At 63.5% G+C, this 57,284-nt stretch carries 40 protein-coding genes and 10 pseudogenes; 25 read left to right on the top strand and 25 right to left on the bottom strand.

All coding sequences use genetic code 11. The features are described from left to right. Positions 1 to 2,491: 2,491 nt before the first annotated feature. Complete coding sequence (locus ACLARN_RS39965; protein ID WP_409496679.1) at positions 2,492 to 3,013, bottom strand: hypothetical protein; 522 nt, start codon at positions 3,011 to 3,013, stop codon at positions 2,492 to 2,494. Here ACLARN_RS39965 and ACLARN_RS39960 point away from each other — a divergent pair. After that, a pseudogene (locus ACLARN_RS39960) lies at positions 2,948 to 3,127 on the top strand (hypothetical protein); the annotation flags it as partial. The gene ACLARN_RS39965 and the pseudogene ACLARN_RS39960 sit on opposite strands and share 66 nt — an antisense overlap. Positions 3,128 to 3,222: 95 nt before the next feature. On the opposite strand, the pseudogene ACLARN_RS39955 reads toward ACLARN_RS39960, so the two are convergent. Beyond that, positions 3,223 to 3,721 (bottom strand): annotated as a pseudogene (locus ACLARN_RS39955) (histidine phosphatase family protein). 153 nt (positions 3,722 to 3,874) lie between these two features. Between ACLARN_RS39955 and ACLARN_RS39950 the strand changes: the two are divergent. Continuing rightward, positions 3,875 to 4,183 carry a DUF397 domain-containing protein gene (locus ACLARN_RS39950; RefSeq protein WP_409496677.1) on the top strand — a complete coding sequence of 103 codons (309 nt, stop codon included), beginning with the start codon at positions 3,875 to 3,877 and terminating at the stop codon, positions 4,181 to 4,183. A 78-nt stretch (positions 4,184 to 4,261) separates the two neighbouring features. After that, positions 4,262 to 4,501 (top strand): DUF397 domain-containing protein, encoded by a 240-nt coding sequence (locus tag ACLARN_RS39945; RefSeq protein WP_409496676.1) that lies wholly within the window; start codon positions 4,262 to 4,264, stop codon positions 4,499 to 4,501. A gap of 31 nt (positions 4,502 to 4,532) precedes the next feature. On the opposite strand, the gene ACLARN_RS39940 is transcribed toward ACLARN_RS39945, so the two are convergent. Continuing rightward, a complete protein-coding gene (locus ACLARN_RS39940; protein WP_409496675.1) occupies positions 4,533 to 4,991 on the bottom strand; it encodes a histone-like nucleoid-structuring protein Lsr2 in 459 nt (152 codons plus the stop codon). 645 nt (positions 4,992 to 5,636) lie between these two features. Between ACLARN_RS39940 and ACLARN_RS39935 the strand changes: the two genes are divergently transcribed. After that, entirely contained in the window at positions 5,637 to 6,788 is a 1,152-nt protein-coding gene (locus ACLARN_RS39935; RefSeq protein ID WP_409496674.1) for a glycosyltransferase family 4 protein, read from the top strand. Positions 6,789 to 7,409: 621 nt separating this feature from the next. Here ACLARN_RS39935 and ACLARN_RS39930 read toward each other — a convergent pair. Then, positions 7,410 to 7,613: a transposase gene (locus tag ACLARN_RS39930; protein ID WP_409496673.1), complete on the bottom strand. Its 204-nt coding sequence runs from the start codon at positions 7,611 to 7,613 to the stop codon at positions 7,410 to 7,412. Between the two features lie 1,247 nt (positions 7,614 to 8,860). Here ACLARN_RS39930 and secD point away from each other — a divergent pair. Further along, positions 8,861 to 10,636: a protein translocase subunit SecD gene (gene secD, locus ACLARN_RS39925; RefSeq protein ID WP_409496672.1), complete on the top strand. Its 1,776-nt coding sequence runs from the start codon at positions 8,861 to 8,863 to the stop codon at positions 10,634 to 10,636. A 1-nt stretch (position 10,637) separates the two neighbouring features. Continuing rightward, positions 10,638 to 11,837, top strand: a complete 1,200-nt coding sequence (secF, locus tag ACLARN_RS39920) for a protein translocase subunit SecF (RefSeq protein WP_409496671.1) — start codon at positions 10,638 to 10,640, stop codon at positions 11,835 to 11,837. 196 nt (positions 11,838 to 12,033) lie between these two features. On the opposite strand, the gene ACLARN_RS39915 is transcribed toward secF, so the two are convergent. Further along, a complete protein-coding gene (locus ACLARN_RS39915; RefSeq protein WP_409496670.1) occupies positions 12,034 to 12,216 on the bottom strand; it encodes a hypothetical protein in 183 nt (60 codons plus the stop codon). Positions 12,217 to 12,533: 317 nt separating this feature from the next. Here ACLARN_RS39915 and ACLARN_RS39910 point away from each other — a divergent pair. Further along, positions 12,534 to 13,421: pseudogene (locus ACLARN_RS39910) on the top strand (transposase); the annotation flags it as partial. Positions 13,422 to 13,478: 57 nt separating this feature from the next. Then, positions 13,479 to 14,102, top strand: a pseudogene (locus tag ACLARN_RS39905) (IS630 family transposase); the annotation flags it as partial. Between the two features lie 55 nt (positions 14,103 to 14,157). Here ACLARN_RS39905 and ACLARN_RS39900 read toward each other — a convergent pair. From ACLARN_RS39900 to ACLARN_RS39875, 6 genes and pseudogenes are all read right to left on the bottom strand, one after another. Continuing rightward, on the bottom strand, positions 14,158 to 15,441 hold the full coding sequence (locus ACLARN_RS39900; RefSeq protein WP_409496669.1) for an IS256 family transposase: 1,284 nt from the start codon (positions 15,439 to 15,441) through the stop codon (positions 14,158 to 14,160). A gap of 632 nt (positions 15,442 to 16,073) precedes the next feature. Continuing rightward, positions 16,074 to 16,208, bottom strand: a pseudogene (locus ACLARN_RS39895) (hypothetical protein); the annotation flags it as partial. Positions 16,209 to 16,605: 397 nt separating this feature from the next. Then, positions 16,606 to 18,297, bottom strand: coding sequence for a CocE/NonD family hydrolase (locus ACLARN_RS39890; RefSeq protein WP_409496668.1), 1,692 nt, complete (start codon positions 18,295 to 18,297; stop codon positions 16,606 to 16,608). Further along, positions 18,294 to 19,991 (bottom strand): CocE/NonD family hydrolase, encoded by a 1,698-nt coding sequence (locus tag ACLARN_RS39885; RefSeq protein WP_409496667.1) that lies wholly within the window; start codon positions 19,989 to 19,991, stop codon positions 18,294 to 18,296. The genes ACLARN_RS39890 and ACLARN_RS39885 overlap by 4 nt, the downstream gene beginning before the upstream one ends. A gap of 10 nt (positions 19,992 to 20,001) precedes the next feature. Further along, a complete protein-coding gene (locus ACLARN_RS39880; RefSeq protein ID WP_409496666.1) occupies positions 20,002 to 21,258 on the bottom strand; it encodes a family 1 glycosylhydrolase in 1,257 nt (418 codons plus the stop codon). Between the two features lie 185 nt (positions 21,259 to 21,443). After that, complete coding sequence (locus tag ACLARN_RS39875; protein WP_409496665.1) at positions 21,444 to 21,902, bottom strand: hypothetical protein; 459 nt, start codon at positions 21,900 to 21,902, stop codon at positions 21,444 to 21,446. Positions 21,903 to 22,369: 467 nt separating this feature from the next. On the opposite strand from ACLARN_RS39875, the gene ACLARN_RS39870 reads away from it, so the two are divergent. Further along, positions 22,370 to 23,311: a hypothetical protein gene (locus ACLARN_RS39870; protein WP_409496664.1), complete on the top strand. Its 942-nt coding sequence runs from the start codon at positions 22,370 to 22,372 to the stop codon at positions 23,309 to 23,311. Between the two features lie 146 nt (positions 23,312 to 23,457). Here ACLARN_RS39870 and ACLARN_RS39865 read toward each other — a convergent pair. The 5 genes and pseudogenes from ACLARN_RS39865 to ACLARN_RS39845 form a co-directional block, all read right to left on the bottom strand. Beyond that, positions 23,458 to 24,528: pseudogene (locus ACLARN_RS39865) on the bottom strand (IS256 family transposase); the annotation flags it as partial. Between the two features lie 353 nt (positions 24,529 to 24,881). Beyond that, positions 24,882 to 26,115: pseudogene (locus tag ACLARN_RS39860) on the bottom strand (IS256 family transposase). A gap of 1,632 nt (positions 26,116 to 27,747) precedes the next feature. Next, positions 27,748 to 28,632 carry an IS3 family transposase gene (locus ACLARN_RS39855; protein ID WP_409496663.1) on the bottom strand — a complete coding sequence of 295 codons (885 nt, stop codon included), beginning with the start codon at positions 28,630 to 28,632 and terminating at the stop codon, positions 27,748 to 27,750. Next, a pseudogene (locus tag ACLARN_RS39850) lies at positions 28,632 to 28,934 on the bottom strand (transposase); the annotation flags it as partial. The pseudogene ACLARN_RS39850 and the gene ACLARN_RS39855, both read right to left, overlap by 1 nt. A 135-nt stretch (positions 28,935 to 29,069) precedes the next feature. Continuing rightward, entirely contained in the window at positions 29,070 to 29,231 is a 162-nt protein-coding gene (locus tag ACLARN_RS39845; RefSeq protein ID WP_409496662.1) for a hypothetical protein, read from the bottom strand. Positions 29,232 to 29,922: 691 nt separating this feature from the next. Here ACLARN_RS39845 and mpaB point away from each other — a divergent pair. The 14 genes from mpaB (at position 29,923) to ACLARN_RS39775 (ending at position 43,073) form a co-directional block, all read left to right on the top strand. Beyond that, positions 29,923 to 30,996, top strand: a complete 1,074-nt coding sequence (gene mpaB / locus ACLARN_RS39840; RefSeq protein ID WP_409496661.1) for a daptide biosynthesis RiPP recognition protein — start codon at positions 29,923 to 29,925, stop codon at positions 30,994 to 30,996. Next, the gene (mpaM, locus tag ACLARN_RS39835; protein ID WP_409496660.1) at positions 30,993 to 31,784 is read left to right on the top strand and encodes a daptide-type RiPP biosynthesis methyltransferase; all 792 of its coding nucleotides are present in this window, start codon (positions 30,993 to 30,995) and stop codon (positions 31,782 to 31,784) included. The genes mpaB and mpaM overlap by 4 nt, the downstream gene beginning before the upstream one ends. Then, positions 31,762 to 32,997, top strand: a complete 1,236-nt coding sequence (gene mpaD / locus ACLARN_RS39830) for a daptide-type RiPP biosynthesis aminotransferase (RefSeq protein ID WP_409496659.1) — start codon at positions 31,762 to 31,764, stop codon at positions 32,995 to 32,997. Before mpaM ends, mpaD begins: the two co-directional genes overlap by 23 nt. Continuing rightward, positions 32,994 to 34,154 carry a daptide-type RiPP biosynthesis dehydogenase gene (mpaC, locus tag ACLARN_RS39825; protein WP_409496658.1) on the top strand — a complete coding sequence of 387 codons (1,161 nt, stop codon included), beginning with the start codon at positions 32,994 to 32,996 and terminating at the stop codon, positions 34,152 to 34,154. The genes mpaD and mpaC overlap by 4 nt, the downstream gene beginning before the upstream one ends. Continuing rightward, a complete protein-coding gene (gene mpaP, locus ACLARN_RS39820) occupies positions 34,151 to 35,776 on the top strand; it encodes a daptide biosynthesis intramembrane metalloprotease (protein WP_409496657.1) in 1,626 nt (541 codons plus the stop codon). The genes mpaC and mpaP overlap by 4 nt, the downstream gene beginning before the upstream one ends. Before the next feature lie 7 nt (positions 35,777 to 35,783). Continuing rightward, positions 35,784 to 36,512 carry an ABC transporter ATP-binding protein gene (locus ACLARN_RS39815; protein ID WP_409496656.1) on the top strand — a complete coding sequence of 243 codons (729 nt, stop codon included), beginning with the start codon at positions 35,784 to 35,786 and terminating at the stop codon, positions 36,510 to 36,512. Continuing rightward, complete coding sequence (locus ACLARN_RS39810) at positions 36,499 to 37,239, top strand: hypothetical protein (RefSeq protein ID WP_409496655.1); 741 nt, start codon at positions 36,499 to 36,501, stop codon at positions 37,237 to 37,239. The genes ACLARN_RS39815 and ACLARN_RS39810 overlap by 14 nt, the downstream gene beginning before the upstream one ends. After that, positions 37,236 to 37,895 carry a hypothetical protein gene (locus ACLARN_RS39805; RefSeq protein WP_409496654.1) on the top strand — a complete coding sequence of 220 codons (660 nt, stop codon included), beginning with the start codon at positions 37,236 to 37,238 and terminating at the stop codon, positions 37,893 to 37,895. Before ACLARN_RS39810 ends, ACLARN_RS39805 begins: the two co-directional genes overlap by 4 nt. 195 nt (positions 37,896 to 38,090) lie before the next feature. Further along, positions 38,091 to 38,366 (top strand): hypothetical protein, encoded by a 276-nt coding sequence (locus tag ACLARN_RS39800; RefSeq protein WP_409496653.1) that lies wholly within the window; start codon positions 38,091 to 38,093, stop codon positions 38,364 to 38,366. 335 nt (positions 38,367 to 38,701) lie between these two features. Further along, positions 38,702 to 39,961 carry an IS21 family transposase gene (gene istA / locus ACLARN_RS39795; protein ID WP_409496652.1) on the top strand — a complete coding sequence of 420 codons (1,260 nt, stop codon included), beginning with the start codon at positions 38,702 to 38,704 and terminating at the stop codon, positions 39,959 to 39,961. Between the two features lie 62 nt (positions 39,962 to 40,023). After that, complete coding sequence (gene istB, locus ACLARN_RS39790) at positions 40,024 to 40,785, top strand: IS21-like element helper ATPase IstB (protein WP_409496678.1); 762 nt, start codon at positions 40,024 to 40,026, stop codon at positions 40,783 to 40,785. 512 nt (positions 40,786 to 41,297) lie between these two features. Then, positions 41,298 to 41,711, top strand: a complete 414-nt coding sequence (locus ACLARN_RS39785) for a hypothetical protein (protein ID WP_409496651.1) — start codon at positions 41,298 to 41,300, stop codon at positions 41,709 to 41,711. Positions 41,712 to 41,927: 216 nt separating this feature from the next. Beyond that, on the top strand, positions 41,928 to 42,755 hold the full coding sequence (locus ACLARN_RS39780; protein WP_409496650.1) for an alpha/beta fold hydrolase: 828 nt from the start codon (positions 41,928 to 41,930) through the stop codon (positions 42,753 to 42,755). 165 nt (positions 42,756 to 42,920) lie between these two features. Next, positions 42,921 to 43,073 (top strand): transposase, encoded by a 153-nt coding sequence (locus ACLARN_RS39775; RefSeq protein ID WP_409496649.1) that lies wholly within the window; start codon positions 42,921 to 42,923, stop codon positions 43,071 to 43,073. A 312-nt stretch (positions 43,074 to 43,385) separates the two neighbouring features. Here the strand turns inward: ACLARN_RS39775 and ACLARN_RS39770 are convergent. The 6 genes and pseudogenes from ACLARN_RS39770 to ACLARN_RS39745 all read right to left on the bottom strand — a co-directional run bounded on the left by ACLARN_RS39770 (position 43,386) and on the right by ACLARN_RS39745 (position 51,862). Next, positions 43,386 to 44,607, bottom strand: a pseudogene (locus tag ACLARN_RS39770) (IS256 family transposase). Between the two features lie 853 nt (positions 44,608 to 45,460). Then, the gene (locus ACLARN_RS39765; protein ID WP_409496648.1) at positions 45,461 to 46,708 is read right to left on the bottom strand and encodes a hypothetical protein; all 1,248 of its coding nucleotides are present in this window, start codon (positions 46,706 to 46,708) and stop codon (positions 45,461 to 45,463) included. Between the two features lie 204 nt (positions 46,709 to 46,912). After that, positions 46,913 to 47,617, bottom strand: a complete 705-nt coding sequence (locus ACLARN_RS39760) for a class E sortase (protein WP_409496647.1) — start codon at positions 47,615 to 47,617, stop codon at positions 46,913 to 46,915. Between the two features lie 188 nt (positions 47,618 to 47,805). Then, complete coding sequence (locus tag ACLARN_RS39755; protein WP_409496646.1) at positions 47,806 to 48,417, bottom strand: LPXTG cell wall anchor domain-containing protein; 612 nt, start codon at positions 48,415 to 48,417, stop codon at positions 47,806 to 47,808. A 726-nt stretch (positions 48,418 to 49,143) separates the two neighbouring features. Continuing rightward, positions 49,144 to 50,328 (bottom strand): hypothetical protein, encoded by a 1,185-nt coding sequence (locus ACLARN_RS39750; protein ID WP_409496645.1) that lies wholly within the window; start codon positions 50,326 to 50,328, stop codon positions 49,144 to 49,146. Positions 50,329 to 50,557: 229 nt separating this feature from the next. Beyond that, positions 50,558 to 51,862: an MFS transporter gene (locus ACLARN_RS39745; RefSeq protein WP_409496644.1), complete on the bottom strand. Its 1,305-nt coding sequence runs from the start codon at positions 51,860 to 51,862 to the stop codon at positions 50,558 to 50,560. A 159-nt stretch (positions 51,863 to 52,021) separates the two neighbouring features. Here ACLARN_RS39745 and ACLARN_RS39740 point away from each other — a divergent pair, with 159 nt between their 5' ends. Next, complete coding sequence (locus ACLARN_RS39740; protein WP_409496643.1) at positions 52,022 to 52,693, top strand: TetR/AcrR family transcriptional regulator; 672 nt, start codon at positions 52,022 to 52,024, stop codon at positions 52,691 to 52,693. 25 nt (positions 52,694 to 52,718) lie between these two features. Here the strand turns inward: ACLARN_RS39740 and ACLARN_RS39735 are convergent, their stop codons facing one another. From ACLARN_RS39735 to ACLARN_RS39725, 3 genes and pseudogenes are all read right to left on the bottom strand, one after another. Next, complete coding sequence (locus ACLARN_RS39735; protein ID WP_409496642.1) at positions 52,719 to 54,320, bottom strand: CocE/NonD family hydrolase; 1,602 nt, start codon at positions 54,318 to 54,320, stop codon at positions 52,719 to 52,721. A gap of 92 nt (positions 54,321 to 54,412) precedes the next feature. Continuing rightward, positions 54,413 to 55,105, bottom strand: a pseudogene (locus ACLARN_RS39730) (CocE/NonD family hydrolase); the annotation flags it as partial. After that, the gene (locus ACLARN_RS39725; RefSeq protein ID WP_409496641.1) at positions 55,063 to 55,434 is read right to left on the bottom strand and encodes a CocE/NonD family hydrolase; all 372 of its coding nucleotides are present in this window, start codon (positions 55,432 to 55,434) and stop codon (positions 55,063 to 55,065) included. The pseudogene ACLARN_RS39730 and the gene ACLARN_RS39725, both read right to left, overlap by 43 nt. Positions 55,435 to 55,573: 139 nt before the next feature. Here ACLARN_RS39725 and ACLARN_RS39720 point away from each other — a divergent pair, with 139 nt between their 5' ends. After that, complete coding sequence (locus ACLARN_RS39720; protein ID WP_409496640.1) at positions 55,574 to 57,160, top strand: alpha-amylase family glycosyl hydrolase; 1,587 nt, start codon at positions 55,574 to 55,576, stop codon at positions 57,158 to 57,160. Positions 57,161 to 57,284: the final 124 nt, after the last annotated feature.

Genomic DNA, 57,284 nt, shown 5'->3' with positions numbered 1-57,284 from the left:
AAACCATCTTCACGGCCTCGTCCTTGAACTCAGGCGAGAACTTCCGTCGACGCTGCGACACTCAATCTCTCCGTCCAGTCTCTCCCACCTTAGTGGGTCAACTGTCCGGAAAGAGCGAGGCATCTCACACCGTCAGACCCCAAACGACGACACCAACGAACCCACGTCCACAAGCGGACACCCTCGAGCGAGAACTCGCCGAATCGATGCCCTGAGGTTCGAGCCAACGTCATGATCAGCATGAGGACGTTACGACAACCAAATTGAACAAGAACCAGCAGTATGATCTTCAAAGGACCAGGTCAGTTAGTGTCGTCCCCGCGCGAGCGGGGTTGGTCCCTCGCGACGTTCGCCGACACCGTCCGGCATGTGGCCGTCCCCGCGCGAGCGGGTTGGTCCTTAGAAGGCACAAGCCGCCCCCGGAAGGGCCAGACCGATCCCTAAACACAAAAGCCAAGGCCGGGAGGCGCGGGCTTTGCGACCCCGCTCGGACTCGAACCAAGAACCCTCCGGTTAACTGGTTCGAGTCCTTTTCAGTCGGTCTCAGTCGATCTAGCTGGGATGTTTGCGATCGCTCATGCTCTCAGTCGGTGTCGGTCGGCCTCGTTCGACCTGCAATTTCGCCATTAAATCGTCCCTAGTTCCTGACGAACCAGCCAGCCCAACGCAAGCCGGACCACCTGATCAAGCATTGTGATCCGACGCGACGGCAACCAAACTGAATGAAATTCACCAGTACGATCTTCAAACAACCAGGTCAATTAGCAATCGCAGCGACGGCAAGCGCTGTAGGGACAACGGTCTTCTTCACGAAGTTCATGGGTAGCGAACCGGCTTTCCCTGAAAGTACCTGCCGAATATCGGCACGCTGCGATCTTTCAATCCGAGCGACAGGATGTCGATTCCCTGACAGCGTGATCACCCCGCACGCCAGAGTGACGACCAAGTGCAGGCGATAGATGGCCTGAACAACAAGCGATAGTCGGCACGGCTGACGGCGCCGTCCGTTGAGCGTCGTCGCCGCGACACACGCGGCGGGCCAATGGATTGAGATCGGCTGTGCTGGACGCGGTCCCCCGGCGGTCGGGCGTGAACTGCGGGCCGATGCGCCGGGGCTATAAGGCCGGGTGCCTGGAAGCACGCCAGCCGATGTTGATCATTACATTGCAGAACGTACGCGACTCGTAACGGATAGCAGCCGAAGGGTTTGACCGCCTCAGGTACTCGGTCAGCAGGGTGAGCACGTGTCGCCTCCATGCCAACTACTGGCTGTAGTCATAGTCTGCCGACGCCAAGGCCGTCGGTATGGGCACTCTCCGACGTCCCCACTTGTGCTTCTGAAATCCCCCAGGTTGAGGGTGTCTTGTCGGCGCGCCGTTTGCGTTGGTCAGGGCCGTCCGGGCGGCGGTTCTCGGTGTTGATCACTGCGGCTCGTCGCTAAAGGGCTGGATGCGCTCGTTGGAGGAAGACACGGAAGTTCAGGTGCTGGCGATCAAGGGGCGATCTCGGCCATCACCCAGCATCTCGGACGCGACCGCAAGACGATTCGCGGCTACCTGTCCGGCGAGCGCCAACCTGGCCGACGGAAGCCAGCTAGCCAGGACCCATTCAAGCCGGCCGTCGCCTACTGCCACGCCCGGTTAGCCGACGATCCGAATCCGTGAGCCTCGACGCTGCTCGACGAGGTCACCGAGGTGGATGCTCGACGTTACCCAGGTGGTACGCCGCCATGAGCTGCGGCCGCTCTGCGAGCCCTGCCAGGTCACCCGTGGCCGCGACGTGGCGATCATCGCGCTCCCGCCGGGCGTGGGAACCAGTTCGACTGGCTAGAGCTGCAAGACCGCCGGATACTGGCCCGGCCTGACACGACCGGGTCAATGCTCTGAACGGCTTCCGCATGGTGTATCGCTCTTGATTAATCAGCGCAAAATGCCACGCGCCTACCAATCGCGGCCGGGCGCATGGCCAGCATCGATAGAGGAACCCGGATGGACCCCGCTTAGATCGCCGGCGCCGCAGCGGTAATCAGCTCCGGCGCCGCAATCTGGACCGCCACCAACGGCAACCGCACTCTAAAACGCTCCGATCGCGACAGCCAGGCGCGCACCAGGCCGATGGGGCACCGACGCCAAGCCCACGGAAACCGAGTAGAGCCGGGCCCCGGGACACGCCACCACAGCTAGGCGACCTCCAACTCCGTGCTCGTCGCGCCCTGCCGACCACACTCCGACCGGACTTTCGCCACCAGAGCCCGCGATGTCGTCGCACCAACCCTGAGCTGCCTGCGAAGAGTCTCCGCGGATATCGGACGCTGATAACGTCGCCAGTGTTCGGCATCGGCGAGACGAGCCCGCTCAACGAGTTCCTCGTCGAGATCACCGGGCCGGCCGTGCGCCGCGTCCACCTGCTGATCAGGGCGCAAGGACCTTGGCCCGCGCACCTCCAGCTCGGCGCCGTTGTCCTTCGACGCTGTGGAGTTGGACTGCTCTCCTCATCCAGGACTATTTACCGCACTCAGAGCGCGGAGCAGGCCAGGGCACGTCTCAGCCCATCCGATCAACAGGAGTGGGCCGACCGCGTCGAACGCCGCCTTACCCCATGGACCAGCGCATACCGGGTCAGCAACGTTCAGCAGCAGAGTCACCGCGCTCGCCGCCAGCAGCAGTCGTCGCGCTGACCGCAACACGTCATCGCTGGCCCCGAACAACGCCAGATGCCGCGTACCGACGAGCAACCCCAGCACCGTCAAATCAACAGCCTGCACCACCAGCGGCGCCACGAACACCGGTACCTGCAGCTTCAGTGCCAAGTTCAACACATTCCCGAACCCAAACAGGAACACGAGACCAATGACAAGGACCATCATGACCGTGACAAACCGAGCTACAGCGGTGAAGGCACCGAACAGCGGACCGAGCCACAGCAAACTCGCCTGGTGGGTGGTGAAGGCGTAGATGGGCTGCTGCTCGGCTTCCTGCACTACATGGAGGACGTCGAGTACTTCGGGAAGCACGTGCTGCCGATGATCCGGGCCAAGGAGGCGGACCTGGACCGGGGCGCCGCCACTCCGGAACCCCTGGTCACCTCGGCCCCTTGGCCCCCTCACCCTCACCCCCGCCGCATTTAAGTCCTCTCGTTGCGCTCCATGCACACGCAACTCCGCGTTTAGAGGACGGGCCTTCGACACGTCATATCCAGGCGTGATCCGCGCCACATTCCCGGCTAGGACAGATGCGAGATGTCGTTCACCAACCGCACCGACGCGTTGCCGTCCGGATAGAACTCGACGATCGAGAGCGACGCCAGGTCGAGGTGCAGGCGGAACAGCAGCGACGGCCCGGCGTCCAGGCCCATCCTCAGCAGGGCCTTGATCGGCGTGACATGGCTGACCAGCACGAGCGTCCGCCCGCCGTACTTCGCGATCAGTTCGTCGCGGGCCTTGCGGACCCGCCGGTGCACGCCGTCGAAGCTTTCGCCGCCCGGCGCGCGATCGAGGTATCGGAAAGCCAGCTGGTCTGGAATTCGGGGTCGCGCTCCATCGCCTCTGTGAAGGTGAGGCCTTCCCAGTCGCCGAAGTCGGTCTCGATCAGCCCCGGGTGGGTCTCGACCCGGCCAGGCCCTCCATCGCGCCGAGGCGTTTCGCGGCGGCGGCAGCCTGCTGTTTGCCGTGCTCGGTGAGGGGCACGTCGCCGCGGCCGGAGTAGCGCTTCTCGACCGACATCGCCGTCTGGCCGTGCCGCACGAGGAGCAGCTTGGTCGGCGTCCCGGTCGCGCCGGTCCAGCCGACCGGGCCGACCCTGTCCTTGAGCGCCGTGGGACTTGGCTCCGATCTCCCTGGCAGTGGTGCTTTTGCCGGGCAATGATCCGCTCGACGATGTCCGGATCACCCGAAAGGCACGCGAACCTCGGCCACAGCCTCGACCTGCCAACCCAGCAGTGTCTGCGCGTGGAGAGCGCGTTCGAGGCAAGCCGCATGCGCTGTACGGTGGAAGGCGTGCTCTGGCGCAAGAGCACCTACTCCGGCGAGGACGTCAACAAGACGGACTGCGTCGAACCGGGCAGGAGGCCAGGCAGCCGCGTTACCTATGTGCGGGACAACGGCGATCCGGAAGGAGGCACGTTCCTCCTTTCCCCGGAAGCGTGGAACGGCCTTCTCGAGACCGTCCGACGTGACGACAACTAGCACGCAAACTGATCCAGCGATGGCGAGGCCTGGCTACGAGACCATGCCAGGTCCCGCCATCGCTGAAGGTTGGCATTCATGACAGACCAACTCGATGACGCGAGGGGAAGTATGAGCAGACCACTCGACAACAAGGTCCACGTGCGCCCTGAGGTGGACCTGAGCACAGCGGCGTGGACCAAGACGAGCTTGAAGGCCACTTACACCGTGGTGCGCCAACCCTCGAATGCGGATGGCCAGCCCCTCGTGTTTCACGCCGTCGAGTCGGACGCGTTCGCAAAAGGTGTCCATGCTGGAGAATTCGATCTTCTCGCCTAACAGCGACGAGTACCAAGGTCTCTCACAAGGTTCAGCTGTCAGACTTCTTCTTCCGCGGAGCCCGCTTACGCACCGGCTTCACCGGCGCCTCCTCGACCGGCTCCGCTTCGACGTCGACAGGCTGCGAGACAGCTGACTCGGCGTCGTTGAACGCTTCGTAGATCTCGCTCGGGATCCGGCCGCGGTCAGCGATCGCGTAGCCGTTCTCAGCCGCCCAGGCGCGCACCTGCTGGTTGCGCTCACGGTCGACTGGCGCCGCCGGACGGCCGGTTCCCGTCGTCGTGGACTGACCGATGGCGACGCGGATCTTACGGCCGCCGGTACGCGTGCCTGCCTCGACATACTGCTCGAATACGGCGCGCAGGGCATGGGCATTCTCGTCGGACAGGTCGATCTCGTACTGGACACCATCGAGTGCGAAGGGCACGGTCTGCGTGGCTTCACCGCCATCGAGGTCATCGACAATTTCGACAAGAACCTTCTGAGCCATGGAGAGAGCCTTTCACCAAGTCGAGCGAAAGCGCTGCGCCAGCGCAGTACTGATGACCTTACCGATCGTTTACCCGATCGGCGGCATGACTACCCCTTGCGCACGACGTGTTGACAAGGCGACCGTCCAATCAACACGACCCGCCCAGGTATTTACCCTCAGACCTGCCTCGACGAGACGAGGTCGATCGAGCATGTTACGGGCCGCTGACGCGCGGCGGGTCAGGGAGCGCCCGTTGGGACTCCACTATCTCAACGCCGACGGGGCGATGTCGCGGAGGGCAGCAGCGTCGCCGATCGAGACGCCAAGTGGATCGCTCATCGGTCCATTTGACGTCAAGCTGACTTGAGGATTAAGTTCGAAGGTATAGTTAGGCGACCTTAGTTAGATGTTTCGGAGTGGCTGGCCACGGAGCCTGGGCTGCGAACCCGTGACGACGACGGCAGCGCCAGAATGAGCCAGACTGAGTACGACAACAGACACACGCGTGCACTCCACGCCAGAGTTCTACCCGGATACCGGGCTTGTCGAGCCTGGGGCTCTGGCACGACTGTCGCTCCCATCCGGTCGCGCCTGATCGTTTGCGGCGTGTTGCCAGCGCGGTAGCGTGTTCGAGTGACTTGGACCTCGGCGGCGTAACGCATCATGCCTCCTACGCAAAACCTCCCGATCCAGGAGTACATCCTCGTCGCCCTCACCGCGGCGGCCGTTACCTTCCTGCTCACCGGAGTCGTGCGGCGGTTCGCCATCCGGATCGGCGCGATCGCGAACCCGCGGGCCCGCGACGTCCACGTCACCCCGATCCCGCGGATGGGCGGCATCGGCATCTTCCTCGGCGTCGCCGCCGCGATGGGGCTCGCGCACCAGCTGCCCGCGCTGAGCCGCGGCTTCGACTTCTCCTTCGACTCGCTGGGCGTCCTGCTCGCCGCGGGCGTGATCTCCCTGATCGGCGCGCTCGACGACCGGTTCGAACTGGACGCCTGGACGAAGCTGGCGGGCCAGGTCATGTGCGCCGGGATCCTGGTGATCTTCGGCGTGCAGTGGGTGTCGTTCTGGGTGCCGTGGGGAGGCGGCGACGGATCCTTCGGCCAGGTGCTCGTGCTGGACAAGAACCAGGGCGCGCTGCTGACCGTCGTGCTGGTGGTCGTCATGGTCAACGCGATGAACTTCGTCGACGGACTCGACGGGCTCGCCGGCGGCCTCGGCTTCATCGCCGCCGCGGCGACCTGCTCCTTCTCCCTCGGCCTGCTCGACTCCTCAGGCGGCGACGTCGGCGCGTACCCGCCCGCGCTCATCGCGGCCACGCTCGCCGGGGCCTGTCTGGGTTTCCTGCCGTACAACTTCCAGCCCGCGAAGATCTTCATGGGCGACTCGGGTTCGATGATGATCGGGCTCATGCTGGCCGGCGCGACGACGTCCGCGTCGGGCCGCGTGCCGTACCCGCAGTTCAGCGGTAAGGACGCGCTCGCGCTGCTCTCGCCGCTCGTCGTGGTCGCCGCCGTCCTTTTCGTACCGCTGCTCGACCTGATCATGGCGGTCATCCGCCGCACCCGGCGAGGCGAGAGCCCGTTCGCCGCGGACAAGATGCACCTGCACCACCGCCTGCTGGAGATCGGCCACTCCCAGCGCCGCGCGGTACTGCTCATCTACTTGTGGGCCGGCCTGCTCGCGTTCGGCGCCGTCTCGGTGACGTTGTTCGACAGCGCCGCGGTTTTCTGGATCGTCGGCTTCGGCTTCCTGCTGGCGACACTGGTGTCGGTCATCCCCAGACTGCGTTCGCGGAACCGGACTGCCTGAAACCCGGGAACGGGACGGGCCTACACTGGCGGGCTGAGACGACCAGGGAGTTTTCTGTGAGCGAGACCGAGAAGACCGTCGAGGCGGAGGAAAACCCCCACGCCAAGTGGTCGCCCGACACGCGCTTGGTCCGCTGATCGACCGAGTCGGCAGCAAGCGGTTCGGCCGCTACCGTGGCTGGCTGATCGACACGCCAGTCGCCCTTGTGGTGGTCCTCGCCGCGTATGCGGCCTGGGATCCACAGAGGCATCTCGCCGCAGTGTCGGTCGCGATAACCGTGGTACTGGCCATGTCGGCGTTGCACGACACAGCGATCAACTGGTTGGCGCCGTCCTGCTGCGGCAGGACGAGCGCGGGATCGCCAACGGCCTCCAGGCCGGCGCGGCCAGCGTCTCCGTCGTCATCGGCTCCGGTGCGGCGCTGCTGGTCTATGCTGCCTTCGGTTGAGCATCCACTCTGCTGATGCAGAGCGCGGTGTATCTAATCCCGCTGGCCGCGGTCGCCCACTCCACTAGCCGGCCGTACCGGCGACGCGCGAACGCCTCTCCCGGTGGGCCGAGTTCGCTGGCTTCTTCGCCGCCGGGGATCGGCTGCGCTGGACGATAGCCGTTGGCCCGGTCTTCACCCTCGCGGTGATGCTGGCCAATGCCGGAGCAGAATGACGTAACGGGTCGGCCCTGCCCCGGTCAGCCCGTCGCAGCAGGTGATCAGGATGCCCCGCGGGCCACGGTTGCGCAGGTCGGTGGCGACCTTGGCCCAGAACTTCGCGGCTTCATTGTCGGCGATCGACAGGCCGAGGGCGTGCTTGCGGCCGTCGACGTCCACGCCGACGAGCCAGGGAGGTGGCCTTGGTGGTCACCACGCCCTTATCCTTGATCCGCAGGCGGATGCCGTCGACCTAGAGAATCGAGAATACCCTCGTCCAGCGGCCGCGTCTGCCGCAGTGCGATCTTGTCGGCGACCACCTCGGTGACAGTAAGAATCAGGGCCAATAGGGGAGCCGGAGGCGAAGGTGGCGGGGAGCCCGGCCCCGCTCCCCCGCCGGCTCCCGACTTCAATTGCCGCGCCAGTTCCCCGTTGACGGCGAAGGACGTCACAAAGCAACGCGGCAAAGCTGGCCTCCCCGGCGCCGTCGGGCCCCAACAAGCCATACCATCGGCGCAGCTACCTATGCTTTCGGGGCAGGCAGAAAGGGTGGTGACGGCGGCACGCGGGGCAGTAGCGGCACCAGTTGCACGCTCGACCGCCAAGGCAAGCCCGGCAAAGTCGGCGCCCACGGACAAGACGGCAAGGACGGCGCCGTCGTAATCCAGGAACTCCGTGATCCCTCGGACGAATCACACGTCCGCGGTCCTCACCCACCTCCGGGAAGCCCGAGAATGCCCTTCCCAAACCGGGCTCAAGCACTGGCCGCCCGTCACGGGTCCGGGACAGACTCCCAGCAGACTGGACTGAGGGCCCGGCGCACCTACCAACCACATACTCCGGCGCAGAAGTCCACCGAGGGTCGCAGCCATCAACGGGCAAGACATCGACGTGGACACGGCTAGAGTCGCACGTACGAACCATGGTCAGCAGATGAGTCGACGTAGGGCTTCACTGGGCGCACAACCGTGACCGCGGGCGAGTTTGGGCGTGATTTTATCACGACTTCGCCATGACTGTGGTGACTAATGGAGTAACCCAGGGGATAGTGATTGTATTCACGGCAACAATCCACTGAAGATCCAGGAAGGTGACTGCGCGCGAATTTCGAATAAATGATTTGGCGCGCGACACAGCGGCGTTTTATCGGCGACTACGCGAATAATTGTATTGGGGGCTGCGAAAGTGATCCGACATCGCAATCGTCGACCCGAAGGAGACTTACGATGCCGCACTCTCCAACCTCGGACTCTCCTTCCTCCCGCAAGACGGCACCGTCCGCGCCCCGGTGAAATTCACCAGCACCACGATGCCTGCAGGGACGCGGCGGCCTCTGTACTACCGAGTGCGACGTAACCACGCGCGTCGGTAGCGGCTCACGGAGGCGGTTAGTGATACAGGCGTTCCGAGCGTGAGGTTGTAGAACCATGGCAAAGTCAAGTAGATATTCTCACCCAGCGCGGTTACTCGCCTTGTTTGCGCTGATCGTGGTGGTGTTGTACGCGCTGGTGTTCTTCACCGGCGGCGGCAAGCCGGTTCCGCGGCTAGGTATCGATCTGCAGGGTGGCACGCGGGTGACATTGACGGCACGCGTCGCGGAGGGGACTCCGGAGAAAAGCTCGTTGGAGTTGGCGCGCCAGATGATTGACCAGCGCGCGAAGGGAATCGGTGTAAGCGGTACAGAGGTGGTCCTCGACGGCAACAACATTGTCATCACCGTTCCAGGAGAGCAGGGCGCCGAGGCGAAGAACCTGGCGCAGCAGGCGAAGCTCAGTTTTCGCAAGGTCGTGGCGTCGCAGCCGGTGGCACAGCAGCCGGGCCAGCTGCCCGCTTCGCGGCCGGGCGAGCCCCCGGCGTCGGGCGCGCCCTCCTCGAACGCGACCCCGCCGCCCGCTTCGGGCGGCGCCCCGAGCACCAAGCCCGGTGGGGGCGGCACTGTCGGAGCCCCCGCGCGGCAGCAGAGCTCCACGCCGGCCCCGCCACCGTCGTCGCAGGCACCCGCGCCGCAGCAGCCCGACGGATCGATCGACGCACAGGCCGCGAAGGAGATCCAGGAAGCCAAGGCGATCCGGCAGAACCCTGCGCTGGCCCCCGCCAACCCCAGCGACCCGGCCGCACAGGCCGCACGGAAGGCCGCGGTGGAGAAAGCGTTCGCCTCACTGAACTGCACGCCGAACGCGAAGGACCCGCTCGTCGGCAACGACGACCCGAAACTGCCACTGGTCGCCTGTGGTGACAAGGACACGAACAAGTACCTGCTAGAGCCAGAATTCCTCCCCGGCACCGAGATCTCCAACGCGTCCTCCGGCTACGACCAGCAGCGCGGCCAGTGGGTCGTGAACCTCTCGTTCAAGGGCGAGGGCACCAAGGTCTGGGCCGACTTCACGTCGAAGAACACCAATCAGCAGGCGGCGTTCGTGCTCGACACCAACGTCGTGTCGGCGCCGAACATCCAGGTCGCGATACTCGACGGCAACACCCAGATCACCGGCAAGTTCACCCAGACCGAGGCGAAACAGCTGTCCGACATCCTCAAGTACGGCTCGCTGCCGCTGTCGTTCGCCTCCTCGGACGCAACGACCGTGTCGGCAACGCTCGGCCTCGCCTCGCTGCAGGCCGGCCTGACCGCGGGCGGCATCGGCCTGCTGGTGGTGTTCATCTACTGCCTGTTCTACTACCGGCTGCTCGGCATCCTCACGATCCTTTCGCTCGGCCTGTCCGGTTTGCTGGTCTACGCGGTGCTGGTGCTGCTGGGCCGCTGGATCGGCTACACCCTCGACCTCGCGGGCGTCGCCGGCCTGATCATCGCCATCGGGATCACGGCGGACTCGTTCGTCATCTACTTCGAACGACTAAAGGACGAGATCCGCGAAGGCAGAACATTCCGTTCCGCCGTGCCACGAGGCTGGGCCCGCGCGCGGCGCACGATCCTGGCCTCCGACGGTGTGAGCTTCCTGGCGGCGGCGATCCTGTACATGATCGCGGTCGGCGACGTGCAGGGCTTCGCCTTCACCCTCGGTATGTCTACCGTGCTCGACCTCGTGGTGGTCTACCTCGTCACGCATCCGCTGGTCGCGATGGTTTCGACATCGAAATCGAAGTTTCTGTCCAACCCGAAGCACCTCGGCCTCGGTGCCGTGCAGCAGCTGGGTTCGCAGCGAAAGCCGACCCGCGTCGGTCGCGCGCACGTGAAGGAGGCCTGACGTGGACGTTGACGATCTGGGCACGGACGCCGAGGCCACCAAGCCCGCGTCGGCCAAGAAGGACAGCATCTTCCACCGGCTCCACGTCGGCACCGGCGCCTTCGACGTCGTCGGCGTGCGCAAGCGCTGGTACATTTTCTTCATCGCGCTGATGCTGGTGAGCATCGGGTCGATGGCGATCCGCGGCTTCAACCTCGGCATCGAGTTCGAGGGAGGGACGCAGATCCAGCTGCCTGCCCACGGCACGCACGGCCCGATCACCGAAAACCAGGCGCAGGCAGTGTTTCACTCCGCACTCCAGAATTCGTCTGATCAACCAAAGGTACAGCGGGTCGGCACCGGTGCCGCGACGACGATCCAGATCCGGTCCGAGACGCTCGACGCCGCCCAGGTGTACAAGGTCAAGCAGGAGATCACGAAGCACCTGGCGCCGATCGGCAGCAACGGCAAGGCCGACGCGCAGGCCATCAGCGACAGTGCGGTGAGCGCGTCCTGGGGTGGTGAGATCTCGCAGCAGGCCCTGATCGCGCTCGCGGTGTTCCTCGTCGCGGTCACGATCTTCCTGGCGGTCTACTTCGACCTGCGGATGGCCGCAGCGGCACTGCTCTCGCTGCTGCACGACATCGTGGTCACGGCCGGGGTGTACTCGCTGGTCGGCTTCGAGGTCACGCCCGCGACCGTGATCGGCCTGCTGACGATTCTCGGATTCTCGCTCTACGACACGGTGGTGGTGTTCGACAAGGTCCGCGAGAACACCCGCGGCCTGCTCGGGCTCACCCGCCGCACCTACGGCGAGGCGGCCAACCTGTCGCTGAACCAGACCCTGATGCGGTCAATCAACACCGCGGTCATCGCGATGCTGCCGATCCTTGGCCTGCTCATCGTCGGCTTCCTGCTGCTGGGTTCGGGCACGCTCCAGGACCTGGCGCTGGTGCAGCTGACCGGCACCAGCGTCGGCGTGCTGTCCTCGCTCGCGCTGGCCACCCCGCTGCTGGTCGACTTCAAGATGCGGGACCCGAAGTACCGGCAGCAGGCCGGCCGTGTCGAAGCGCGCCGCAAGAACGAGGCGCTGTCGGCGGAGCTGCGCAAGCAGAAGACGTACGCGGCCGCGGCGAGCGTCCCCGCCCGGCACCCGACGCAGACGCCGCGAAGGGCAAGCCGTCCGGCAACCGGAAGCACTGAGCAGGACACGTTGCAATGACGTGCGACGAGCGGTGGTGTGGACACTGTGCTCAGGCGGGAGGAAGCCGATCGCGAGTAATGGCCGTCGCCCGTGCGCGGCAGACGTCGACCTGCCGCAGCAAATTCCTCGCACGTGCTATCAACTTCGTCGTGGTTACTGCGGTGACCAGCGGTGTGCTGCCGACCAAGTCGGCGCAGGAGCAGCCTTAGAGGTGTTAGCAGAATCTGTCGAGGTGGGGGTGGCAGATGTTGCAGGTGGCGAGGGTGCGGAAGGTTTCGTGGATGTTGTCGCGGCGTTTCCAGCGGACATATAGCTGTTTCATTCCGTGGTACCACGGAATGGCGCGTTCCACGACCCCGGCGGGTTCGGCCGAGTCCGGAGCTGTGGGGATTTCCACGGCGGGCGGTTCGGGTGGCGATTTCCTTGGCACGCAAGCGTCTGCGGTACTTGTCGTGGTCGTAGGCACGGTCGACATAGATCGTCTTCGGACGCCGGCGGGACGCCCACGTCGGCCCACACCGTCGACACCGCCTCGCGCAGCGGTTCCAGCTGGGTAATGTCGTGGCGGTTGCCGCCGGTCAGCATGGCCGCCAGCGGGATTCCGCCGCCCTCGGTCAGCATGTGGTGCTTGGCGACCGGTCGGGCACGGTCGACCGGGGCGTGTCTGATGTTCTGTGTATGGGATCGACTTGTGTCGATTGAGGGAGTACACAGTTGTTCGTGACTGACGAGAACGTCGAGCCGGCCAGATGGGCGGTCAGCGACATGGTCGATGCCGGCCTTCTGGATCACCTCATGTCCAAGTGGATAGTGGCGTTGACCGGGGAGGGCGGGTTGCGGCCTGAGCTGGTGAAAGCTGTCCTCGAGCGTGGCCTGCAGGCTGAGCTCACGGGTCATTTGGGTATGAGAAAGGGGATCCGGCTGGTCGGTTGACCGGCAACTCGCGTATTGGATCGACGCCGAAGGCGGTGTCGACCGAGGTCGGCGACGTGGAGCTGGCCACTCCTCGGGACCGGTGGCATGACGGTCCGCGATATCAGCCATCATCTGGCGCGGACGCTGGGCACGGGGCTCTCCCATGGCGCGATCTCGGAGATCACCGATGCTGTGTTCGACGAGGCTGAGGCAGGGCAGACGCGGCCGCAGGACGAGATCTACTCGATCGTCTGCCTCGACGCCCTGGTCGTGAAGGTCCGCGATGACCACGCCGTGCGCAACACGACCGCTCACATCGCCGTCGGTGTCGATCTGGACGGCGTGAGGCATGTGCTGGGGGTCTGGGTCCAGGCCACCGAGGGGGCGAAGTTCTGGGCCGGGGTCGGCGCCGAGCTGCGCAACCGCGGAATCGCCGGACGTGTTGATCGTGTGCTGCGACGACCTCACCGGATTCCCCTAGGCCATCGAGGTGATCTGGTCGCAGGCGATCGTGAAGAACTGCACGGTCCACCTGATCCGCGCGGCGATGCGGTTCGTGTCCTACACCGACCGCAGAAAGATCGCCGCCGCACTGAACCGATCTACACCGCGCCCACCGTCGAGGCCGCCCGCCTCGAGCTCGACGCGTTCGCCGCGTCCGATCTCGGGAACCGCTACCCCGCGGCGGTCATGACCTAGTGTCGTGCGTCTGAATTTCGGGTGTTAAGTCGTAGGGTGCTGGTTATGGCTCGGACTGGTCGCCCGAAGGCGGAGTTGGTGTTGTCGGAGGAGGAGCGGGCGCAGTTGGTGGCGTGGTCGCGGCGGCGGTCGTCGTCGCAGGCGTTGGCGTTGCGGTCGCGGATTGTGCTGGCGTGTGCGACGGGAGCGACGAACAAGCAGGTCGCGGTCGAGTTGGGCGTGGTGGAGAACACGGTGTCCAAGTGGCGGGCGCGGTTTCGGCGGTTGCGGTTGGATGGTCTGGTCGATGAGCCGCGGCCGGGCCGTCCACCGTCGATATTGCTGGACAAGGTCGAGGAGATCGTGACCGCGACGCTGGAGGAAACGCCGAAGGACGCCACGCATTGGTCGCGGCGGTCGATGGCGGCGCGGGCCGGGGTGTCGGAGTCGACGGTCGGGCGGATCTGGCGCCGGTTCGAGCTGAAACCGCACCGTAGTGACGGGTTCAAGCTGTCAACGGATCCGATGTTCGTGGAGAAGGTCGTCGATGTCGTGGGGCTGTATCACCATCCGCCGGAGAAGGCGGTGGTGCTCTGTGTCGACGAGAAAAGCCAGATGCAGGCCCTGGACCGGTCCCAGCCGGTGCTGCCGATGACCGTGGGTGCGCCCGAACGGCGCACCCACGACTACGAGCCTGTCACGTTTTTTGTGTAAGCCAGAGGTGATTGCTTACGTTTGAAGGTTATCAGAAAAGTATGCGCCCGGCAAAGATGTTGATCAGTGTGTTGAGTGCCACTTTCCAGCCGTGTGTTCCAGTCCCGGAATCGCCTCCTCGTTGACTGGATATGTTGCGGAGTCCGAGATAGAGCAGCTTCATGGCAGCATCCTTGTCTGGGAAGTGTCCACGGTTCTTCGTGATTTTGCGGAGTTGGAAGTTGATAGATTCGATGGCGTTGGTGGTGTAGACGATTTTGCGGAGTTCGGGCGGGTAGTCCAGGAATGGGATGAACTCGTCCCACGCGTTGCGCCACACGTCGATCGCGCCCGGGTATTGCGTGCCGAATTGCCTGTCGAATTCTGCCAGTCCGAGTTCGGCGGCTTCGAGGGTGGGTGCGGTGTAGATTTCTTTCATCGCCCTGACGATTTTCTTGCGGTCACTGTAGGACACGAATCGCATCGCGTTGCGGATGACGTGCACGACGCAGGTCTGCACGACGGTGTCCGGGAAGATCGCGTGAATCGCGTCAGGCAGGCCGGTCAGGCCGTCGCAGCAGGCGATGAGGATGTCCTTGACGCCTCGATTACGCAGATCGGACAGGATCTTCTGCCAGAACTTCGCGCCCTCGGTGTCCTGAATCCAGCAGCCCAAAGCGTGCTTGCGGCCGTCCACGTCGACGCCGATGGCCAGGTAGGCGACCTTGGTGGTGACGACTCCGTTGTCCTTCACCCGGATCCGGATTCCGTCGACATAGAGGATCGGATACACCTCGTCCAACGGACGTGATTGCCACGCCTTGATCTCATCGACCACCACCTCGGTGACATTCGAGATCAATTCCCGGGACGCGTTCACGCCATACACTTCACGCAGATGCGCCTCGATATCACGGGTCGTCATCCCCCGCGAATAGAGCGACAGGATCATGTCATCGATATTGCCGATCCGCCGTGACCGTTTCGGCACGATCGCCGGCTCAAACGAGCCATTCCGGTCACGCGGCACCTCGATATCGACCGGGCCGTTCGTGGTCGACACCGTTTTCCGGGACTTTCCGTTACGGGAATTGCCGGACCCCTGACCGGCGGGGTCACCGGCGTCATAGCCCAAATGGTCGGTCAACTCGGCCTGCAAAGCGCGTTCCAGCACAGCCTTGGTCATCTGATTCAGCAGGCCGTCCACGCCATCGATCGGCGTGCCAGCGGATTTCGCGTCCTTCAGCAACGCGTCAATCGTGGACGGCGAGAACGCGTCCGCGAGCCGCCGCGATGCCGCCTCGTCACCCCGACGAGACGATGTGTCCTGTGTCACTCGATGTCCTTCCCGGCCGCCAAACCAGCGAGTCGATCTTGGTACACCTCTGGCTTACACAGTTGCCGTGACACGCCTCATGTCTGATCACCTATGATTTGTTCACCCAAACTACTGGTGGTCAGATATTTGAAGATGATGCCCTCAGTGCGGCCAATTATGTTTGGTACTCGCCAGATAACCTGTCAGGCAGCCTGCCGGGTTGGCAAATATTATTCAGCCAACGTTGATCTTAGGCGCCTGTTCGCCAAAGGGGGTCAACCGGTACGTCGAACTCATCATCAATACACTCTGCTCCAGGAGCGCCAGGTGGAGCAAAATAATTCCTAGGCGGCGGCCCTGCCTGCCCACAGTGACCACCGTTCCACAACCCCGACGACACGTGACTCCAACTCGAAGGCCACATGCTAGACCACCCTCAGCCTCGAGGATGGCCATCCCCAAGTCCGCCCGTATGACGGTTCAGACCATGTCCTGGAGGGGTTCATGCGAACGGGTTCGGTTCCCGCGTGAGGACGACCGCCGACTCGGCCTTGCGCTTGGCCACGTCCTCGAACGTGCCGACGAGGTCCCATACGTCCCTCATTTTCCACCGTTTCGCCACCGGCTGTGTACTCCAGATACGTGATGTCGGGATCTTCTTCGCCGTCGAAGCTGAGGATCGCTGACGGGCTGATCGCCCATCCGCCCCTGTCGAACGGAAGAACCTGGATCTTCACGCTGTGCCGTCTGCTCCATGCCAAGGAGGTGTTGATGCTGCTCAACATGACGTCCTTGCCGCCAGCATGCTGACGGAGCAGTGCTTCACCGAGGATGACATGCAGGTCATAATAAGCGGGCACACTCGGTCAAGAAGCCGTTGGCGGCTACGGCGTTCCTCCGCTGCGCGCTGCATCTGTACTTCACCGTTGATGAACCGGCGCATCACCGCGGCCTGAGCATCGGCGTACAGCGCCGTTTGCAACAGGCCTGAGGAGCAGAGATTCACCATAGGCTCGATCGGCGCTCGACTTTTGGAGCGAGGACGACGTCCTCCAAGAGCAAGTCGAACAGATCGCCGTTCGTCTGGTCGTCGGCGGCATCGAGGCGCTCGCCACCGACACTGCGATCAACCTCGCCACACCGCCGGGCTAGATAGACGGGCTGCTGCGAGCAGTGCGCCGGTCACGTCCACCGGGTACGCATCCTTGCCAGTGGCCCGGTGGCACGGACTGTCCCGACGGTGGGTAACTCGACCCGGGAAGGATGTTCCGGATCGTGCAGGATCTGGTGCTCGACCGGGACTGAGGTGGTGACCTTTCCAGCCGGTTCGCCGCTGCCGGGATTACGAGAATACAGCGGGTGCGCTCCGCCGGAAATCTGGAGTCGCATCCGATGACCGCGGGCGAAGGTATTAGCCGTAGGCGATAGCGTGATAGTGAGCGGGAAAGCTCCATTGTCTTGCCGGTCGATTTCCGTCGGGGTCACCCGGACCACGGCGTCGCAGAGGTTCGTCGACCGGCCGTTCGGTGCCACGTCGCACAGCCGCACGAAAAAGTCCGTGTAGTCCACAGTAGTGGTCACGTACAGGACGGCGCGGACCTGGCCTATCACCGTGAGATCTTCAATTAGTGCGTCCGTGGTGTAGGTCAGTACGTCCGGGCGCGCTTCCAAGCGGCGATTGTCCTTCGGACCCGCGAGAGGAAGGTCCAGCGACCGTCCGCCGACCGACGGGGTCGGGGCGGCAGGGTCGTAGCGGTGCCGCCCCGCCCGCCCTGGCTTCGATGGTTCTAGCGAGAGCACTCCCTCGGTGTGCAGATGCCAGGCGACGCTATCGGCCGGTGGGGGCCAGTCCGGCAGATCCACCCACCGGCGAGCTCCCATAACGAACACCCGAACGCGGGTACCGCGCTCCCGGGCGTGTTCTTCCTCGTTCAGGTGGATGTCCGCCCAGTCCAGCGCGTCCCGGAAAGTGGCGGCGATGGTACCGGCGGATGCGTGCTTCCACGGACCAACGGTAAGGCGGGCTTGCCGACCGGCTGTCCGCAACGCCTCGAACTCGGCGAGTTGTTCGATGACAAAGATGTCGTACCAGCCGGCGACCATGCTCACCGGCGGCATTGAGTCCAAGTCCCGACCGAAGTCGATCTCGCTCCACCACGGATCGTCCGGGCTGTCGTGGACCAGCCAGTCCTGAAACCAGTCGACTCGGTGCCCTACGGCGGCCTCATCCACGGTGTCAAGCGACAACGTGGCGTACGCTGCAGCCTTACGACGGCGCATGCGTTGGGCCGCCACCCAGCGCGCGAGAAGCCCGCGTTCTTGGTGTTCGAGGCCGTACAGCCACGTGGTCGCCGATTCGAGCGCGAGCAGCCCTGCCGAGGGAAACACGAACCGGCCGAAGTTAGCCGACGTGACCGCGAGTGCCATCGACCGCACCCATGACGGCGTTTGCCCTGCCACCGCCCACTGCGTAAGGCCGAAGTAACTCGCACCGAACAGCCCGACCCTGCCGGAAAACCACGGCTGGGCCGACAGCCAGTCGAACACGGCCACTCCGTCGGCACGCTCATTTCGGAACGGTACCCACTCCCCACCGGATCCGAACGTACCCCGGCAGCTCACGATCAGCACCTGGTAACCACGCTCGGCATAGATCCTGCCCACGAGCCCCATGAGGCCGCCGCGGCCGTAAGGCAGCCTGGTCAGAAGGATAGGGGCGCGGTTACCGGCCACGTTGTCCGGAAACCAGCGATCAGCGCGCAGCACTGTCCCGTCAGGCATAGGGATACGCAGTCCACGCACCACGCCGACATGCCGATTTCGCGTCGGCGGGAGCCCGGCCATTGCGCCGAGTAGCCGGCTGAGCACGGTCACGATCGCCCCTCCGCCCGGAACCGGCGATGATGCCCGCGTACGGGCCCGACCGCCGAAACGACGGGTAGTTCGATCCGTGACGCCCGCGCGGGGTCGTGGAAAACCTCCTGGTCCGCCGCGACCAAGGTGGTCGCCTTCCCGAGTGGTTCGCCGCTGCCGGTGTTGCGCGCATACAGCGGATGTGCGCCGCTCGACACTTGCAGACGGATCCGATGGCCGCGCAGGAATGTATTCGCCGTCGGAAACAGTCGGACTCGCACTCGCAGCGACCCGTCTCCCCGTTTCTCCACGCTTTTCGGCGTCAGCCGCACGATACCGTCACACAGGTTGCTCGAACGTCCGCTCGGCGCCACATCGCAGAGCCGGACGAAGAAATCCGTGTGCTCCAGGCTCGACCGGACATATAGTTCCGCGGTAACGTCGCCGATCACTGTGAGGTCCTCGGCCAAGCTGCCGGTGGTGTAGGTCAGCACATCAGGGCGCGCCTCGAGGCGGCGATTGTCCTTGCACCCGCCAGTGGCGGCATTCAGCGATGGGCCACCGACCGAGGGTGTCGGATCAGCAGGGTCGTAGCGGTACCGGTCCGGTGCCGACTCCGGCGGTGGTTCGGTGGACAGGCGACCATCCGGATGCAGATGCCAGTGCGTCGTTTCAGCCGTCGGAGGCCAGTCAGGCAGGTCCACCCAGCAGCGCGCCCCCAGCACGAAAACCCGGACCCGGCTGGATGCGGAGCGTGCCGACCTGGTGCCTCGCAAATGTTCTCCCATCCAGTCGAATGTGTCGCGCAATCCCGCAGCCCCGTTGCCGGGGCTGTTGTGCGTCCACGGCCCTACGGTCAGCCGCACACACCGACCGGCCGCCTTGAGCCGTCGGAAATCATCGAGTTGCGCGGCCAGGAACAGGTCGTACCAGCCGGCAACCATACTCGCCGGCGGCGTGGTCTCGACGGCGCGGGAACCGTCGATCTCGACCCACCAGTGATCGTCCTGAGTATCGTGGACGAGCCAGTCCTGAAACCACGGCACCTGCCTGCCGACCATGGCGAGATCGACCTCGAACAGCGGGAGCCTGTCGGCGGCGGCACGAACTCCTCTCATGGTGTGTACCGCGTGCATGACCGCTTGCGGCAGCGGCCTCTCCTGATGCTCAAGACCACCGAGCCAGGTCAAGGCGGATTCCAACGCGAAGGCGCCAGCGCTGGGATAGGCCATGCGCTGCATGTTCCCGGTCGTGACCGCGGGCGCCATCGCCTGCAACCACGACGGCGGCTCCTTGGCGACCGCCCATTGGGTGAAACCGAGATAGCTGCCGCCGACCGTGCCAACCCTGCCGGAAAACCACGGTTGCTCAGACAGCCAGTCGAGCACCGCTGCTCCATCGGCTTGCGCATCGCGAAAGGGAACCCATTGCCCGCCGGACCCAAAGGAACCACGAGCACTCACTATCAGCGCCTGGTACCCGCGCTCCGCACCGAGTCGACCGTACGGCACCTTCACGTCCGATCGACCATACGGCGACATCGCGAGGAGAATGGGGGCCCGATCGCCTCCGGCCTCATCTGGAAACCAGCGATCAGCACGCAACACCACACCATCTGGCATCGGTATCGCAATACCGCGCTCTACACCGACTCGACGGCTCGTCGCTGGTGACAAGCCCGCCAACAGCGCGTACGCCCGACTGACAATGGTCATCTCCGAATCCTCACTTAACGCCGAAGCGTGTCTCGTAGTCATTCCCGGAAGTGGGCAAGCGGCCGCTGGTAGCGACGTGGCCGAGCAGTTCAGCTGAAGCGCGCGGCCGCCGAGCGCGGTCAAAAATACCGAAGGGCACCTCGAAGCCGTGCTGCCATTCGTAGTTGTCAACGCCGGTCCAGTGGAAGAACCCACGCAGATCCATGCCGCGGTTCACCCGATCGGCGACAATCCTGAGCGAATCGTGCAGAATCTCGCAGCGCCACGCATCATCGTCGGTTCCCACACCATGCTCGGCGACAAGGAAAGCCCTGCCTGGCAACTCCCAGGTGAGCCGGTCGAGCACGAGCCCGAGGCCGTCACTCCATGGCGCGTAGCTCAGTGGGCCGACTCTGGCACCAGGCGGATAAGGAACAAGGCGGGGCCCTGACGCAAGCCCAACAGCCGAATAGTACGAGAACCCGATCAGGTCGAACGCCTCCACGAACGCGGGCACCGCCACGGGCGGCCGACCGGGAACCGTCAGGACTCCTTCACGTAACGCACGCAACCAGCACCCCCAGGCCGCCTCCTCCACGAAATCGACGACCGCCGCACTGTCCTCGCTGTCGTCTGCCGGGAAGACAGGTGCGAGGGCTTGGACGGTCGCGACAGGCTTCGCTGTCTGCCGCAACACCCCGGCCGCCTCCGCGCTTGCCAGATACGCGCCCTCCAGCGCGACGCCGGCAAGGTTCTGGTCACGCGCACCGGGCGGAAACACTCCATCCAGGAACCCATTGATCGCGTAGTTGAGCGGTTCGTTCACCGGCTGCCAGCCGAACACCAAGCTGCCGTAGGTCTCGGCGACAAACTCCACATGCCGACGCCAGTAATAGGTACGCGCCCGCTCGTCACAAAACCCCGAACCGTCCTCGGTCAGCCAGACCGGAAGTGTGAAATGGTGCAGGCACACCCACGGTTCTATGCCGGTTTCACGGGCGGCCTCCAGTACCGCGCGGTAGTGCTCCACCGCCTCCGGATCGCGCCGACCGGCCTCCGGCTCGATCCGTGCCCATTCGATACCCAGCCGGTAGTGCCTGAGGCCATATTCCGCGCAACGGCGAAAATCCTCAGCGTACGTTGTAGCAAAGCCGTTGCCCGCCCCGCTCGGTGGCACCTTCTCGGCGAGTTCCCACGCCCGCCAGTCCGAGGCCGGTGCGGCACCCTCACCCTGCGGCGAGGAAGCTGCGATACCCCACCAGAACGTCTCAGGGAAATGCGTTGTCATCCCACCGTCCACCAGGCCCGTCCATCCCACTGCTTACGTTTACGGTATCGTAAGTATATTGGAGACCGCACTCTCCTTGTCAAGAGTTCACCGTGGCGGCAGCACGGAGGCCTGCTACCCGATTCGCCCGGTTGTTAGCCGACTCGAACGGGATGGCGTTCGCGTCTTCGACCCGAATGACTCCATCATCGCGTTGTCGTAGCCGTCACCGACTGTCCCGAGCGAGGCATTAGCCCGGCCTGTTGGAAGCGGTTAGTGAACGTCCAGGAGGCGAACTGTACGTCGTGGTCGGCCTGAAAGCGGTGCCAGGCTGCGGGGTCGCAGCTGCCGAGCGCCATCTTCCGGGCGTTGGCAACGAGGTTGGTGTTCTGGCTGGTCTCGATGGACCAGCCACGATCAAGCGCCGTGAACGCGTCCAAGACCTCGCTGCGGCTACGGTTGCCTGTCCGGCTGGGATGGTCGGTGACGTCGCATACCCAGAGCAGATTGGGTTGGGTACACAGGAAATTGTGGTTGACCAGGTGCTCACTGCAGGCCTCGATCTGCGGGTGCGGTCCACTACCGTGGAATCCCTGCCGCCTGCATGAGCTTGGCGACCGTCTTGCTCCCATGATGCCCATCCTCAGGCACAGTTCGACGTGCACGCGCGGTGCTTCGTAGGTGCCACGGGAGCGGGCATCGTTCTAAGTAGCCGCCAGCCGCGCCCGCCACTCTCGACGCAGCGCCGCGGGCGAGATCGACTTCAAGCGCCCCTCGGCAGCAAAGCCTTGCTCGACCGGTCGCGCGCGATCGTGGACAGCACCTCGTACGGACCAAAAGAAGGGGGCCCTGACCGGCCCCAGCCCGGCAGATCGGGCAAACTCCGCTCGAAGATCCACTTGCTGTCCGAACGCGACAGCCTGCCCCTGACCCCTCGCGATATCGGCGGCGAACACCAACGTGCCCCAGAGCCACATGCCGACGTGCGAGTGCTGCATGTTGACATTCGCGTAGTGCGAGTGTGTCACCCGTGCGGGTGTCCGCACTCTTCTATCGGGTAGATAGGAGTGAGGCGGGCGTGGCAGTTGCGCATTCTCAGATACGGGGGACCGAGTCGTGGATAGGAGTAGCGATGAAGGCCAGTGTTCTGGTGGCGATGCTGCAAGTCGTGGCACTGTCGGCTGCGGTACCGCCGCAGGCGTCATCAAAGCCGATGGAGGGTTGCGCACCGACGCCTTTCGGGCTCGCACCTCAGGCCGAGGTCGTGGAGATCACCAACAGCGAAACGGTAAGGGTAATCGACGGGCGGCTGCAGAGGCTTGACCTGCATACGGGCGAGAAGCGGGGTGACCTCGGTCCGGTCGGGCCCGGCGGTCCGCGCGACCTGGTCGCCCCGGCGGCGAGCATGTCGAGTCGCTGCGGGGACCCGGAACTCGACGGTGAAGCCGCCATGGATCACTCGCAGAAGAACATTCAACAGTTCTCCACGACCTGGACAGTCCCCTCCCCGCCTATCGATCGGGACTGTGGTTGGTCCAAGAAGAGTATGCCTTTCTCGATCTGGAATGCTGTGACTGGCGGCAACGACGGCATCCTGCAGCCGGTGCTGGGATGGTGCTGGTTCAATGAGCCGAAATACACCCTCGCGAACTGGGGCGAGATCGGCGGGAAGTATGTGCACGGCAAGATCGTCGAGGTCGCGCCCGGCACATCGGTGACCGGTGTCATCGACTTCATGGGGAAGAACAAGGATGGCTACGCCTACCGTGTGTCGTTCGTCGGCTACCCGGACGCGGACCTCACCTATACGCGACCCAGCGCGGCCGAGGGGATCATGGAGTATATTGAGAAACGCGACTTCCCTGGCCCTGATACCACGTTGCCTGCAGAGGGGGAACACGTCGCCTTCACGGACATCAAGCTCACCCTGCAGCCGTGCCACGAGGCGCCGAAGGTAATCAACTGGACGACCAACAACACCAGCTATCCAAAATATCCCACGAATTCTGGGTATAACACCCTTATCGTGGATGACAGCAGCACCCACGGCCACGTCGAAATCTACTACCGTTGACCCGACTAACGGGGTCATCATGGCGAGCGTCGGGGTCAAATGACCACATCATCCTGAGACACTTTTCCTGACCGTGTTCATTCTTCTGCCTCTTCTGGGACAGATGGGCCTGCCCCGTGATCGGTATTTTCCGGCGTTGTTGATCTGTGGGTTTCGGCTCCCGACCAGCGAGTACCGAAGGTGATGGCGAAGGCGTTAAGCACAGGTTTCCAGCGCATCGCCCATCGGGCGCGGCCCGTCCCGGTCGAGTCCATACTACGGGTCACAAGGTACGGGCACTTAATCGTGGCCAGTTCGGTCGGGAAATGTTTTCGCGCGCGGATTGCCTGCCAGTAGCGGGCATTCAATGATTCGATCGGGTTGGTGGAGCAGATCATGCGCCTGATCTCGATGTCTCGATCGAGGAAGGGCACGAACTCGCCGCATCTCGGTCCCGAGGAGAAGCGATCCGGAAAGTGTTGCGGGTCAAATGGAAGATGCACGTTTGGACGATGGTGTGCGGCCGCGCGTTCGTCGCAGCTTCGGGCAGACCTTTGAGGCCGTCGCAGGCGAGGAAGAACACGTCCCGAACACTGCGGTCCTTGAGATCGATCAGCACGCTCATCCAGAATTTTGCGCCTTCACCGCCAGCGCCCATCCATAGTCCGAGCACGTCCTTCCACCCGAGCACGGTAACGCCGATAGCGGCATAGACAGGCCGGTTCGCCACCTGTCCGTCGCGGACCTTGACGTGAATCGCGTCGATGAACACGGCCACGTACACCGCGTCGAGCGGCCGGCTGACCCAGTCCTGTATCTCGGCGATGACCTCGTCGGTGATCCGCGAGATCGTCTTTGCTGACCGAAGTTCCGTAGATCTCGGAGATATGCGCCGAGATATAGCCGGTTGCCATTCCCTTCGCATACAACGACAACATGATCTCATCCACCTCAGTAAGCCGGCGTTGCCGCTTCTTCGCGATGTGAAGCTCGAACGTACTTTCTCGATCCCGTGGCACGTTGATAACAACGTCGCCCGCAGCATCCGAAACCACCACTTTAGGTCGAGTGCCGTTCCGCACATTCGTCGACTCACGATCCGGCTCGGCCTGGTTCTTCTCATGACCGAGGTGCTAGGTCATCTCCTCATTCAGCGCGGTTTCCAGCACATTCTTGGTGAACAGCTTCAGCAGGTCGTCCGGCCGGTCATGCCAAACCCCGCGCCTTCGCTTCGGCCTCCCTCGCCGCTGCGGCAACCTGCTCCGGCGACAGCTCACGCGCCGGCCTGGACTCACTCTTGTGCGGACTTACAAGGTCCGATGTCATCACATTTCTCACCCACCAGCAGATCGAGCGACTCGACGTCGAGATCACCGAACTCGGTGGCAATCGCGCCACATGATGGAGGACGATAGGATGCAGCAGAATGACCGTGGCCGCATGTTCCGCGAGGCCTGGATCGCCGGAGTCATCAAGCACTACCCCGGCGAGCCCAAGCCCGGCTACATCACTCCGTGGGACGAGATCCCGGACTGGGAACGCGGGCCCTGTCATGATTTCCGTGTAAGCCACGGATGATTGTGTGGTTATTTTAGTGGATTGGTAGGCGTCCGGGGAAGAGTGCGACGAGTGTGTTGAGGGCTTGTTTCCATCCCAGGTTCCGGTTCCTGATGGTCCTCCGCGGTGGCTGGTGATGTTCCGGAGTCCGAGGTAGAGGAGTTTTATGGCGGCGGCGTCGCTGTCGAAGTGACCGCGGTTCTTGGTGAGTTTTCGGAGCTGGAAGTTGATGTTCTCGATGAGGTTTGTCGTGTAGACAACTCGGCGCAGCTCGGCTGGGTAGTCCAGGAATGGGGTGAATTCGTTCCATGCGTGCTGCCAGACTTGGACTGCGGCGGGGTATTGGGTGCCGAATTCTTTGTCGAAGTTCTTGAGTGCGGTCTCGGCGGCCTCGAGTGTGGGTGCGGTGTAAATGGATCGCATTCCGGCGGCGACTTTCTTGCGGTCACCGTAGGAGACGAACCGCATCGCGTTTCTGATCACGTGGACCACGCACGTTTGGACCACGGTGTCGGGGAAGACGCCGCGGATCGCGTCAGGCAGTCCGGTCAGCCCGTCGCAGCAGGCGATCAGGATGTCCCGCAGGCCCCGATTGCGCAGGTCGGTGACGACCTTGGCCCAGAACTTCGCGGCTTCGCTGTCGGCGATCCATAAGCCGAGGGCATGCTTGCGGCCTTCGACGTCCACGCCGACGGCCAGGTGGGCGACCTTCGTGGTCACCATGCCCTTGTCCTTGATCCGCAGGCGGATGCCGTCGACGTAGAGAATCGGGTAGACCTCGTCCAGCGGACGCGTCTGCCACAGTGCGATCTCGTCGGCAACCACCTCGGTGACGTTGGAAATCAGTTGTCGTGAGGCGTTCACGCCATAAACTTCATAAAGGTGTGATTCGATATCGCGGGTCGTCATTCCACGGGAATACAGCGACAGGATCACCTCGTCGATATTCCCCAGGCGACGCGCGCGTTTCGGCACGATCGCCGGCTCGAACGAACCGTTTCGATCGCGGGGCACCGCCAGCTCGACCGGCCCATTGGTCGTGGACACCGTTTTCGTCGACCGGCCGTTCCGGGAGTTCCCACTGCCGTTTCCGGCGGGATCTCCTTTCTCATATCCGAGATGATGGGTCATTTCGGTATCCAGCGCACGTTCGAGCACTGCTTTTGTCATCTGGTTCAGCAATTCCTGCACACCCAAGAACCGCCGCTCGCGTGCGCTTCTTTGACCAGCGCGTCCAATACCTCCGGCGGAAGCGCTCCGGCAAACACTTCAGCCGACGACGAGCCGGCCGGGCAGGGTGTGTTCTCCGTCACAGAAAGGGCCTTCCCGGATCGCCAACGACGATCCGATCTTGGTCCATCCGCGGCTTACACGGTTGTCATGACACGGCCGGAACGCGACGCCGCGACCGCCGTGTACGACCAAGTCCTCGCCTTCATCGAGGCCACCGGCGGCGCCACCGCCAAACTCACCCCGGACCAGAAACGGCGCTTCGTCCGCTGTGCTGGATCGGCCAGATTTACAAGCACCTTCCCAACACGAAGCCATCCTACGTAGCGAATTGGGGCGACCTGCCCGACTGGCAGAAGGCAACGGATATCGAAATCTCTGAACGCATCGAACAACACGCTTGTGCATTTGACAGCACGAACAGACATTCGGCGTGGCTTACTCGCCAACCAGGCTGGTGGCTGAATCAGGCAGCGAGGTAGGCAGTATGGGCTCCAACCGGGAGGCGTTCGCGGCTCGACGTCCAGTGTGACTAATGATGATCGGGAGGAGTTGCGGCTGCAGGCGGAGTCAAGCGGCTGCGTGAGTCAACGAGGTGCTCAAGTCCGCGACGATTTTCTCCGCAAGCGAACTCGACACCGAAACGGATGATCGTCGCGTTCGTCGATCAGTTGCGGGCTGGTGGTTATGCCGTCGGATCGATTCCTTGCTGCCCTGAACGCGCTGGGTCGCGGCCCCGAACCGTCACCGACGCCCTGCTCAAGGACTCCGTCCGCTCGGCGGCGTTCGCCGCCAGCCGAGCCGGGTGAGCGTGTGCAGGCTCCGGGGGACTGTATGGGCGCCGGGAAGTGCTGGCTCTTCTCCGCCGGACAGTGCTGCCGGAAGCTGGGTTCGGCACGGTGACCGGGCCATGCGCTCGCCCAGCGCCTGACCGGCGTCCTCCGAAGTAAGAAGTACCGGACCACGATCCCGGACCCGGTCGCCCCGCGAGCCGCGGGCCTGCTCGAGCGCAACTTCGCTTCAGATGCTGCTTGCGCCATTCGGGCTGCTCATGGCCGTCACCGAGCCTTTGCGCTGGTGATGCTCGATCACCAGCGGTGGCAGAGATCCGAAGCCTACGAGTGGTGTTTGCTTGCAATCGCGCCGGAAACATGCTCGCCGCGCTACAGCGGCCATCGCACTATCGGGCGTAGAACGGACTCTTGAGCGGCATTGCCTCCCAGAGTCAGAATGAGGATCCGCTGCTTGGCATGAGCAACGCAATCTCTTGGGAGCGTCTCGGAGAGCAGATTCTGGGTTCTCCAACGAGCAACCATAAAAGTGTTGCCTGGCTCACTGGGGTGGCATCCACCAGTCAATCCTTCTGTGCCCGCTTACGACGCGAGCTTCGCAGCAACAGAAATGCTGTAGTGACAAGGAGGATTACCGCAAGGATCAAGATGCATACTCGTAGCCAAGCTGGGTCCGTGACGGCGTTACTGATGGGTATTAGAGCCACGGCGATCACCAGGAGACCCAAGAGCCGTTTGGTACTCGCATCGAAACTATTCTGAGTCATTCGTACATCATATCGAATGGGCGCTCCCCTTGCTGTGCTCAGCGGCGTGACACTCGACGCTTGAGAGATGGGATCGCTCCGTTTTGACGGACGGGGTTGTTGAGGGTTGTGGTTAGGCTACTTGTGTGTGGTTGTGGAGGGTTTCCCAGCTTGCTGGGCTGTGGTAGTCGAGGCTGGAGTGTCGTCGGTGGGTGTTGTACCAGCCTTCGATGTAGGTGAAGATTGCCTTGTGTGTCAAGGCTTTGGTGGGCCAGGCTTGCCGGTCGAGTAGTTCGGTTTTGATGGTGGCGAAGAATGATTCGGCGACGGCGTTGTCCCAGCATTCGCCTTTGCGTCCCACCGACAGGCGGACGTTGAGCTCGCGTGCGAGGCGTGTGTACTGGCTGGAGGTGTATTGGCATCCTCGGTCGGAGTGGAAGATCACTCCGGGGCGGGGTCGGCGTTGGGTGACCGCGCTGCGTAGTGCCTGGTCGATGAGGTCGGTGCGCAGGTTGTCCGCGGTCGCCCAGCCGACGACACGGCGGGAGGAGATGTCGATTACCGTCGCCAGGTAGAGCCAGCCTTCCCAGGTGTGGATGTAGGTGATGTCGCCGCACCAGCGCTGGTTGACGGTGGAGCCGGGGGTGAAGTCGCGGTGGATGAGGTCCTGTGCGGGTCCGGCCCCGGGATCGGGGATCGTGGTGGTGCGCCAGCGTCGAGCCATCCGGCCGCGCAGGCCTTGGGCGCGCATGAGCCGGGCGATCCGTTTCCGTCCGTGACGGTCCCCGCCCGCGGCCAGTTCCGCGTGGATTCGCGGGGCGCCGTAGGTGCCGGTGGAGCGGGCGTGGATCTCGGTGATCTTCCGCGAGAGGGTGGTGTCGTCGCGGTCGTGCCGGGACCCGGAGGTGGTGCGGTGGGCGTAGTAGGCGGCTCGGGAGACCTGAAGTAGCTCACAGGAACGTTTCACGTTGCCGGTGGGGCCGGCGTTCTCCGCCTCGATGAACGGATACACGTTCACCGGGTCTCGTTCGCGAAGAAAGCCGTGGCTCGTTTCAGGATCTCGACGTCCCCACGAAGCCGGCGGTTCTCGGCCTTCAACGCCGCCAGCTCGTCCAGCTCGCTGCTGGTCGGGCCGTCGGTCCGGGCCCCGGCGTCGATCTCGGCCTGCTTGATCCACTTCCGTACCGCGGAATCGGTCAACTCGAAATCGTGCACCACCTGCGGTATCGACCGCTCACCACGCTGGCATATCCCCACGATCTCGGCCTTGAACTCCGGTGTGAACACCCGCCGAGCCCGCTGAGGCCTCTTCTTGCCCATGGACACCATGATGAACATCCTTCCCAAAGACGCTACCCGCGCCCCTGATCCGAGATGTCCGTCAAAACGGGTCAAGCCCAAGAACAAAGAAAGCCCGGAGGAAGTGAGGGTCACTCCTCCGGAGCCTCCTTTGTATCACGTCGCCGCAAGGAGGAGTCCTCCAAACGCGAAGGCCGTTCCCATGCCAGCAAGGAAGCTGCTGACATCTGGAGTTGTGATTTCTTCCAGTTCGATGATCGATAGATCGATCATCGAACTGGCCTCGTCGCTCGAGTTGCCCAGGATGGCGTCGTACACGAATTCACCCCCTCTTGCGTAGCTGGTTTGCTAGTTCGCCTCGGCTAGGTTCCGATGACGAGTAAGGTACTTACGAGAGCAAGGCCGAGTGCGCCGCCCAGGGACGCGTCGCACGCATTCTGGCTGACGTTTCCGCCGCAGCGAGGACCCACCATGACCTCAAGTTCCTGGACAGACAGGTCCAGGCCTCGTGCGACCTCGTCTTGCGTCTCAACAAACATTTCCGCTCCGAACATTTCACCTCCCTATGTCAGCTAGCAAAATCATGCAGCGGGTTGACGTGTGCCACGGCACTCGTTCGAGGCTGGGCCAGCGTGCCCCTGCCGCCCGTTTCGATCTTGAAACTCTGAAGCTCGCGCGTAGGTGAACCGAGATGAGCGGCGGTGCTGTGTGGCACGTTCGCCGCGTCTACTGCGGAACTTGATGTTTCGAAGCGGTTCGGTTCACGTCGTGAGTGTGGCGGCCAGTTCGTTTCACTGCAAGGTATCGCAATGAACATCCCCCCGGCGGGTGACGATAGAACGAATTCCTGTGAATGACCACAAGATTGATTGTGATTTATTCAAATTTGCTTACTTGCCGAGTTTGCGTAGACTTGCTTTGAGCCAGGTGGCGAAGTGTCAATTTTGATGTAGGTCAGATCTGCCAGCGAACGGGGCACTGCGCTGACGTTGCGAGGAAACACGAGGTAATGGATAATTTTGAACACCCGCCGGTATCTGCGGTCGACTCTGAGGTTCGGCATGATGTCCGGACAACATTCGCCGATGTCTTGCAGTTGCGCGTTGGCACGCCCTTTATGACTGACGACTTCGGGCGAGTTGTATTCCTGGAATCGGCGAACCACCTTGACTATGCCCTGCGCCTCAGCAGTGGCCAGGGTTCCGTGTTCAGCCCAGCACCAGCAGGCGGGGTTCGGAACGTAGTGGTGTACGAAGGTGGGGTGTCCACCCCCGGTGACGAGCTCCTGATCGGCGATGGATTGCTTGTCTCCTCTCAGGATTACCTTTCAACCCCGTTCGTCGTCGCGACCGGGGCGACGATCGTGCTGGTTACCGGAGCGGAGGACTACGACGCCTATCTCCAGGACGCTGATCTGGCTCGTCGCACAGGAGTCTTTGTCGATCAACTCTTGCAGCCAGGCGTGTTTCTCGCGGATCAATGTGCCTTGGGAAGTACCCATCCCTGCGCAGGTGCGGCACGCTTATATGTGGCCACAAGCGGCGACGTGTACACGGCCCCAGGAGGGCAACGGCTCGGGACGGTGGAGTCCGATGTGGATCACCTCATCGAAGCAGCGGTTGCGCCAACCTCGGGCGATCTCTGCCTAAACGGCGTGGTGGCCGCGGAGAGCGTGGATCGAGCTCGAGCGGAGCGACCATGGCTCTCCCGCTATCTGCGAGCCCTTGACGTGTTGGGGGGCCTGGGTACGACCGGCCGAACGGGCTACAGAGTTTCCGGCTTCGGCGGGCGCCTCACCGCAGGGCTTCCCACTGCCCTGGACGAGCCGACTGATGCTCCGCTAGTGCTGTGGAACGACGACGAACATCTCATCTGCGACCCAGGCCAGGGACGCGTGTTCCAGCTTGGCCAAGACGCAGCCAGGCTCGTCGAACTCCTGCTGATCACGGGGTCCATCGAGGGCTCTTGCACACTGGCCACAGTCCATTTGGGGCTGGATCGCGTTACCGCACGCGCAGCAATTGAGGTTCTCACTACGAGACTCGCGGACGCCGGTGTGCTGCTGTGCGAGGTTGTGGCATGACGGCTGTTCCAGGTACTGCGGGGCGGCTGATGGAGCTGTACGGCTTGCGAGCCGAGCCGCTGTACGGTCCTGCGGGCGGCGCGGTCTATGACAGGACATGTGGCCAGGATACGACGGAGATCAGTGAGGTGCTTAGGCTTGCGCACGGCATCACCGGCCCGGTATTGGAGCTGGCCTGCGGTGCCGGCCGGCTGACTCTTCCACTCGGCGCGCGAGGCCGTCAGGTCGTCGCCGTGGACAACTCACCGTCGCTGCTGAGCTTGCTGAAGTCTCGTCTACGTAACGAACGCATCAGTCTGGTCGAGGCCGACATGACCGACTTCTCTCTCGGTCGCTCTTTCGCGCTGATCGTACTGGCTGCATTCTCGGTAACCCTGCTCGATACGCGGCAGCGCGCGAGTCTCTTCCTGCGGGTGCGGCAGCACCTCGCCGCTGGCGGCGTGTTCTATGTCAGCGGGATTGATCATGCCGAGACGTTGACTTCGGGGATGCGTCCCGCCGAACGTGTCGCGGTGGTCGTCGACGACGACTCAGTGATCACGTTCTATCTGCACTTCGACGGCCGCCGCAGGATACTCACAACCAGCGTTCTTCAGGAAGAGGTCAACAGTCAGGTCACCGCGCACCGTGCGCTTTTCACGAGTGTTCGGCACATGATCAGCTCGAAGGAGCTGGCCGACGAAGTCAGAGCAGCCGGGCTGGAGGTCGTCGAGATTCGGCGCGGCGAACCTGGCGAACAGGTGCAGTTCCAGCTGATCTGCCGCCGTGCTGGAGCAGCTGATGAGTGAGCGATATCCGGTATGGGAGTCACTGATCCCACCCAGCCAGTACGGACAGCCCGACAAACATGCAGTGGCCGCGATCGGCAGTCGAGTCCGGTTCGTCGACGGCACATGGTCGTTGTGCGCGACAAGTGGGTTGTGGAATGCCAACCTCGGGTATGGCAACAAAGCGATTGCCGACGCGGTGGCACTCTCGCTCACCGAGGCTTCTTACATGACGCTCTTCAGGGGAGGCCACAATCTCGCCGTTGAAGCGGCGACGACCCTGCTGGGAGTGTGCGGCCCGCAGCACTTTGGTCGTGTCCTGTTCTCTACCTCGGGTGGGGCCGCGAACGACGCGACAATGAAGCTGGTCCGGCACTACCAGGCGCTGCGGGGAGACGAACGACGATGGATCGTGGTTGGCTTGAAAGGCAGTTACCACGGGCTGACCTACGGAAGTTTCGCGCTCACAGGAGAGCCCCTTGGTCAGCAGCTTTATGGCATCGATCATCGATTGGTGCGGCACGTTGATCATCGCGACGAGACTGAGCTTGAGGCATTGCTGAGGAGAGAAGGACATCGGGTCGCCGCGGTGGTGGTGGAACCGGTGCTTGGTTCAGGCGCTCACCCCGTGCGTGAACGATTCATCAACGCGCTTGATCGGCTCCGCGCGGAGCATGGTTTCCTGCTGGTTGCAGATGAGGTGGCGACCGGGTTCGGCCGGACAGGCTCATACTTCGCCTCACAGACCTGGCCGACACGGCCGGATGTCCTCATCACTTCCAAGGGCCTTACCAATGGAACCTGTGCAGCCGCGGCCGTCGTCGTCTCACATCAGGTCTGCGACGTATTCGAGAATGCTGACTCGGTACTGGTCCACGGGGAGACCCAAGCTGGCACCCCAAGCAGCTGCGCTGCAATCCTCGCGACCATCGGAGAGATGGCATCGCTCGACGCGTGTACCCGGGCGGCGGAGAACAGCGCCCTGCTGGACAGCATTCTCCATCGGCTGTCGGCGCACCCATTGGTACTCGGACATCGTGGGGCGGGCTGCTTCCGCGCACTGAACCTGGGAGCACACTCGGTCGCGGTTGCGGCAGCCGCTCGGCGAGCCGGCCTGCTGCTGCAACTCGGCCCCGACTGCGTCCAACTGATTCCCGCTCTCACATACACCTCTGATGACTTCGACGAGCTGGAGACACTGCTGATGGTTGCTTTGGACCAGGCGGCGTCATGATGCTGCGGCGAGTTTCATCCACACCGGTGCAGGCAGGGGCAGGGGCTTGGCAGGAGGCGCGACGAGCCTGTGGCCAGAAGTCCCTGGTCATCACGGACTCCGCAGTCGCCATCGACCAGCCGGCGATACAAATCGACGCACATGAGGCCGACTGGCGGACCGTGCAAGGGTTAGCGCGGCACATTGCGGAGAAGGCGCCGTCCACCGTGATCGGTATTGGCGGCGGCAGTGTCCTGGACGTCGTGAAACTCGCTTGCCTGGTCCACGCGGATCCGCGAAATGTCGATTTGCTGCAGGGCTGGGGGCAACGCGCAGGCGCGATCATCGTGCCTGGCGTGAGGAATACCTTGGTACGCCGTGTGTTCGTTTCCACCACCGTTGGCACCGGTGTGGAGGTAAGCCCGGTTGCCTGCGTGCGGATGGATGGGCGGAAGCGGCTCGTCGTCGGCGCTGCGCTGCGACCTGACCTTGCGGTGCTTGACCCTGAGCTCACGGCCTCGTTGCCCGAGTACTTGCTTCTCGAAGGTGTTTTCGAGGCATTGCTTCGCATCATCGGCGCGGTTGCCGGAAGCGCCCATGTCGGTGGTTTACCTGACGCCGAGGCAGCGATGCTTGCGAAACATCTGCTGGACACAGGAAACCGGATCGCAGCAGGCGATACGGGATCGGATGTCCGATTGACCGCGGCAATGCTCAGCGCCGCGACGCACACGGGATGGACACTGACCGGGCGTGCTCCCTATGCACCCAAGCATTGGTACTTAGCCAATGAACTGTCCACCACCCTGGGGCTGCGGAAGATGGTCGCCACCGCTTGTGTGCTCCCTGGTGTCTGGACCCGGATCGTGCGCGGCGACACCCGCTACGGCAACGTTGCCCAACTCGTAGAAGCTTGGACCTGGCTGAACGAATCCGAACCGGTGACTGGTCTCGGTGAACTGCTGCAACGCTGGCGAATCGAACACTCCGTCACCGCCTCCTCCGCTTCGGTCGCCGAGGCCGCCGAGCGCGCTGTCGCATCCTGGGGCGGTAGGCTGCCCATGCTGGCAGGACTCACCACCCCCGAGATTCACAAGCTGTACACAGAATCCGTAATGGTGCGGACCACAACCCCTGCCATGAACATGGCGGCGGCGTCGAAGAAACACATCACATGACCTCTATCGATCTGACGCATCCGCGGCTAGCGCCGTGGGTCATCGTGCACCACCCTATGGAGGACGGTGCGCCATGGATCGTGGAAAGGCAGGGGAGCAACCCGCTGCGTGTCAGCGATGACATCGGAGCCCTGCTGGCGACCATCGACGGCGAACGAGATGCGCAAGCCCTCGCGGCCATGCTGGGACCACAGTGGACACCGGATCTCGTGACAGTCGCGGTGCACAGGTTCCATGCACTCGGGCTGCTGACGGAGCCGGGCACCACTGGACCGAAACCGGAACGCCGTTTCGTTGCGGTCTCGTGGATGAACCTGCAACTGCGATTGATCCAAGCCTACCGGGTGCTGGAACCTGCGCGGCCCATGCTCACCCGGCTTCGCGGGTCCTTTGTCCTGCCTGCCACGCTGCTTGTGAGCTTCGTTGGCATTCTCGCGTTGATCGCGCAGCACAGGATCGTGAGTGCGACCCTCGGCGAGCCGCTACCGTTTACCTCGATGGCAGTGGTCTGGCTCGGCCTGGGCGTTTCCACGATCTTCCACGAGCTTAGCCACGGCGCGACCTTGACCCACTACCGAGGAAGACCAGGCTGGCTAGGCATCATGCTGTTCTACCTTACCCCAGCGTGCTTCTGTGAGGTGACTGACGGCTGGCGATTGGCGAACTCACGCCAGCGTGTCATGGTGGCGATGGCCGGCGTTGCCGCCCAAGCAGTCATGAGCAGCGTCGCAGCACTGGTCGCGCTCGTCATGCCCAATGGTGACGGGCGGACAATGCTGGTTGGCTTCGCAATGGCCAGCTATCTCAGCGCAATCGTGAACCTGATCCCGTGGATCAAACTCGACGGCTACTTGGCCCTGATGTCCTATCTGGACATCCCTCATCTGCGCGAGAAGGTGATAGCCGACGCGCGTGGATGGCTCGACCGCAGGTTGTTCGGTATAGCATTCACCTGCGAGTTGCCGAAGCTGAGATGGGCAGTTCCCTTCGGCATGCTCTGCATCCTGTTCCCTGGGTTGGTGCTGGCGGCCGCCGCTAATCGGTGGGGATACCTACTGCTCAACATGGGCGTCGTAGGCGCCATCGCCCGGCTCCTTCTGATCGTATTCGTGGTGTACTGGCTCGCCCGCCGGGCAACCCTGGCACTACGCAACGCGAGACGGGGAGGAGCGAGCTACATCCGGATCACGGGGGCAGCACTGCTGGTTGGTCTGGTACTTGCCGCACCACTCAGTTTGATCAACATCCACGACGACGTCCACGGCGGATATACCCGCGACGGCTCAAGCGTCCGTTTGGCTTTGCCGATCGGTACGGACCCTTCCACCATACGCTCGGGCGACCGCGTCTGGCTGGAACGTCGCGGGCTGGTACTCAGCACCACGCAAGGGGTCGCGCGGGTGGGCGCTGCTCATCCAGTCCCGGCAACGGTGCCGATCGAGACCTTGGCTCCGGTTCAAGCGGACGCGACGATCGATGCGATCACCCTCCCACTCGAGGGGGTCTCGTCTGCGCAGTTGGACACCGCCGGCGGTGCCACCGTGCCAGGGTCGGCACAGCCCCTCGCGCGCTGGCTCTACGCGCAGGGGCAATCGGCCTGGAACGACGTATTCGGAGGGTAGGGCGAACATGGCAACAGCCGTCACATTCAGCGCATTCAGCAAACGCTACGGCAACGTGGCTGCTGTGGAAGATCTCAGTTTCGAAGTTCATTCCGGTCGCGTCGTGGGTTTGCTCGGCCCTAACGGGGCGGGCAAAAGCACGTCGTTGCGTGGGCTTCTCGGCTTGGTCCGGCCAACATCGGGCTATGCCACCGTGTTCGGCCAAACGTACGGCCGACTTGCGAACCCAGCCCGGCGGGTCGGGGTGCACATGGACGGCATCGGCTTCGAAACCGGTGTTACCGGTCGTCGGCACCTAGAGATCTGCGCTACCGCAGCTGGGGTGCCTCGCAGCCGCGTGGATCCCATATTGGACAAGGTCGGGTTGACAGGTGCCGCTCGGTATCGGCTGGGAAAATACTCTACCGGCATGACACAACGACTTGGCCTGGCCACTGCACTGATCGGCGACCCGGAACTCCTGGTCCTCGACGAGCCAGCCAATGGATTGGATCCGGCAGGAATCCGATGGCTTCGCACCTTCTTGCGGGGCTTCGCCGCCGACGGAGGCACTGTCCTGCTCTCCAGCCACCAACTCGCCGATGTCGCACAGACCGCCGACGAAGTAGTGATCATCAGCAAACGAGTGATGTTCGAGGGTTCCCTCGATGAGCTCACATCCGGTGGCACGCAGGACATCGAGGACCGATACTTCGATCTGGTCAACTCCGAGACCGGACCGCATGACCATGCGTGAGGCGACCCGAGCCGAACTTCTCAAGCTGAGCAGCGGGTTCCGGGCCCTTGCCGTGCTCGCCGTCGCTGTGGCACTTCCCTACTGCGCTTGGAACTTCGGCGGCAAAGGCGCCATTTCGGGTGCGGTCGATCCCGCAGCGGCGACCAAGGCCATGCTGGCTTATCTCGTCGCGTGTCCGGTCGCCGCAACCTATGCCGGTTGCTTCATTGTGACCCGGGACTACTACTATCAGTCCATCGAACGTGCGGTGCTGATAAACCGCAAGGACCACGTCTTCACAGGCAAGCTGATCACCGGCGCTGTAGTCGGACTCGTCGTCGGACTGGTTGGCGCCGCAGGGTGGAGCACCTTCACCGCCGTCGTCCTCAGTCAGCGGGATCAGGTATTCGACCTCGGCGACGATACCGGGCAGGCGCTTCTCGGCTGCATGATCGCGTCCGTTCTCGCCGGTGCCATCGGGGTCTCGATCGGTTGGATGCTGCCGAACTACTATATCGCTACGACAGTCTCCATGATGCTGCCGTTCACAGTCGAGCTGCCACTTTTCGATACAGCACCAGAAATCGCGCGCCTCCTGCCCTACAGCGCCCTCGCCGGTGTCATGCACGGGAACTGGTACTTTCCCAAGCTGTTCGGTGCGTGGCTCAGCGCGTTGATCGTGCTGCTATGGCTGGCGCTCGCAGTGTTTACCGGATGGCGAGTGTTCGAGCGCCGGGAGCTTACATGACCTTGCGGTTGCTGCGTGCAGAATTCATGCGCCTGCCTGTAGACTATGTTCTCTTCGGCTTCGCGGGGATGGCGCTGGCGCTATCGATCGGGCTGGCGTTTGATCGGTCAGTGGGCCAAGATGCCACACTGATTCAGGTTGTCGTCATTGCGATGATTTACGGGGCCACCCGATACGCGATCGATCGCCACCATCGCCTCGTTTCCCGCACCATCCTCGCAGGCCACCGGATGCCGGTCCTGGCTGCCTCAGGTGTTTCCACAGCGATCCGCGGAGCCTTGATCGGCGCGCTGGGCGGTGTCGCCTCGATGATCACATTTGAAGCCACTGTCGACAGCGGAGAGCTGCGCGCTCTTTTCACCGCAGTGTTGCTTTCCGCCGGCACCGCAGTGATGGGTTTGGGCATCGGCGTAGTGATACCCAGCTCGTTCCTTGCACCCATCGTGGTCTTCGCTGTTAACGTCGGGTCGGCTCTCATCCTGCAGGCGTGGCCGGAAGCCGGTCGATGGCTACCCCTAGGGTCAACCATCTCGATCATCTCAAGCGAGCCACATGACTTGCTTCCGTGGCCGCTCGATCTCACCGCACTATTGGGATGGTTCCTCATCTTGGGCGTGTTTACTCGCGAGGTCATGATGAGGCGCGACTTCAACTGAGATTGTGCTGGCAGTCCGGTCAGGTGGATTCTCAAACTATTACGTATCCTGTATCAACCATGGCGTCGCCGGATTCCCTGCGGTCAAAACGCGCGTCTGCTCGGCTCGACCTCCATTCCTCACCGTTGGGCGAGAACCGTCGACCGTGCGGACTATTTTGCTGCTGGCGTCGTCTGCCACGAGCATGGGACCACCTTGAAAAGCACCCGGCTGATCCTCGATGTGCACCTGCGGGCAGTCGTGCAGGCCAAGCTTGAGCTGGATTGTAGCCCCGAGCAGATCGCCAACTACCTGCGCACCGCGTTCCCGGACAGGCCGCGTCGGCACGTCTGCCACGAGACGATCTACCACGGCGGAAAGGGCGGCCTGAGCCGCACTCTCACCAAGAAGCTGCGGACCGTCGGGCGATGCGCAGACGACGTCGGCGGCCGGTCGAGCCAGGCAGCCGGTACGTCACGCCCGCCCTGCTGATCGACCACCGCCCACAGGTCGTCTGTCCCGCACCCGCATCGGTGACTGGGAAGGCGACCTGATCGTCGGGCGCGGCAACAAGTCTGCGGTCGCCACCGTGGTGGACCGCAACAGCCGCTACCTCAAGCTGGTCCACCTGCCTGGCGATCACAGAGCCGGGACCGTTCGCGACGCCCTCATCGCCGCATCTGGTGACCTGCTCCCCGGGTATCCAGCCTACCCAGGCCTGGCACCAGGGACCCGAGCTCGCACACCACAGCCAGATCGTGTCGACGATTCGTGAAGACTGACCCCCAGGCGATCTCTGAAAATTGACCCCCTCTGATGCTTGGAGGGTGCTGAACGTGGAGGACTGGGCTGAGATCCGCCGTCTGCATCGTGCGGAGGGTGTGCCCATCAAGGAGATCGCCAGGCGGCTGGGTGTGGCCCGTAATACCGTGCGGGCGGCGTTGAATTCGGATCGGCCGCCGAAGTATCAGCGAGCCGCTCGAGGTTCGGTGGTAGACGCGTTCGAGCCGCAGATCCGGGCGTTGCTGACCGAGTGGCCGAAGATGCCCGCTCCGGTGGTCGCGCAGAAGATCAGCTGGCCGCACTCGATATCACCGCTGAAGAAGCGGCTGGCGGTGATCCGGCCGGAGTATGTCGGTGTCGACCCGGTCGACCGAGTGGTCTACGAACCGGGCCAGATCACCCAATGCGACCTGTGGTTCCCAGAACCGAGGATCCCGGTCGCGTCAGGACAGGAGCGTGTGTTGCCGGTATTGGTGATGACCTTGGGATTCTCGCGGTTCCTGACCGCCACGATGATCCCCTCTCGGCAGGCCGGGGACATCTTGTCAGGGATGTGGCAGCTGATCCGCGAGATCGGCCGGGTGAGCAAGACCTTGGTCTGGGATCGCGAGTCCGCGATCGGCGGAACCGGCCGGGTCAGCGCACCCGCGGCGGCGTTCGCGGGGACGCTGGCGACGAAGATCCTGCTGGCGCCGCCACGGGATCCGGAGTTCAAGGGCATGGTCGAGCGGAACAACGGGTTCCTGGAGACCTCGTTCCTGCCAGGGCGGATCTTCACCTCGCCGGCGGACTTCAACATCCAGCTCGGCGAGTGGTTGACGCGCGCCAACGCTCGCACGGTCCGCGCGTTGCAGGGCCGGCCGGTGGATCTGCTGGAGACCGACTACCTCTCGATGCTTCCGCTGCCACCGGTGGCCCCGCCGATTGGGCTGAACAACCGCATCAGGCTCGGCCGGGACTACTACGTTCGCGTTGACACGGTCGACTACTCGGTCGACCCGCGGGTGATCGGCAAGTTCGTTGACGTCACCGCCGACGCGCGGGTGGTGACGGTGTTGTGCAACGGTGAGGTCGTCGCCCAGCACGAGCGGTCGTGGGCCAAGCACGGCGTGATCACCGATCCCGCTCACCAAGGTGTCGCGGCCAACTTGCGTAAACCCTTTGCCGAGCAACGGAAACAACGTGCGGCGACGGATCGTCAGCACGCCGACGGGCACGTCGTCGCGTTGCGGGCCCTGCCGGACTATGACGCCCTCTTCGGTGTCGATTTCTCTTCTCCCACAACGAAAGCGAGTAACACGTGAGCACGACCAGCGCGCTGAAACCCCAGACTTCGGGAGTAGCACCGAAAGACGGTTTGCCATCGATGATCTCCTATCTGACCCGGGTTCTGAAAACGCCGACGATCGCGACGTTCTGGGAACAGTTGGCCGAGCAGGCACGGGACGAGAATTGGTCGCACGAGGAGTATCTGGCCGCGTTGCTGCAACGCCAGGTCGCCGATCGTGAGTCCAAGGGCACCGTGATGCGGATCCGCACCGCGCATTTCCCGGCAGTTAAAACGTTGGAGGAGTTCAACCTGGACCATCTGCCTTCGCTACGGCGGGATCTGTTGGCGCACTTGGCAACGAGCACGTTTGTCGCGAAGGCGGAGAACGTCATCCTGCTCGGTCCACCCGGGCTTGGCAAGACGCACTTAGCGATCGGCCTGGGCGCCAAGGCGACCCAGGCGGGTCATTCGGTGCTGTTTGACACCGCCAGCAACTGGATCGCCCGCCTCGCCGCGGCCCACCAGGCCAATCGACTGGAGGCCGAGTTGAAGAAGATCCGTCGCTACAAGCTGATCATCATCGACGAGGTGGGATACATCCCGTTCGACCAGGACGCGGCGAACCTGTTCTTCCAACTCGTGGCTTCGCGCTATGAGCAGGGCTCGATCATGGTGACGTCGAACCTGCCCTTCGGACGCTGGGGAGAGACGTTCTCCGACGATGTAGTCGCCGCGGCCATGATCGACCGGCTTGTTCACCACGCCGAGGTGCTCACGCTTACGGGCGACTCCTACCGGACCCGCCAACGCCGCAACCTGCTGGCCCAAGACCAGCAAAACAACATGGGCCAGGACTGACCTCGAACCCGGGGGTCAAATTTCCGGGAACCTCAGAGGGTCAAATTTGAAGAAGCGTTGACAGATCGCCGCTCTGTTCCGCCAGGGCGTGTTCTTCGGTCACCCCGGCAAACCCTGGCAGCGCGGGACGTGCGAGAACACGAACGGCCTCGCTCGTCAGTATCCGCTCAAGCGCAGCGGCCTTTCAGTCCACACACCGGCCACCCCGCCGCCATCGAGCACCGGCTCAACACCCGACCACGCAAGAGAGTCGACTGGCGAACACCGCCCGAGGTCTTCCAAGCCGCACTGGCATCACAAAGATCGACACCGAGGTCCGTCCTGGATTCGGCAAGTCGAATTGGCCCCGGTTCGGCATTCTGAAGTGGCCCGGCGGCTGGGTCGCGGGATCGGTCGGCATCTTGATATGGCCCACCTGTTGTCGTTGGCGTAGGGGCGGCACTCTGATTTGGCCTCACCTCGTTCGGGTGTTTCCGCTGATCACGAGCGTGCTGGCTGGCGACGATGGCTTGGTGAGTGAAGGCGAGCCTGGTCCGGTGGTGGTGTCGCTGGTGTGGGCGCTGGACGAGGTGTTCACCGGGTTCGCGGGCCGACCGGTCGTGGTGGTCCGCGAGCAGCTGGAAGAGGCCTGCGAGGTGTGGGGCTGCCGCCTGGACGAGGACACGTTGGACGTGTTCGCGGCCGAGATCGCCGCCGGCGAGCGGGTCGAGGGAGTTGCCCGAACTTCCCCGCCGCTCGTCCACGTGCCCGACATTGCCTTGACACGCGAGGCGTGGCCTGACGTGACGATGGATGAGCAACGGGAGTTCGTGCGACTGTTCACCGCGAGTGACCGTGCACCCGGCGAATGTGCGAGAAGCAAGCGGTTCGCCCCGTCGCGGATCGAGATCACGTGGCAGCAGCGTCAGCCGTGTTCGAAGATCTGACCTGACGGACGTGCAGTACACGGTCCTGAAGCCGTTGCCGCCGGTCGGATCGCCCCCACGACGTCAGGCGTGGCGCGCTTCTCGATTACTGGTCGGTTGGCGTCTACCTAGGGTGACAATCACCGGCCCGGAATCCGCCAGTCAGGTTCTACACCCGGTAACCCGTTGACTATTCAACGTCCTCGCTGGGATGGTCGAAGGTCGGCGGGAGGTGTGATGGACACCTTGTGGGTCAATGGCTTACGGCTGGCGTACGACATCACCGGCACCGGGCCAGTGGTCGTCCTGGTATCGGGAGCACATCCGGCGGCGGTGTGGCATCGCCGCGCGGTTCCGCTGCTGGTCGACGCCGGGTACCAGGTGGTGACCTTCGATCACCGTGGAATACCACCGTCCGACGTGCCCGAGCCGCCGTACTCGATCGACGACCTCGCGGCCGACACCATCGGCGTGCTCGAGGGGCTTGACCTGCGCCGGTGCCACATCGTCGGTGCGTGCGCGGGCGCCGTCGCGGCGCAACGCGCCGCGCTGTCCCGGCCGGAACTGCTCCGGTCGGTGTCGTTTCTCGCGGGCGGCGGTAACATCGCTGCGGTCGGAAGGCAGATGCTCGATGCGTTGGTGGAGTTGTATTCGATGCCGTCGCCCGCGCCCGCGATCGAACGCACGTTATTCGGGAATCTGCTGATACCACCGACCGATTGGCCGGAGCCGGAACACGGCTTTGCCCGGGTCGAGCGCCTTGTCACCAGCTACCGGTCGCCCGTAGGCCTGCTAGGTCATGTGTCCGCGGTGCGGCAATGGGCGGATGAGGAGCATCGCGACGAGCTGGCCCGGCTAACTGTGCCCGCGCTGGCCGTGGCGGCGGAATGGGACCCGCTGTTCCAGTCGCAGGATGTCCGGGCGGCGATGGACGCGGTCCCGGACGGTCGTTATGCCGAACTGCCCGGTGCGCCGCACATGTTTCTGCCGCAGATCGACGTGGTGCTCGAAAAGTTCGTCATCGGGTTCCTGCGCGAACATGACGAGCCTGCGGACGTGGCCTGAGCGACCGACCTGCTCAGTGGCGCTCGCTCGGGGCGAGGTCGTCCGCTGTGGAGAGATCAGCAGATGGCGTTTCGCGGCCGGGCAGGACGATGGGCGCGATGACGGCGACATGGTCCAGGGCGAGTCCTGTAAGTGATCTAGCTACAGTTCGGTTGGATTGCGGGCGTGGTTGATCGTGGTGAGTTGACGGACAAGGCATGGGCGGTGATCGAGCCACTGCTGCCACCACGGCAAGGTGGTGGACGGCGGTGGCGGGATCACCGTCGGGTCATCAACGCGATCCTGTGGAAGCTGGCCCACTGGTGCGCCTTAGCGTGACCCGCCTGATCGTTACGGGCCCTGGAAGACAGCGCATGGACGGCTGCGGTTGTGGACCAAAGACGGCACCTGGGGCCGGATTCGAGACCAGGTGATCGTCAAAGACGACGCTGTCGGCGACCTCGAATGGATCGTTCCGTCGACTCGAGTGTGCTCCGGGCGCACCAGCACTCCGCTGGAGCTCGGAAGAAGGGGGACGTTGCAGGCAAGGTCGAAGCCCCCGCCGTCGCCGGGGAAGAACTCGGGCGCCCCGCGGCGGGCTGGGCCCTGTCATGATTTCCGTGTAAGCCACGGATGATTTCTTGTCTAATTCTAGTGGAGTGGTAGTCGGTCTGGGAAGAGTGCGGCGAGGGTGTTTAGTGCTTGTTTCCAGCCTCGGGTTCCGGTTCCTGATGGTCCGCCTCGGTTGCTGGTGATGTTGCGTAGTCCGAGGTAGATCAGTTTTGTCGCGGCGGTGTCGCTGTCGAAGTGTCCGCGGTTCTTGGTGATTTTCCGGAGTTGGAAGTTGATGTTCTCGATCAGGTTTGTCGTGTAGACGATCCTGCGGAGTTCGGGTGGGTAGTCGAGGAATGGGGTGAAGTCGTTCCAGGCGTGCCGCCAGACCTGGATCGCGGCCGGGTATTGCGTGCCGAAGTCTTTGTCGAATTGCGTGAGTGCGATCTCGGCCGCTTCGAGTGTCGGTGCGGTGTAGATTTCCCGCATGGCGGCGGTGACTTTCTTCCGGTCGCCATAGGAAATGAACCGCATGGCGTTGCGGATCACGTGCACGACGCAGGTTTGGACCACGGTGTCGGGGAACGCGCCGCGGATCGCGTCAGGCAGCCCGGTCAGGCCGTCGCAGCAGGCGATCAGGATGTCCTTCACGCCACGGTTGCGCAGGTCGGTGACGACCTTGGCCCAGAACTTCGCCGCTTCGGTGTCGGCGATCCAGAGCCCGAGGGCGTGTTTGCGGCCTTCCATGTCCACGCCGATGGCCAGGTAGGCGACCTTGGAGGTGACCACGCCCTTGTCCTTGACCCGCAGCCGCAGGCCGTCGACATAGAGGATCGGGTACATCTCGTCCAAGGACGGGATTGCCACAACGCGATCTCGTCGGTCACCACTTCGGTGACGTTGGAGATCAATTCCCGTGACACGTTCACACCATATACTTCACGCAAATGGGATTCGATGTCCCGGGTGGTCATGCCACGCGAATACAGCGACAGGATCGCCTCGTCGATATTACCCAGCCTGCGTGCGCGTTTCGGCACGATCGCCGGTTCGAACGAGCCATTCCGGTCGCGCGGCACGGCCAGCTCGACCGGGCCGTTCGAGGTGGACACGGTTTCGGGGACCTGCCGTTCCGAGAATTTCCGGACCCGTTCCCGGCGGGGTCTCCTTTCTCGTATCCGAGATGATGGGTCATTTCGGCGTCCAGTGCCCGTTCGAACACCGCCTTGGTCATCTCGTTCAGCAATTCTTGCGCACCCAGCGCCCCGCCATTCGCATACGCGTCTTTCACCAGCGCGTCAAGCGTCTCCGGCGGCAACACGCGAGCGAGCGCCTCGCCGGCCGCGGGACCCGCAGCCCGATCGGATGTGTTCTCGGTCACAGGTGGAGCCTTTCTGGGTCGCCGTCAGCGACCCGATCTTGGTCCATCCGTGGCTTACACGGTTGTCATGACACGGCCGCGGGCGAGCGCCAAGATCCATCTCGCCGTCGACGGACGGGGTTTGCCGAATGACTCCGCCTCACGACCACTTTCCAGGCTGAGGACCGGTTGGTGGCATGCGGTAGCCGCATGATCCGGGTGCTGGTACTTGCTGGAGACGAGAGCCCGCAGCGCGGTCGAGCGCATTGCGCCTTCCCTTCGCCGCCGCTCCGCGGAGAATGAAGTCACTCCGACCAAGGAGTGAAGAACTCTTGCCTGTTCGGTGCCCGCCAAGGCCGGTGAAGTGACGCTCCCCGCACAGGAATGGCGGACACCGCTGCTCCGGAGCCACTGCGATGTCGCAGACCAGTGGTCCTTCGTGGAGATGACCCAGTTGGCGACTTGTGGGCATGTCACGAGTCAAACCAGGAGACGGACCAGCTGTGGCCACGGCTCAGTCAGCATCGCACGAAACGAGGTTGGCGACTGCGTCGTGTTCCTCTACGACGAACCCGAACTCAACCGAAGGCACTCAAGCCACGGTGATCGCCGTTCACAGCCCGACGAGTTCGAGCTTCAGATCGCCGACGGCCGTTGCTTTACCGCACCTGATTCCTCGCTGGGTCCCTGCATCAGGCGACTGATCAGCACCTCCGCAAACAATCGGCACCGTAGGGCGGGCGCCTTGCTCTCACAGCGTGAGCGTCAAATCCACCCTGATTTCTCATCGGGCGAAACGGTCGCGGGCAACACGTCAGCGAGCGGCTGGGGTGAAGCCTGCCAGCATTGGGATGAGTCCGCACAGTAAAATGCCGACCGCGACGAGGCACGCCAGGCCGACTAACAAGACCGGCACCGTCGGCCAGACCCGCCGTTGACTGCGACTGACAATAGCGAGCCCGGTCACAGTGTTGGAAGCCTGCACCACCACGACACCGAGCGCTCCCAGACCAGACAGACTCCACATCAGACCGCACCACTCCAAGCCACAGACCGTGCCGAGCGCGACGAGAGCAGCAGCACCCAGAGCCAGGCACAGGCTCGCGTGCCAGTCCGTGGCCCGAAACCTCCGCTCACCGTCGCCTGTCAGCGAAAGCAATTGGCCATGGGCAAACAACCGCAACCACTGTATCGCTGCCCGCTGCAGCACACCGACTCCAGCGAGCAGGCCAGCACACAACGCAGCGACCGTCACGAAGAGCCCGGCCTTACCTAGGTGAGACAGCACCTGGACCGGCATTAGCAGGTAAGGCCGCAAACTTGCGAGCTCGCCCACCTGGTCGGCACCGACCGCCCCGATCACCAGCCAACTCGTCCCCGCAAGCAAGACCATCAGGGCAATAACCGCAACTGTTACCGCGCGCGCCGGCCCACACCGCACACGGCCCGCATGCATCGCCGCGGACTCGACACCGGCGAAGGCCAGGAACCCGAGAACCAGTCCAACACCAAGCGACGTGACCGAACTGTTCCCGAACACCGCGGCGCCGGGAAACGCATCTGGGCCGTGACTCACGACGACCGCCACCGCAAGCGCCACCAGCACAGCCAGTTGCAAGCACACCGCGACCAGCGCGAGAACCACCCGCACACCTTGGCGGAGCGCCCCCAGCACACCGGCGAGAGCTACCACCACTCCAGCTCCGGCGTGGGACACCCACCCCGCGCTGACAGGAATTTGCGCGAGGTAATACCCGACTAGTCCCGCCACGCCGGCCACGAGCGCCACGTACGTCAACACCGCGATCAGCGCGACGGCAGCCGCCGTTGTCCTACCCAGCCCGTAAGCGATGTAACCGTAGTACGGTGTCGTGTCCGGTAGCCGCCGCGCCATCGCGGCGTTCCCCGCAGCACCGCACAACACCACCAACCCCACCCCCGCATACACCAGTGGTGAGACCGCACCGGCGCCGAACGCAAAATTCCATGACAAAGGACCCATGACACTCAGAATCGGCATGACCGCCGCGAGTCCAAGAAGCCTGCTCACCATTGGGCTCACGACTGCTGACCCTGCGGTAGGTGCTGTCACAATCTGGCTTCCCATGTCATTCCATCCCGCTATGCATCCATGGAACTGCCTCGTCCAGAACAGGGAATATTCCACACCACAGCAGCACAATCACCGCGGCAACCATCACCATCGAGAGCACCGCGCGGACCCAGCTCGGCCCGGGAAGGCAACTCCATATCATCTTGAACAAGGTCACCTACCCACTAGCGCAGCAGGCTGGCCAACCGTCTTGTCCATTTCGGATTCAAGCCTTCCCACCACAATCAGCCGATAGCGGTCCGACCACTTCGGTGTGCACGTCTGTAAGACAATCGAGGCACCACCTGGTGTCATTCCAGGGTGGTCCGGCACGGGCGCAAGAACGCCGATATCGCTCGGCGGCACTGTCTCGATATAGTCGATCCGATAGACAAACCATCGATGCAAGGTCTCCACGACAATGGCGTCGCCGCGTCGCGTCTGATCCAAATCCCACAAGAGGCCCCGTTGGCGATGACCCGCGACTGCAAAATTGCCTCTAATACCGGGCATCTGCGTCTCGGAGTAATGCCCGAGACCGTTGCGTAACACGGCCTCGTCGGTTCCCTCCGCCACCGTCCACGTCATGCCCAGCCGCGGCAAGGTCAGCCGAGCGAACACCCGTCCGGTGAGTGGCGCTTCCGGCCGCGGTGAAGGGCGTGCCGACACCAGCGGCGCAGCAGGCCCTGCGACACCAGGCACAAGGGGAACACTGCTAGGTTGCGCGGGATACGGACTTGTCAATTTCGATACCGGCGCCTGCCACTGCTGATCCAACTGCCGCGACAGCTCCGCCTGCTCTCTCGTGATCTCGCCAGGCCGGCCCCATACCTGATATGCCGTAAACAGCAGTGTCACGAGCCCCAGAACGAAAAACACCTCAGCACACACCGCCGCTCTGCGTGCGATTCGCCGGCCACGGGGCACCGTGGTCACTACCCTGTCGTCAGCGTCGATTGGGCGCACCGGTGTCGACGTAGTCACGTTCGCCACTCCTGCCTCGAGACGAGCCCGCCCGCACGAACAACTGGCGCGCGAGCGGGCTCATGCCGACGGGACGATGGGCGCTATTCTCCGACCGCTTTCCGGCGAAACCAAAATGACGCAGCACCGCCCAGTACTGCCGCCCCGAAACCACCGATCCCCGCCGGAATCAACCAGTCGTCACCCGTCTTCGCCAAATCCTGACGACCCTGACTTACTGACGTTCCTGGCTGCGCTACCGGACCAGACGGCGTCTTGGGTGACACCGGGCTAGCCGATTTTGCCGGCTCCTGCGCGGTACCGCCCGCCAACCGCTGCTTTGCCTTCTCCTGCAGAGCGAGCACGACCCTAGGAAGGTTACGCTTGGCGTCCGCCTCGCTGACACCATCAGGAAGGGGTTTACCACTAAGCTTGTTATCCTTGACCATGCTCGGGATCAGCTGAGCCATGGTGGCGCCATTATCGACAAGCTGTTGCAAATCAGCTTTTGACGCGTTTGCGATGAACGGGTCGAGGCCGCTCAGATCATTTGGATTCTTCAGAGCATGGGTGATCACGGCAGTTGGATCGTCAGCCGAGGCGATCTGGGGCGAGGCGAAGATCAGCGCGCCCCCTGCCGCGACAACGCCAACCGCTCGAGCCAGCCGGCCAAGCAACCGACTGACCGTCGATGTTGCCTTCCTGTTCCGGGTCATACCGCGTCTCCTTTGACATCGGGTCTTCACTATCGGTTTCCCGAGCGAGAAGTAACCTTAGCTGTAACTTACGCTTCCGTCAACGTAATCCCAGTCGTCATGGTATCTTCGTGATTCGCCCGCGCACCCACCCCAAACACCCACAGATCGTGGCGCCGTGATGAGCACGCGGAGAGCGCCTCGAGCTCGTCCGCCGGGCCGTGTGCCACCGCTTTCGCGTCGCGTCCAAATCGGACCACAACATCACGTCGATCCAATCGATCGTCGCTCGATCACGACCCGCCTTGACTTTACCTGCTTGCACGACGACGGCGTCGGCAACGCTCGCGCCGGGGTTCCAGCCTTCCACCCCTGCGAATGCGGTCGAATACTCAACACGCTACGCGCTCACCCGCTTCTGACACGACCACGGCTTTGAAGATGACCCCAGAAGTGCGCTGAACCAAATCGGAACAAAGGCCAACATTCGTCCATTGGGCCCCACCCACAACGACCATTGGCACTCGATCTGTTGGGTTCCCACTGTTACCCGATCTCACTGGGACCATTGCAGCCAAACACCTGTTAGAATAGGTGACACCGCGTACCGGGTTCTCGGCTATGCTGGCGCTTCGCGCGCGGTCACTTCAAATGGCGGCCTCACAGGTCTGCGGACACGGTCACCCAGCACTCGCCAGCGCCGTATCGGGTTGGCTCCGATCGAACTCATGGCCACATCACAACGGATCAGGTCTCGTCGGCAGCCTTGACGGTTCGGGCGGAGGTGCCCTGACGACGGCATGCGATCGCGGCGCCGACTCCGATCAACGCCGCGCTCGCAACCCCAACTGGCCACCAATTCGCCTCGCTCGTCTGCGCCAGGCCGAGGGGCGCAGTCGCGGCAGCCACTGGCTCCCCGATCGATGGCACTGCGCCCGACTCAGGCGTTGCCCCCGGCACACCGGGGACAATCGACAGCGGCGCGAGCACCCCTGAGTCCCCACCCTTGAGGTCGCCCGGGGCCAGTGCCGCGGCTGCCGGGACACCGTCCGAGGACCCCACGGCGAGAGCACCCGGACTCAGCGCCGCCCCCACAGCCGGCCGCTTGTTGGCCGACGTCGCGTCCACACCAGGCGAGTTTCCCGGCATACCAGGGGCGGCCGACGGCACCTGCAGTGACGGCTGCGCGGCTTCCCGGCTGCCTCCGTCTGCGGGATTACCAGGTGGCTGAGGGGTTGTGCCCGCGACCGGCTCTGCAGAAGCACGAACTGACCCACCGGGCAGCAACTTGTCGATGATGCCGTGAATTTCCTGTGCCAACTTATCGACGTCACCGTGCATTTCCCGCCGCGCACGCGACACCAACGAGTCGAGGTCACGGAGAAGCAGAGGCACATTATTCAAGTATTTCTGCGCCACGGCATGACGATCTGGGTGATCATCAAGGAGAAGTGCGCCGAGCAACTGCCCAAGCTGCCAACGAGCATCTTGCTGCACGCCAGGCTTCAGCGATGAGCCCGATGGTGCAGGTTGCAACTCCGGCGCCCGGTCACACTTGTGCCATGTACCGCTCACCATCTCCCCCAGTTGCGTCACCAGATCGGCGTTAAGCCCAGGAAATTTGACGTGAAGAGAGTTCGCGATGGATTCCGACCCGTTGACCTTAATGAGGTGGGCCAGGAGTCCCGTCGCGTTGGACGGAAGACGTTTGACAGCTTCGTCAAGCTTACCCATTGACCCACAATCTGCGGGGTTCTTGATCGCTTGCTCTAGCGACTCCTTAAGGGCCGACAGCGGATCGGGCTGCTCGACAGCCGAGGCAGCCTGAGCGGTAGCCACAGCGAGCACCGCACCCGTGGCGAACAGGCCCGCGGCGCGCGTCAGCCGACCGGCCACTGAACGCCCGCGTGGAATCATTGATGTCCAAGTCATGGACGCCTCCTTTGCATTGATGCCTCTGCACAACGCGCTAATTAACGGTAGATTAGAACCCTTACGGTACTATTACACCGGACACATCGGCGTCACTGTGTCCGCGAAGTCCTCGCCACGGCCCAGTCCTGGCCGGAACCATCTACACAGTCCACTAAGGCGTGTCGGCATCGAACTGCGGAGAACCATAGTTATACCTTGTTGACGAGAAATCGTTATCAACGACCAGTTAGCGCATATCTCCTTCGCGCGGTGATTCGGTTCTGACGTAGTCGGAGGCTACAAATCGAGACGCGGACCTCATGATCAGGCCGGCCACAATCAGGTAGGGGCAGAGGGCAGGAAACATCCATTTGTAGCCTACGGTGTCGGCCAGGCTAGGTAGCTGCGGAAGCTGGTACAGCAGAAGGCCGCCGAGTACGGCAGGCAGGATGATTGCCGCGAAGGTGAAGCTTCGTATCCGGGCGGGCGCAAGCTGAGCAACCACTGCCATGTACGGGGCGATCGTCACACCGAGGATGAACTGTGTCGCGGCCAGAGCAAGGGTAGCACCGATGATCGATGGTACTAACGCGATGACCGCCAAGGGAGGGGCGGCAACAATCATTGCGATTCCGGCTCGCTGGAGTGGTTTGCCGCTTTCCTGCTCCGCCCAGCGCGTGCAGCGGCGCGCGCTCCACAACAATCCCGCCACGTTCGCGAGGCCGCCGATAGCCAGGACGATTCCCATCTCCAGAGGATCCAGATGGTAGGTGCCGCTCAGGAAGAGGGGAAGGATAGGCGCGAGCCCGAGGAACACCGGGCCAAAGACGAAGACGGCCAGCCCGATACGACGCAAGGTACGGATCTCCCAGAGTTGCCGTACGGCACTGCGGATAGTCGGCCTTCCGTCGCTGTCATTTTGAACAGGTCCCGCGAGGTCAGTGGCGCCGCGGCGAGGTTCACGGAGGAACGCCGCGATAACGACCATCACCGCCATCGGAATGAAGATGATGATGAACACTTGCCGCCACGACAGCAGGCGCCCGAGCACACCGGCGATGAGCGGCCCCGCCCCTGTGATTACCTGCACGACGCCCGTGTGTACTCCGATGGCCAACGGGCGCGCGGCGGGTGGGTAGTAATCAGTCAATAGTGACTTGTGCGCAGTGTTGTTTCCCGCCACTCCAATGCCTTTGCCCAGCCGCGCAACAGCGAGGACCAGCGCCGAGCCAGCAAACCCTACCAACAGAGCGCATCCGGCGACCAGGAGGGCGCTTACGACCACAATGGATGTGCGCCGGGCTCGGTCAGCCAAACGCGCAACGGGTATCAGCAGCGCAAACGCCAGGAACATTCCCGACATACTCAGGCTCGTAAATTCCTGTGTAGTAAGCCGGAAATGACTCTGAATGCTAGAGCTGAGAACGTTGAAGGCATGGTTGTCGAGTTCGTCGACGAAGTACACCAGGGACAGCACAATCAAGGGCCATGGGGACGCCCCCGCCAGCAGGGACTGCCGGCGCGGCTGCACGCCTTCCGAGGTGGTGCTCATCGGGACCTCCCGTCGAGCGGGTGCACACGGGTGTCCGCTCACCATCGAGCCGATGCCTGCCTCGCACAGACTGATTACGGCGCCGTAAGCGTAAATTCAGTCGCGGGCTCTCACAAGAGGAAATATTCACCAATCTTCTGTGCTACCCTCATCGCAACGATGACTGACTCAACCTCCTCTACTGCTCGGCGACGCGGCGCTGCGGCACGATCGGACCGTCTGAGCCGCGCGCAGCGACGCGACCAGCTCCTCGATTCGGCCGCTGCACTGTTCGACGAGCACGGCTTCGACGCGATCACCATGGAACGCGTGGCGCAGCGCGCGGGTGTCAGCAAGGCGCTGCCGTACTCCCATTTCGAGAACGCCGAGGACCTGGTCGCGTCGCTGCGAGATCGTGAACTGTCCGCATTGGCGCTACGGCTGGTGGAGTCGACAATGCGTGTCGAGGGATTCGAAGATCGGGTTCGGGTCGCGGTGCGCACCTGGTTCGAGGTGTTCGAGGAGCGCGGCCGCCTTCTGGCGTCGTTTCTACGATGGCTCCCCGACTTCGAGGTGGCCTCGGGGTCGCGGCCGTCTCGCGAGACTCCGTTCGACTGGTTTCTCGCAGAACTGTTCCAGCGTCAGCGAGGTCTTTCCCCCGCCGTGGCGCGAGTGACACAGCGTATTTTCGTCATGGGACTGGTTGGCGCGCTCGACGCCTGCTCCGAGGGACACCTTCCCCAGGAGCAGGTAGAGCAGATCGCCGTGTGCCTAGCCATCGGTGGTGTCGACGCGCTCAGCCACGATACCGCAGTTATGTCTGGTGCCGAAGAGGAAGACTCCGCGCTCTGAATAGCAGCCCACCCGCCACACCGCACTACATGACGCCGTGCTCGATAGCGGATACCACCGAACTGCGGCCGCCCAGGTCTACGACGGGAAGCTCGATCCGTGATGCGTGCTCCGGGCCATGCAGCACGTGGTGTTCGACCGCCTCAAGTGTGGTGGCGATAGCGGGTGCTTCGCCACTGCCGGGGTTGCGGGCATACAGCGGATGGGCGCCGCCAGACACCTGTAGCCGAATCCGGTGACCACGGACAAACGTGTTCGCAGTCGGCGACATCCGGATGGACACCGCGAACGAGTCATCCGACTGCCGATCGATGTCCTGGGGAGCCAGTCGTACGATGCCGTCACATACATTTGTCGACCGGCCGCCGGGTGCCACGTCACAGAGCCTAACGAAGAAGTCCGTGTGATCGAGCGTCGATCTCACATACAGGACGACGCGAATCTGACCAATCACCGTGACGTCGGCGGCCAGCGCGTGGGTCGTGTAGGTGAGCACGTCCGGGCGGGCTTCGAGCCGCCGGTTGTCCTTCGCCCCGTTGTGCCCCGTGACGAGTGAGTTCCCCCCGACCGAGGGCGTGGGATCGGTGGGATCGTAGCGGTACCACCGGGGCGGCTGCCCGGTCGCCGCAGGGGCCGGTGACAACACCGCGGTGGCGTGCAGGTGCCAGCGGACATACTTGGCTGGGGGCGGCCACTCCGGCAGGGAAACCCAGCGCCCGGAGCCCATGATGAACACTCGGACGCAGCTCCCGTCCGTCGTCGATCCCTCAGACCCGGCCAGGTGCTGGGTACTCCACGCCAGGGTGTCCCGGATGAACTCGGCGATCAAGCCAGGCGACGTGTGTGCCCAGGGTCCCACAGTCAGCCGGGCATGGCGGCCAGCCGCTCGGAGTGCTTGGTAGTCAGCTAGTTGGTCGGTGACGAACAGATCGTACCAGCCGGTCACCATGCTCACCGGTGGTCCGGTAGCCAAGTCTCGGCCGAAATTGATCTCGTCCCACCAGGTTTCATCCGGGTCAGGGTGGGCCAGGATGTCCTGGAACCAGTCGACTCGTCGTCCGACCGCAGCTACATCCGCCGTGGTCAGCGGGAGCGCGGCATGCGCAGCACGCGTTCGTCGCCTCGCGCGCAGCAGGGCTCGGCACTTCGCCAGAAGTCCGAGTTGCTGATGTTCGAGGCCATACATCCAGCTAATGATCGACTCTAACGCCAGCAGTCCGGGCGAGGGGAAGGCGAACCTTCCAATCTTCGGGGACTTAATCGCGGGTGCCATCGACACGACCCATGCCGGCAAATGTGCCGCGACCGCCCACTGTGTGTAGGCGTGGTAGCTAGCACCGTAGAGTCCGACCCTGCCGCTAAACCACGGCTGGACAGCCAGCCACTCCAAGACGTCCAGGCCGTCGGCTTGCTCGTAGCGCCATGGCACCCACGAGCCGCCAGACCCGAAGGTGCCTCGGCAGCTGACCACGACCACCTGATAGCCGCGTTCCGCGTAGAGCCGCGCTATCTGGCTGTCGATGCCGCCGCGGCCGTATGGCAGTCTGGTAAGCAGAATAGGAGCGCGGTCACCACCGGGCTGATCCGGGAACCACCGGTCCGCAAGCAACTCCACCCCATCGGCCATCGGGATACGAAGGTCACGATCCACCTCCACACTGGCCGACCGCACTGCGGGCAAGCCGACGAGGGCCCCGATAACACGACTTACAACCGACATCAGGATCGCTCCCCACTCCGAATTGCGATTTCTCCTGGGCTGTGCTGGAGCACAGCCACCACGGGCAGTTCGATGCGTGAGGCGTGCGCGGGGTCGTGTAACACTTCTTGGTCCGCCGCGACCGGTGTGGTTGCCTTAGCAAGTGGTTCACCGGCTCCGGGATTGCGCGCGTAGTGAGGGTACGCCCCGCTGGACACCTGCAGCCGGATCCGGTGCCCGTGCAGGAAGGTGTTCGCGGTGGGAACCAGGCGGATCCGCACCCGCACGGACCCATCTGGCCGCCTGTCGACTGACGCAGGCGTGAGCCGCACGACGCCGTCGCACAAGTTGGTCGAGCGGCCTCCGGGATTGACGTCGCACAGACGTACGAAGGAGTCCGTGTGCTCCAGGCTCGACCGCACGTAAAGTTCTGCGGCGATGTCTCCGATCACCGTAAGGTCGTCTTCGAGAGCTGTTGTCGTGTAGGCCAGCACGTCCGGGCGAGCTTCCAGTCGCCGGTTGTCCTTCGGCTTCCCGTTGCCTACCTTGAGCGACGGACCACCGACCGCAGGGCTGGGATCCGCAGGGTCGTAGCGGCACCGGTCCGGTTCCGACGCGGGCGGAGGTTCACATGAGAGTCCACCGCCCGGCTGCGGGTACCACGCCGTGGTCATAGCAGGCGGCGGCCAATCACCCAGTTCCACCCAGCGGCGCGCCCCATCACGAAGACCCGGGCCTTATCAGCACATGACCACGTTGACGGCGTCTTCTTAGGTTCCGCGTCCATCCACTCGAAGACGTCCCGGACCACGCTGGCCCCGTTACCTAGGCTCGAGTGTGTCCACGGCCCTGCCGTCAGCCGCACACGCCGACCGACCGCCCGCAGACGCCGGAAGTCGTCGAGTTGCGCGGAGACGAACAGGTCATACCAGCCAGCGACCATACTCATGGAGGGCACAGCGGCGACGTCCCGGACGTGGTGCACCTCGTCCCACCACGGATCGTCCGGGGCCGACTGTAGCGACCGGTCTGTCGCGCCCACCCAACCGTCTCTGGAAGCTCACCACTCACCATCGCAGGGCTCCTCGGCGCCTTGGCAATATATTACGGCTACGGTAGCGTAAGTTAATATGAGCGACAAGACCCCCTACCACGACCCCGACCGATGGTGGCAGCACGGCGTGCTCTACCAGATCTACCTCCGGTCCTTCGCCGACTCCAACGGCGACGGAATCGGCGACCTTCGTGGCGTCATCGAGCGGCTCGACTATCTCAGCTGGCTCGGCGTCGACGGGATCTGGCTCTCACCCGTCACCGTGTCCCCCAACGCCGACTGGGGCTACGACGTCGCTGAGTACTGCGCTGTGCACCCTGACCTCGGCACCCTCGACGACATCGACGAACTCATCACCGAGGCATACAGGCGAAACATTCGCGTCCTCCTCGACCTGATTCCCAACCACACCAGCGACCAGCATCCCTGGTTCCAGGACGCACGGACATCCCGCACCGCGCGTCATCGCGACTTCTACATCTGGGCCGATCCAACCTCTGACGGGTCACCACCCAACAACTGGCACACCGGCGCTTGGGGACCAGCGTGGACTCATGACATCGACGGGGACCAGGTGTATTACCACAGTTTTTCCCCAGGCCAGCCCGACCTCAACTGGTGGAATGATGAGGTCCGGGCGGAGTTCGACACCATCCAACGATTCTGGTACGGCCGCGGCATCGCGGGCTTCCGGCTCGACACGTGCGACGTGCTCATCAAAGACCGACAACTCCGCGACAACCCACCGTCCACCGTGCGCGACCATCTCGCCGACCGCCTCCGGGGCCAGCGCCGGGTTTACAACAGCAACCGACCCGAAGTTCACGACATCCTCAGACATTGGCGGAGTGTCGCCGACTCCTACCCCTCGCCACGGCTCTTGTTCGGTGAGACCGTGGTACCCGACATCGACACCCTGGCCGGTTACTACGGGACCGACGACGAGCTCCATCTCACGCTCAACGTGCCGTTCCAAGAATCCGACCTCACCGCAGCCTCATTATCGACCATCGTGGACGCCGTCGAGCACGCCCTCCCGCCCGGAGCGTGGCCACTGTGGTCGGGATCCAACCACGACATTTCGCGCATGGCCAGTCGCTGGGGCGCGGGCAACCCGGAAAAGACCCGTCTGGCTCTCATGCTGCTGCTCACCCTGCGCGGTACTCCTCTGCTGTACCAAGGCGACGAGATCGGGCTCACTGACACGCCGCTCGACCACAGCGACCTCCGCGACCCCTTCGGGATCGCGCTGTGGCCGGCTCACCCCGGACGAGACCCTGCCCGCACACCGATGCCATGGAGCAACCAGCCCGGCGCGGGCTTCACCACGCCGGGCGCCGCTCCGTGGCTTCCCTTGGGCGACTACACCACGTGCAACGTGGCCGATCAACGCGGCCAGCCCAATTCCACACTGAACCTCGTCCGCGACCTTATCGCCTTGCGCCGCGCAAGCCCTGATCTCCACTCCGGGGACTACACCCGACTCAACTCCCCGTATGGCACCTGGATGTGGAGGCGGGGGGAGAACACCATCATCGCGCTCAACTTCTCCGACACGAATGTGACACTCACCCAGACCACCGGCGCCATCGTCCTCAGCACCCAACGGCACCGCGACGGCACAGCAGTAGCCGGCAGCGTCGAACTGCAAGCCCATGAAGGCATCGTCCTGCACACCACACCGCCCAACACGACAACAGCGGGGTCTGTCTGAGCGGCCCCGGTCCTTCCGGACAGCGGACCAACTAGAGTTCGTGTCTGGAAGAGAGGGTGTCCGTGTCCAAGAAGAGTCGTCGGTCGTTTACTCCTGAATTTAAGGAGGAGACGGCGAGATCGGT

The organism is Amycolatopsis sp. cmx-11-12 (assembly GCF_046269425.1).
In the GTDB taxonomy this organism is placed as follows: Bacteria; Actinomycetota; Actinomycetes; order Mycobacteriales; family Pseudonocardiaceae; genus Amycolatopsis.
This window is presented reverse-complemented; position numbering and strand designations above follow the sequence as displayed.

Excerpts from the sequence above, each read along its gene's own strand:
- ACLARN_RS39805 (WP_409496654.1), top strand. The coding sequence starts at position 37,236 with ATGACCTTGCGGTTGCTGCGTGCAGAATTCATGCGCCTGCCTGTAGAC.
- ACLARN_RS39735 (WP_409496642.1), bottom strand. The coding sequence starts at position 54,320 with ATGGCCGATGGGGTGGAGTTGCTTGCGGACCGGTGGTTCCCGGATCAG.
- ACLARN_RS39750 (WP_409496645.1), bottom strand. The coding sequence starts at position 50,328 with ATGACTTGGACATCAATGATTCCACGCGGGCGTTCAGTGGCCGGTCGG.
- mpaC (WP_409496658.1), top strand. The coding sequence starts at position 32,994 with ATGATGCTGCGGCGAGTTTCATCCACACCGGTGCAGGCAGGGGCAGGG.
- mpaP (WP_409496657.1), top strand. The coding sequence starts at position 34,151 with ATGACCTCTATCGATCTGACGCATCCGCGGCTAGCGCCGTGGGTCATC.
- ACLARN_RS39950 (WP_409496677.1), top strand. The coding sequence starts at position 3,875 with ATGTCCGGATCACCCGAAAGGCACGCGAACCTCGGCCACAGCCTCGAC.
- ACLARN_RS39880 (WP_409496666.1), bottom strand. The coding sequence starts at position 21,258 with ATGACAACGCATTTCCCTGAGACGTTCTGGTGGGGTATCGCAGCTTCC.
- istB (WP_409496678.1), top strand. The coding sequence starts at position 40,024 with ATGATCTCCTATCTGACCCGGGTTCTGAAAACGCCGACGATCGCGACG.
- ACLARN_RS39870 (WP_409496664.1), top strand. The coding sequence starts at position 22,370 with ATGAAGGCCAGTGTTCTGGTGGCGATGCTGCAAGTCGTGGCACTGTCG.
- ACLARN_RS39740 (WP_409496643.1), top strand. The coding sequence starts at position 52,022 with ATGACTGACTCAACCTCCTCTACTGCTCGGCGACGCGGCGCTGCGGCA.
- ACLARN_RS39935 (WP_409496674.1), top strand. The coding sequence starts at position 5,637 with ATGCCTCCTACGCAAAACCTCCCGATCCAGGAGTACATCCTCGTCGCC.
- ACLARN_RS39945 (WP_409496676.1), top strand. The coding sequence starts at position 4,262 with ATGACAGACCAACTCGATGACGCGAGGGGAAGTATGAGCAGACCACTC.
- ACLARN_RS39810 (WP_409496655.1), top strand. The coding sequence starts at position 36,499 with ATGACCATGCGTGAGGCGACCCGAGCCGAACTTCTCAAGCTGAGCAGC.
- ACLARN_RS39885 (WP_409496667.1), bottom strand. The coding sequence starts at position 19,991 with ATGACCATTGTCAGTCGGGCGTACGCGCTGTTGGCGGGCTTGTCACCA.
- mpaB (WP_409496661.1), top strand. The coding sequence starts at position 29,923 with ATGGATAATTTTGAACACCCGCCGGTATCTGCGGTCGACTCTGAGGTT.
- mpaM (WP_409496660.1), top strand. The coding sequence starts at position 30,993 with ATGACGGCTGTTCCAGGTACTGCGGGGCGGCTGATGGAGCTGTACGGC.
- ACLARN_RS39815 (WP_409496656.1), top strand. The coding sequence starts at position 35,784 with ATGGCAACAGCCGTCACATTCAGCGCATTCAGCAAACGCTACGGCAAC.
- ACLARN_RS39780 (WP_409496650.1), top strand. The coding sequence starts at position 41,928 with ATGGACACCTTGTGGGTCAATGGCTTACGGCTGGCGTACGACATCACC.
- ACLARN_RS39755 (WP_409496646.1), bottom strand. The coding sequence starts at position 48,417 with ATGACCCGGAACAGGAAGGCAACATCGACGGTCAGTCGGTTGCTTGGC.
- secD (WP_409496672.1), top strand. The coding sequence starts at position 8,861 with ATGGCAAAGTCAAGTAGATATTCTCACCCAGCGCGGTTACTCGCCTTG.
- ACLARN_RS39745 (WP_409496644.1), bottom strand. The coding sequence starts at position 51,862 with ATGAGCACCACCTCGGAAGGCGTGCAGCCGCGCCGGCAGTCCCTGCTG.
- ACLARN_RS39940 (WP_409496675.1), bottom strand. The coding sequence starts at position 4,991 with ATGGCTCAGAAGGTTCTTGTCGAAATTGTCGATGACCTCGATGGCGGT.